Annotated in this window: 58 protein-coding genes and 4 pseudogenes (1 of these 62 only partly in view); 25 read left to right on the top strand and 37 right to left on the bottom strand. The window is 39.1% G+C overall.

Annotated elements, in window-relative coordinates:
- Positions 1 to 291: 291 nt before the first annotated feature.
- The gene (gene fic / locus Phpb_RS01410) at positions 292 to 1401 is read left to right on the top strand and encodes a protein adenylyltransferase Fic (RefSeq protein ID WP_065388842.1); all 1110 of its coding nucleotides are present in this window, start codon (positions 292 to 294) and stop codon (positions 1399 to 1401) included.
- 358 nt (positions 1402 to 1759) lie between these two features.
- Here the strand turns inward: fic and Phpb_RS01415 are convergent, their stop codons facing one another.
- Positions 1760 to 3463 (bottom strand): hypothetical protein, encoded by a 1704-nt coding sequence (locus Phpb_RS01415; RefSeq protein WP_065388843.1) that lies wholly within the window; start codon positions 3461 to 3463, stop codon positions 1760 to 1762.
- A gap of 539 nt (positions 3464 to 4002) precedes the next feature.
- Between Phpb_RS01415 and Phpb_RS23280 the strand changes: the two are divergent.
- Positions 4003 to 4116: pseudogene (locus tag Phpb_RS23280) on the top strand (IS3 family transposase); the annotation flags it as partial.
- Between the two features lie 240 nt (positions 4117 to 4356).
- Here the strand turns inward: Phpb_RS23280 and dinD are convergent.
- The 10 genes and pseudogenes from dinD to Phpb_RS01460 form a co-directional block, all read right to left on the bottom strand.
- Entirely contained in the window at positions 4357 to 5181 is an 825-nt protein-coding gene (gene dinD, locus Phpb_RS01425; RefSeq protein WP_065388845.1) for a DNA damage-inducible protein D, read from the bottom strand.
- Positions 5182 to 5608: 427 nt separating this feature from the next.
- Complete coding sequence (locus Phpb_RS26460) at positions 5609 to 5791, bottom strand: hypothetical protein (protein ID WP_240492376.1); 183 nt, start codon at positions 5789 to 5791, stop codon at positions 5609 to 5611.
- Positions 5792 to 5819: 28 nt separating this feature from the next.
- Entirely contained in the window at positions 5820 to 5960 is a 141-nt protein-coding gene (locus Phpb_RS26465) for a hypothetical protein (protein ID WP_240492377.1), read from the bottom strand.
- A 143-nt stretch (positions 5961 to 6103) separates the two neighbouring features.
- Complete coding sequence (locus Phpb_RS01435) at positions 6104 to 6697, bottom strand: BRO-N domain-containing protein (protein WP_065388847.1); 594 nt, start codon at positions 6695 to 6697, stop codon at positions 6104 to 6106.
- Between the two features lie 13 nt (positions 6698 to 6710).
- Positions 6711 to 6947, bottom strand: a complete 237-nt coding sequence (locus tag Phpb_RS01440; protein WP_065388848.1) for a hypothetical protein — start codon at positions 6945 to 6947, stop codon at positions 6711 to 6713.
- Position 6948: 1 nt separating this feature from the next.
- On the bottom strand, positions 6949 to 7191 hold the full coding sequence (locus Phpb_RS01445) for a helix-turn-helix transcriptional regulator (protein ID WP_065388849.1): 243 nt from the start codon (positions 7189 to 7191) through the stop codon (positions 6949 to 6951).
- 95 nt (positions 7192 to 7286) lie between these two features.
- Positions 7287 to 8162 (bottom strand): hypothetical protein, encoded by an 876-nt coding sequence (locus Phpb_RS01450; RefSeq protein ID WP_065388850.1) that lies wholly within the window; start codon positions 8160 to 8162, stop codon positions 7287 to 7289.
- A gap of 93 nt (positions 8163 to 8255) precedes the next feature.
- Complete coding sequence (locus Phpb_RS27635; protein ID WP_476742264.1) at positions 8256 to 8432, bottom strand: hypothetical protein; 177 nt, start codon at positions 8430 to 8432, stop codon at positions 8256 to 8258.
- Positions 8381 to 9069 (bottom strand): annotated as a pseudogene (locus Phpb_RS01455) (tyrosine-type recombinase/integrase); the annotation flags it as partial. The gene Phpb_RS27635 and the pseudogene Phpb_RS01455, both read right to left, overlap by 52 nt.
- Positions 9070 to 9246: 177 nt before the next feature.
- Positions 9247 to 10110, bottom strand: coding sequence for a YicC/YloC family endoribonuclease (locus Phpb_RS01460; protein WP_065388851.1), 864 nt, complete (start codon positions 10108 to 10110; stop codon positions 9247 to 9249).
- A gap of 126 nt (positions 10111 to 10236) precedes the next feature.
- Between Phpb_RS01460 and rph the strand changes: the two genes are divergently transcribed.
- Positions 10237 to 10950 carry a ribonuclease PH gene (rph, locus tag Phpb_RS01465; RefSeq protein ID WP_065388852.1) on the top strand — a complete coding sequence of 238 codons (714 nt, stop codon included), beginning with the start codon at positions 10237 to 10239 and terminating at the stop codon, positions 10948 to 10950.
- An 83-nt stretch (positions 10951 to 11033) separates the two neighbouring features.
- On the top strand, positions 11034 to 11675 hold the full coding sequence (pyrE, locus tag Phpb_RS01470; RefSeq protein WP_065388853.1) for an orotate phosphoribosyltransferase: 642 nt from the start codon (positions 11034 to 11036) through the stop codon (positions 11673 to 11675).
- 59 nt (positions 11676 to 11734) lie between these two features.
- Here the strand turns inward: pyrE and slmA are convergent, their stop codons facing one another.
- From slmA to coaBC, 3 genes are all read right to left on the bottom strand, one after another.
- Positions 11735 to 12334 (bottom strand): nucleoid occlusion factor SlmA, encoded by a 600-nt coding sequence (slmA, locus tag Phpb_RS01475; RefSeq protein ID WP_065388854.1) that lies wholly within the window; start codon positions 12332 to 12334, stop codon positions 11735 to 11737.
- A 240-nt stretch (positions 12335 to 12574) separates the two neighbouring features.
- The gene (gene dut / locus Phpb_RS01480; protein WP_065388855.1) at positions 12575 to 13033 is read right to left on the bottom strand and encodes a dUTP diphosphatase; all 459 of its coding nucleotides are present in this window, start codon (positions 13031 to 13033) and stop codon (positions 12575 to 12577) included.
- Positions 13011 to 14228 (bottom strand): bifunctional phosphopantothenoylcysteine decarboxylase/phosphopantothenate--cysteine ligase CoaBC, encoded by a 1218-nt coding sequence (gene coaBC, locus Phpb_RS01485; protein WP_065388856.1) that lies wholly within the window; start codon positions 14226 to 14228, stop codon positions 13011 to 13013. The genes dut and coaBC overlap by 23 nt, the downstream gene beginning before the upstream one ends.
- Positions 14229 to 14425: 197 nt before the next feature.
- On the opposite strand from coaBC, the gene radC reads away from it, so the two are divergent.
- The 7 genes from radC (at position 14426) to Phpb_RS01520 (ending at position 20530) form a co-directional block, all read left to right on the top strand.
- Positions 14426 to 15118: a RadC family protein gene (gene radC / locus Phpb_RS01490; RefSeq protein WP_036811187.1), complete on the top strand. Its 693-nt coding sequence runs from the start codon at positions 14426 to 14428 to the stop codon at positions 15116 to 15118.
- A 239-nt stretch (positions 15119 to 15357) separates the two neighbouring features.
- Entirely contained in the window at positions 15358 to 15594 is a 237-nt protein-coding gene (gene rpmB / locus Phpb_RS01495; protein WP_011148921.1) for a 50S ribosomal protein L28, read from the top strand.
- 11 nt (positions 15595 to 15605) lie between these two features.
- Positions 15606 to 15773 (top strand): 50S ribosomal protein L33, encoded by a 168-nt coding sequence (gene rpmG / locus Phpb_RS01500; RefSeq protein WP_010847629.1) that lies wholly within the window; start codon positions 15606 to 15608, stop codon positions 15771 to 15773.
- A gap of 170 nt (positions 15774 to 15943) precedes the next feature.
- Positions 15944 to 17065, top strand: a complete 1122-nt coding sequence (locus tag Phpb_RS01505) for a glycosyltransferase family 4 protein (protein ID WP_065388857.1) — start codon at positions 15944 to 15946, stop codon at positions 17063 to 17065.
- 187 nt (positions 17066 to 17252) lie between these two features.
- Positions 17253 to 18275, top strand: a complete 1023-nt coding sequence (locus tag Phpb_RS01510; RefSeq protein WP_065388858.1) for a glycosyltransferase family 9 protein — start codon at positions 17253 to 17255, stop codon at positions 18273 to 18275.
- A complete protein-coding gene (locus tag Phpb_RS01515) occupies positions 18256 to 19374 on the top strand; it encodes a glycosyltransferase family 4 protein (RefSeq protein ID WP_065388859.1) in 1119 nt (372 codons plus the stop codon). Before Phpb_RS01510 ends, Phpb_RS01515 begins: the two co-directional genes overlap by 20 nt.
- Positions 19355 to 20530: a glycosyltransferase family 4 protein gene (locus Phpb_RS01520; RefSeq protein ID WP_065388860.1), complete on the top strand. Its 1176-nt coding sequence runs from the start codon at positions 19355 to 19357 to the stop codon at positions 20528 to 20530. The genes Phpb_RS01515 and Phpb_RS01520 overlap by 20 nt, the downstream gene beginning before the upstream one ends.
- Positions 20531 to 20563: 33 nt before the next feature.
- Here the strand turns inward: Phpb_RS01520 and rfaL are convergent, their stop codons facing one another.
- A complete protein-coding gene (gene rfaL, locus Phpb_RS01525; protein ID WP_240492378.1) occupies positions 20564 to 21781 on the bottom strand; it encodes an O-antigen ligase RfaL in 1218 nt (405 codons plus the stop codon).
- A 119-nt stretch (positions 21782 to 21900) separates the two neighbouring features.
- Between rfaL and mutM the strand changes: the two genes are divergently transcribed.
- On the top strand, positions 21901 to 22710 hold the full coding sequence (gene mutM / locus Phpb_RS01530) for a bifunctional DNA-formamidopyrimidine glycosylase/DNA-(apurinic or apyrimidinic site) lyase (RefSeq protein WP_065388862.1): 810 nt from the start codon (positions 21901 to 21903) through the stop codon (positions 22708 to 22710).
- A 64-nt stretch (positions 22711 to 22774) separates the two neighbouring features.
- On the opposite strand, the gene coaD is transcribed toward mutM, so the two are convergent.
- Genes coaD through waaA form a run of 3 tightly spaced genes read right to left on the bottom strand, consistent with a single transcriptional unit; the run spans position 22775 to position 25308 of the window.
- Positions 22775 to 23257 (bottom strand): pantetheine-phosphate adenylyltransferase, encoded by a 483-nt coding sequence (gene coaD, locus Phpb_RS01535; protein ID WP_065388863.1) that lies wholly within the window; start codon positions 23255 to 23257, stop codon positions 22775 to 22777.
- Positions 23257 to 24030, bottom strand: coding sequence for a glycosyltransferase family 2 protein (locus Phpb_RS01540; protein ID WP_065388864.1), 774 nt, complete (start codon positions 24028 to 24030; stop codon positions 23257 to 23259). Before Phpb_RS01540 ends, coaD begins: the two co-directional genes overlap by 1 nt.
- On the bottom strand, positions 24031 to 25308 hold the full coding sequence (gene waaA / locus Phpb_RS01545) for a lipid IV(A) 3-deoxy-D-manno-octulosonic acid transferase (protein WP_065388865.1): 1278 nt from the start codon (positions 25306 to 25308) through the stop codon (positions 24031 to 24033). It lies immediately after the preceding gene.
- A gap of 222 nt (positions 25309 to 25530) precedes the next feature.
- Between waaA and rfaQ the strand changes: the two genes are divergently transcribed.
- From rfaQ to Phpb_RS01565, 4 genes are read left to right on the top strand one after another with little or no spacing between them, the layout of a single operon-like run.
- Positions 25531 to 26595, top strand: a complete 1065-nt coding sequence (gene rfaQ, locus Phpb_RS01550) for a putative lipopolysaccharide heptosyltransferase III (protein WP_065388866.1) — start codon at positions 25531 to 25533, stop codon at positions 26593 to 26595.
- Positions 26592 to 27722: a glycosyltransferase family 4 protein gene (locus Phpb_RS01555; protein ID WP_065388867.1), complete on the top strand. Its 1131-nt coding sequence runs from the start codon at positions 26592 to 26594 to the stop codon at positions 27720 to 27722. The genes rfaQ and Phpb_RS01555 overlap by 4 nt, the downstream gene beginning before the upstream one ends.
- Positions 27719 to 28822 (top strand): glycosyltransferase, encoded by a 1104-nt coding sequence (locus Phpb_RS01560; protein WP_065388868.1) that lies wholly within the window; start codon positions 27719 to 27721, stop codon positions 28820 to 28822. Before Phpb_RS01555 ends, Phpb_RS01560 begins: the two co-directional genes overlap by 4 nt.
- A 45-nt stretch (positions 28823 to 28867) precedes the next feature.
- Positions 28868 to 29953 (top strand): glycosyltransferase family 9 protein, encoded by a 1086-nt coding sequence (locus Phpb_RS01565; protein WP_065388869.1) that lies wholly within the window; start codon positions 28868 to 28870, stop codon positions 29951 to 29953.
- A 111-nt stretch (positions 29954 to 30064) separates the two neighbouring features.
- Here Phpb_RS01565 and Phpb_RS01570 read toward each other — a convergent pair whose 3' ends face one another.
- On the bottom strand, positions 30065 to 31066 hold the full coding sequence (locus Phpb_RS01570; protein WP_065388870.1) for a glycosyltransferase family 8 protein: 1002 nt from the start codon (positions 31064 to 31066) through the stop codon (positions 30065 to 30067).
- A gap of 181 nt (positions 31067 to 31247) precedes the next feature.
- Here Phpb_RS01570 and Phpb_RS01575 point away from each other — a divergent pair, with 181 nt between their 5' ends.
- Genes Phpb_RS01575 through Phpb_RS01585 form a run of 3 tightly spaced genes read left to right on the top strand, consistent with a single transcriptional unit; the run spans position 31248 to position 33663 of the window.
- Entirely contained in the window at positions 31248 to 32204 is a 957-nt protein-coding gene (locus Phpb_RS01575) for a polysaccharide deacetylase family protein (RefSeq protein WP_065388871.1), read from the top strand.
- 33 nt (positions 32205 to 32237) lie between these two features.
- Positions 32238 to 33125, top strand: coding sequence for a GNAT family protein (locus Phpb_RS01580; protein WP_065388872.1), 888 nt, complete (start codon positions 32238 to 32240; stop codon positions 33123 to 33125).
- 31 nt (positions 33126 to 33156) lie between these two features.
- Positions 33157 to 33663, top strand: a complete 507-nt coding sequence (locus Phpb_RS01585) for a glycosyltransferase family 25 protein (RefSeq protein WP_065388873.1) — start codon at positions 33157 to 33159, stop codon at positions 33661 to 33663.
- Between the two features lie 265 nt (positions 33664 to 33928).
- Here the strand turns inward: Phpb_RS01585 and rfaC are convergent, their stop codons facing one another.
- The 3 genes from rfaC to rfaD are packed head-to-tail and all read right to left on the bottom strand — an operon-like array spanning position 33929 to position 36889.
- Complete coding sequence (gene rfaC / locus Phpb_RS01590; protein ID WP_065388874.1) at positions 33929 to 34891, bottom strand: lipopolysaccharide heptosyltransferase RfaC; 963 nt, start codon at positions 34889 to 34891, stop codon at positions 33929 to 33931.
- The gene (rfaF, locus tag Phpb_RS01595) at positions 34891 to 35940 is read right to left on the bottom strand and encodes an ADP-heptose--LPS heptosyltransferase RfaF (protein ID WP_065388875.1); all 1050 of its coding nucleotides are present in this window, start codon (positions 35938 to 35940) and stop codon (positions 34891 to 34893) included. Before rfaF ends, rfaC begins: the two co-directional genes overlap by 1 nt.
- A gap of 10 nt (positions 35941 to 35950) precedes the next feature.
- Entirely contained in the window at positions 35951 to 36889 is a 939-nt protein-coding gene (gene rfaD / locus Phpb_RS01600) for an ADP-glyceromanno-heptose 6-epimerase (protein WP_065388876.1), read from the bottom strand.
- Between the two features lie 233 nt (positions 36890 to 37122).
- Here rfaD and kbl point away from each other — a divergent pair, with 233 nt between their 5' ends.
- The gene (gene kbl, locus Phpb_RS01605; protein ID WP_065388877.1) at positions 37123 to 38319 is read left to right on the top strand and encodes a glycine C-acetyltransferase; all 1197 of its coding nucleotides are present in this window, start codon (positions 37123 to 37125) and stop codon (positions 38317 to 38319) included.
- Between the two features lie 9 nt (positions 38320 to 38328).
- Positions 38329 to 39354 carry an L-threonine 3-dehydrogenase gene (gene tdh / locus Phpb_RS01610; protein WP_040149772.1) on the top strand — a complete coding sequence of 342 codons (1026 nt, stop codon included), beginning with the start codon at positions 38329 to 38331 and terminating at the stop codon, positions 39352 to 39354.
- A 253-nt stretch (positions 39355 to 39607) separates the two neighbouring features.
- On the opposite strand, the gene Phpb_RS01615 is transcribed toward tdh, so the two are convergent.
- Positions 39608 to 40516 (bottom strand): divergent polysaccharide deacetylase family protein, encoded by a 909-nt coding sequence (locus Phpb_RS01615; protein WP_046395476.1) that lies wholly within the window; start codon positions 40514 to 40516, stop codon positions 39608 to 39610.
- 5 nt (positions 40517 to 40521) lie between these two features.
- On the bottom strand, positions 40522 to 41829 hold the full coding sequence (envC, locus tag Phpb_RS01620) for a murein hydrolase activator EnvC (protein WP_040149771.1): 1308 nt from the start codon (positions 41827 to 41829) through the stop codon (positions 40522 to 40524).
- Between the two features lie 356 nt (positions 41830 to 42185).
- Here envC and Phpb_RS01625 point away from each other — a divergent pair, with 356 nt between their 5' ends.
- The 4 genes from Phpb_RS01625 (at position 42186) to cysE (ending at position 45057) form a co-directional block, all read left to right on the top strand.
- A complete protein-coding gene (locus Phpb_RS01625; RefSeq protein ID WP_040149769.1) occupies positions 42186 to 42623 on the top strand; it encodes a rhodanese-like domain-containing protein in 438 nt (145 codons plus the stop codon).
- Between the two features lie 69 nt (positions 42624 to 42692).
- Positions 42693 to 43169, top strand: a complete 477-nt coding sequence (gene secB, locus Phpb_RS01630) for a protein-export chaperone SecB (RefSeq protein ID WP_036811245.1) — start codon at positions 42693 to 42695, stop codon at positions 43167 to 43169.
- Positions 43169 to 44191, top strand: coding sequence for an NAD(P)H-dependent glycerol-3-phosphate dehydrogenase (gene gpsA / locus Phpb_RS01635; protein ID WP_036811247.1), 1023 nt, complete (start codon positions 43169 to 43171; stop codon positions 44189 to 44191). Before secB ends, gpsA begins: the two co-directional genes overlap by 1 nt.
- Positions 44192 to 44235: 44 nt before the next feature.
- Entirely contained in the window at positions 44236 to 45057 is an 822-nt protein-coding gene (gene cysE, locus Phpb_RS01640) for a serine O-acetyltransferase (protein ID WP_046395474.1), read from the top strand.
- 99 nt (positions 45058 to 45156) lie between these two features.
- Here cysE and Phpb_RS01645 read toward each other — a convergent pair whose 3' ends face one another.
- The 13 genes and pseudogenes from Phpb_RS01645 to Phpb_RS01700 form a co-directional block, all read right to left on the bottom strand.
- On the bottom strand, positions 45157 to 45855 hold the full coding sequence (locus Phpb_RS01645) for a class I SAM-dependent methyltransferase (protein ID WP_065388878.1): 699 nt from the start codon (positions 45853 to 45855) through the stop codon (positions 45157 to 45159).
- Positions 45856 to 46408: 553 nt separating this feature from the next.
- A complete protein-coding gene (gene trmL, locus Phpb_RS01650; RefSeq protein ID WP_065388879.1) occupies positions 46409 to 46897 on the bottom strand; it encodes a tRNA (uridine(34)/cytosine(34)/5-carboxymethylaminomethyluridine(34)-2'-O)-methyltransferase TrmL in 489 nt (162 codons plus the stop codon).
- A gap of 197 nt (positions 46898 to 47094) precedes the next feature.
- Positions 47095 to 47793, bottom strand: a complete 699-nt coding sequence (locus Phpb_RS01655; protein WP_065388880.1) for a class I SAM-dependent methyltransferase — start codon at positions 47791 to 47793, stop codon at positions 47095 to 47097.
- A 596-nt stretch (positions 47794 to 48389) separates the two neighbouring features.
- The gene (galE, locus tag Phpb_RS01660) at positions 48390 to 49418 is read right to left on the bottom strand and encodes a UDP-glucose 4-epimerase GalE (protein ID WP_065388881.1); all 1029 of its coding nucleotides are present in this window, start codon (positions 49416 to 49418) and stop codon (positions 48390 to 48392) included.
- Positions 49419 to 49618: 200 nt separating this feature from the next.
- On the bottom strand, positions 49619 to 50791 hold the full coding sequence (locus Phpb_RS01665) for a formyltransferase family protein (RefSeq protein WP_065388882.1): 1173 nt from the start codon (positions 50789 to 50791) through the stop codon (positions 49619 to 49621).
- 54 nt (positions 50792 to 50845) lie between these two features.
- A pseudogene (locus Phpb_RS24310) lies at positions 50846 to 51093 on the bottom strand (transposase); the annotation flags it as partial.
- Between the two features lie 758 nt (positions 51094 to 51851).
- Positions 51852 to 52661, bottom strand: coding sequence for a glycosyltransferase (locus tag Phpb_RS01670; RefSeq protein ID WP_065388883.1), 810 nt, complete (start codon positions 52659 to 52661; stop codon positions 51852 to 51854).
- Positions 52662 to 52663: 2 nt separating this feature from the next.
- On the bottom strand, positions 52664 to 53299 hold the full coding sequence (locus tag Phpb_RS01675) for a hypothetical protein (protein WP_065388884.1): 636 nt from the start codon (positions 53297 to 53299) through the stop codon (positions 52664 to 52666).
- Positions 53296 to 54690 carry a GMC oxidoreductase gene (locus Phpb_RS01680; RefSeq protein WP_065388885.1) on the bottom strand — a complete coding sequence of 465 codons (1395 nt, stop codon included), beginning with the start codon at positions 54688 to 54690 and terminating at the stop codon, positions 53296 to 53298. The genes Phpb_RS01675 and Phpb_RS01680 overlap by 4 nt, the downstream gene beginning before the upstream one ends.
- On the bottom strand, positions 54687 to 55682 hold the full coding sequence (locus Phpb_RS01685) for a glycosyltransferase (RefSeq protein ID WP_065388886.1): 996 nt from the start codon (positions 55680 to 55682) through the stop codon (positions 54687 to 54689). The genes Phpb_RS01680 and Phpb_RS01685 overlap by 4 nt, the downstream gene beginning before the upstream one ends.
- 7 nt (positions 55683 to 55689) lie before the next feature.
- Complete coding sequence (locus tag Phpb_RS01690) at positions 55690 to 56760, bottom strand: EpsG family protein (protein WP_065388887.1); 1071 nt, start codon at positions 56758 to 56760, stop codon at positions 55690 to 55692.
- A gap of 535 nt (positions 56761 to 57295) precedes the next feature.
- A pseudogene (locus tag Phpb_RS24315) lies at positions 57296 to 57630 on the bottom strand (IS30 family transposase); the annotation flags it as partial.
- A gap of 37 nt (positions 57631 to 57667) precedes the next feature.
- Positions 57668 to 57671, bottom strand: the 3' end of a protein-coding gene (locus Phpb_RS01700) for a glycosyltransferase (protein WP_065388889.1). 1112 nt of this gene lie beyond the right edge of the window; the window shows 4 of its 1116 coding nt (coding positions 1113–1116); its start codon lies off the right edge, out of view — the gene reads right to left on this strand; it ends in the stop codon at positions 57668 to 57670.

The raw sequence follows: 57671 nt of genomic DNA on the forward strand, positions 1-57671 counted from the left end.
TTGCTATTGCACCCTTGCTGGCGATATTTACCGCTTGGAGAGCGGCGAAGATTAGGTTGGTGGCTGAGTAAATTCTGTTTTATGGTGCTAGGGATGGATAATGATATCGACGCCTGTTGATAATACGTCGATATTTTCTTGCCTTTTCGACGCACAATTTCCATATGTCGATATGATCGACATATCGCCAAAACGTGTCGAAATTTTTCGATTTTATCGACATGAGATCTTCACGTGTCGATGCCGTCAACATATACTCGCAACGTGTCGAAAAAAATAGGAAATATAAACATGACATGGCAGCCCGATGCGCCTTTTAATGCTATTCCCTTATTGCCGCCAGCCATAAAGGTGATGGAGTCCATTGCGGTACTAAAAGCCTGTATACCTGCCAGAGCTGCACTGGCTACGCTTAAGCAAGCTGGTGAATTGTTGCCTAATCAGGGGTTACTCATTAACTTGTTGCCATTGCTGGAAGCAAAAGACAGCTCAGAAATCGAAAATATTGTTACTACTTCAGACAAACTGTTCCAATATGCACAAGAAGACAGTCTGGCTGATCCTGCAACGAAAGAAGCACTACGCTACCGCACCGCACTTTATGAAGGGTTTATACAATTAACTCGGCGGCCATTATGCACCAATACAGCTATTGAAGTTTGTAGCCGACTAAAAGCTGTTGATATGAATATTCGCAAAGTTCCCGGTACAACGCTTAGTAATCAGGCAACGGGTGAAATTATTTATACACCGCCGGAAGGGGAATCTCAGATACGTGATTTACTCAGCAATTGGGAACAATTTCTTCATGCAGAAGATGGAATCGATCCATTAATCAAAATGGCCATTGCTCACTACCAGTTTGAAGCTATTCATCCGTTTACTGATGGTAATGGACGTACTGGCCGTATCATTAATATTCTCTATCTTATTGAACAACAGCTTTTGACGCTGCCAATTCTCTATTTAAGTCGTTACATCGTACAACATAAGAGTGATTATTATCGGTTGCTCACTCAAGTCACTGCCGCTGGTAAATGGGAAGAGTGGGTCATCTATATGTTAACCGCAGTAGAGCAAACCGCTAAATGGACTACGGATAAAATTGCTGCGGTAAGAGAACTGATTGAACATACCAGCGAGTATATCAAACAAAGCCTACCTAAGATTTACAGCCATGAGCTGGTGCAGGTGATATTTGAACAACCTTATTGCCGTATTACCAATTTGGTTGAATGTGATATTGCTAAACGTCAAACTGCTTCGGTTTATTTAAAGCAGTTGTGTGATATTGGAGTATTACGAGAAATTCAGGCCGGGAAAGAAAAGTTATTTGTTCACCCTAAACTGGTGCAGTTAATGACCAAGGATAGTAATACATTGAGTTATTACACAGTTTGAAAAGTATTCAGATCAAATTTATTAAAAACTTTTGTGAATAACTGGAAAAAATTGAAGCCGAACATGATGGACCCTGTAGTTAATTCTGTGTAATTGACTGTATTAGAGGTGATAGCTGATGTGGTCACTTCTTTTCGGCCATATAATGTGCCTGTCTTTGTTGTTCGAATGAACCTATTCAAAACAGGCAGTCACACAATTTAATTTAAGGCATCGTTAAATTCAAATAAAAGGTAATGTGCTTCTGCACTCATTCTAAATAAGATTCTAAAATAGTGCTACATCTTATACCACTCATAATTCCATATATAACAATGGGTTGAAGAAGGCCATATGTAGCAGAATTATGAAACGCTATTTAGAATTCATCTTCCGAAAATTCATTTTGGTTGTGTTCTAGTGTTTGTGGCGGAAGATTATATAAATCATCCGGTGTAATGCCACAGATTTTCTCCATAATCCTTTCAGATGACATAACTGGTTGTTTCTTATCTCTCGGAAAAGTTTTAGGATAAAATTTATCTGTATCAACCCAATCAAAATTGCGGTTTATACTGCCAATTAAAACATTACAGGTATGTTTATTACCTTTTGTTCCGCCGATTGAGTGTTGTCCTGCTGCATAGCCAATTGCATATCTTGCTATGTATGATAAGTCTTTTGCACTTAATGACGATGAAGATATCCGTTCTATAGTTTTTTCATTAAGAGTGAATTCGCGAGCCCAAGTATCACTTACGTTGTTTAGGTAATACTCAAATGCACTATAAAAATAGCCAGTGGAAATCACTTTCCAAATATAAGAAGATGCATCGAGTTTATCATTTCTCCGATCTAATTCCTCTAATAAAATCGGTAGGGCTAACAGTTTACTATCACCTACTCCATGAATATTAGTATGGAATTTAGCGTTAAATATTATGTCATTAAAATCGTTTAACTGTTTATCTTCAAAGCTATTAAAAGAAGTTTGAGACATCTTCACTAATCCATTGAGCGCTAAAGATTTGAATGTCTCTATGGTGACAGTTTTAGAAGGGAAAATATACTTTCCTGAACGATTTAACTCTTTCAATCCCCAATCATCACCACAACCATCAAGATATGAACATAACATAATGATATCTTTAGTTGAAATATCATTGATATATTTGGGAGGAATATTTTCTGGATTTAATGGATGGTTGCTCCTTGTATGTATCTTTTCTTCTAGGCTATCGATCTCATTTTTTATCTTTTGAGATCTTTCCTCATTATTTATATACTCAAGCCAAAAGTAAGCTTCATTTATATCCGCAAAATCTATCGCAGTCAAAGCTGTATTGTATGCTAAATTCGGCAAATAGCTTGTGTTATCAGTCGATAGATTTGGAGCTTCCAAGAAACGATTGGCTATTTCAATAGCATACTCTGGGTTGGATTTTATATTAAAATATGATATGAAAAATAAAAGACTTTGGCATGTATTCTCTGTGACTTTACTAAAAATAAAATTAGTAAGTTTTTTTAGAATATCGGCATTATTAGAGTTGTCTAATAATACTCTGTGAGTTTCTTCATAAAACATTAATAATTGGTTATCTGATATAGTGTCTATATCAAGATATGGCTGCTCCTCATTAAAATTTTGAGAATAGCCCATTAGACAATTAAAATAAGGCGCTATTTTTTGTTTTGTGCCAGATAAAATAAACGATTTAATTATCTGAATGTACACATTGGATGCTGTATTTGTTCTTATGAGAGAGAGAATAGTATCAACTTGCTCACTACAAATAAATTCATGTTGGTTATTTAAAAGTTTCTCAATCAAAAAGGATTTTGGTGAATCAGTGTACCTCAATAGATTAAGGATACACTGTCTTTCAATTTGGAATTTCTTTTCCTCTCTGGCAATAATCGCTTTGCAGAAATAATAGTCAGGAGAGAATTGGGCGATAATTTCTATCTGTTGTGTCAGTTTTTCGCAAAATATGATGAAGTCACCACTCATCATGAGTGTATTCGTGGTTTTTTTTGAGACAACTGGCCTTGATTTTTTCCTGCTGTTTCGCTTCTTCATAAAACAAACTCGTTTCGTGTATATAGAGCAATTATACTACCTGGTGAAAAGTTCATCAACAGTTGGCTTGCTCAATAAAATGAATGATTATTTGATTTAATGAGCCATTATGTATGCAATGGCACTCATAAGCGACTGCCATTATATAATGTCAGTTCTATCTATACCCGTTATCTTTTAAGTTGCCTCTTTGTTGGCTGCACTCACTCACCCTGGTCACATAGTTCGCTATGCTCCCGGGGATTTTCTCCCTTGCCGTCGCGATGCATTTTGAAATCCATAGGGTATATATTTTTTTATTTGTATTTTCCGCTTTAATCAAGTTTTTATATTTACACCAATCAAGAGAGATTAATGTATTTAATACTAATGTGCTACCTAGACGACTTACATACTTTTCCATTGAAGCCATACTATTCCTTTGTTAAATAATTCTATTTCAGAGCTGCTGATTAACTTCATGACTTTTCTTGGCAATCGGGAGCATTTCATGCTTTGCATAGTGTTTTTACCTTCGCCAGCTCATGATTATTAGCGAGTTGCGAAAGGCTATCGATGAATACATCCATTACTACAATAATGAGCATATTAGTCTGAAGTTAAATGGCCTGAGTCCGGTAGAGTTCCGAACTCAGACCTTGTTAGCCGCGTAATGTAACCTGTTCAACTTTATGGGGTTACGGCTATTAGGGGAATGGTTAGTTAGGCTGAGACAATGTGATATCGTCTGAAACCTTACTCTTGAATCAATTCATTGAGTATGAGGCGTTAGGTTGCGTCATTACTGGGTTTGATCTATTCAATATACACCCTTGGGTACATGCTAAATCGAGGTGTACCTCTGGGATGATTGAAATGTGTACAATCATGAAAGTTACATATTAGCGATGTGATTACTTTTTGAGTTTTTTCTTTGCTATCGTTTCTAATTGTTTGGTGCTTTTCTCTGGTGATGGTAAATCCTCTGGCATTGTTCCGCCCAACTCTTGGATCGTATCTCTAACTTTTCTTCCAACGTCAAAATGAGTCTGGTTTGCTTGTGTTTTGGTTTTTACGTTATCTCGTCTCAGCTTTTCCTCGGCTTGGGTTGCTCTAAACAAGTTAGCAGCAAGCTCTGTTGACCCCATGTGATCTAATATTCGTTGTGATTTTTTTAAGCCTTTTCGTTGGTGGATTGCTTTCTGGTCTAGTCCACCGTATAAACCTTGGTAGCCGTGATTTTGGAAAATGGCAAAATCAATATTTGTTTCTACGCCTGCTCGCTGGGCTGTTTCAACTAACTGCTTGTTATGCTCTTTTAGCTCATTACGCAGGAATAGCCGCTTTTCATCTTCTCGTAGTCTTTTAAATGTCGCATCATCTGCTAGCTCTTGCCGCCTAGTTTGAATCGCAAAATATGTCTGCCCTGCCGCTATCACTGGCTTGCTAGGATCGCCATTTTGTACAACGAGATAGCAGGCATAGCGAGACAGTATTACATCCTTTAATTTTCTTTGTGCACCTGAGCCAATATTGACCATATCGAGGGCATCCTCGAAATGGTCTTCAATATTGTGTCCGCTATGGGAGCAGGCTTCTTTAGCTCGTTCTAAAACAGGCGTGAAGTGACGGTACTCTGAATATTCAAGAAGCTTAGAAAGCTCTCTAGCCGACCAGAATTCGATATCAGATTCATCAATTCTTTTTATTTCTTCAAATGGCTGGTGGTGTTGCTCCATGTATCGAACCTCTCATATTTGTAGTGGTATAGATTGATAATACGGATAGCTTACCTTTAGTGTAATTCAAATACTGTTATGCCATCCAAGAATAACCCTCTCCGTAATCTCACCGTGGCTATCGAACTACCGGAAAATCCTCGGTAGTTGAACCTCTGCATTATTTTGTTACCTTTCACTTTATTAATCATTTTCTTTGTCGTTATCTGATATCCCCACAATCAATGAAGTGAAGTCAGTACACTAAACGCACTGAGCTAATGACTGACAACGAATATCGTCGGAAGTGAATAGAAGAACTGGGCTCACCATTCTGTTACTCATTGTTTTCATGGCAGAGCTTAAAATTAAGCCCTGCAAATTCAGTGAGTAGGTTGGTACGTTTAACGTTCTGAGCTATAGGAGTCGCGACGTATTGCGTCGGAACCTATTGAGTGATTGAGGAGACAGCTAACTGATATCCTTGCCAATAAGAAGATCCCCCCATAACAGTGATCACCTGACCTTTCCGCAATAGCATCACCGACAGCGCCATTTCATCAAAGCCCACTACACGCAGCGGGTAATCACTGCGCTTTTCACTCTGTGCCTGCATGGTAGCGACTGCCATCACTTTATCTGTTTGGCACTTAATACGCCTAGGCGCTACGGTTACCTTCCCTGTGACCGTGGCGATTATCGATGATGCGTTCTTTTGCTTTCTTTGTGCCATCCTTTTCTTTTTGTGCTCCACTCAATGAGGATCGCAAATTAACCGCGTCGCTAAATGATACGCGCATATTATGACCAGATTGCAAATATGCCGTGTGACTATATTTCAATGGGTTAGGTAACTGACCCGAAATTATCGGGGCAGCCGAAGTGAGGACTTCAAAAGTAGGACTCCTTAACCTCAAGGAGTCTACGCAGTTAACAATGATCATCACTCTGCTTCTTCCAAAAGGTCAGGCTGGTATGTTCTCCACAGTTCCCGTCCTTCTTTATTTAAGCTGGCTAGTTCTCCTTTGCATGATTGAAGATCGCGCCCACGTTGAGACGCAATTGCTTTGTATTCGTTCTGTCGCCGGGTGAAGTCGTTCAGCGCGGCAAATGGCACACCATAAGAACCCGTTTTGCGGATAGACGGGATAACCTCACGGAATACCCAATTAGCGAATCTATGGGCAAACGTTCCTTGCTTGGTGGCCTTGCGGCTACGAGTGATTAGTTTGTAAAAACCAGACTCTGAAATGCCAGCTCGTTTTGGATTTCCCTGAATACCATAATTTAAAGTTACAGTATTTTTTTCATCCAAATCTAAAGCCTTTAGAGCTTTACTTGGGTTCGTGATCCCCAAAGCCTTACACACGTCCGCAGCAATAAACCACGGCTCATTGTTATTTTTGAAAATTCGAACCTGTACACACTCAAATTTAATAAATGAGATATCCGCTGAGTCGATATTCAAAATAGGTTCTTGACTGTTTTCAGAGTGAACAAGTCCCTGACCGATTAAGGCCATATTTTTGGATGTCATGTTTATTACTCCGTTATTCGGTAGGGTACAGAGACAAAATTAATTCAGCTTGTGATTCAGATATGCCCTCATATCCACCAGCTTGAACGCGTTTATTAACAAGACTGACAATCTTTTGTGCGTCCTGCTGGTAGCGAATACGATAGCGATAATGGCTACGTTTCTTTGGTGTCCGTTTGGTTATAATGGTGGGGCAATTTTCAATATCTGAAATATTTAAGCCGCCACCACAAGGGCGGTTTTTTTTCATCTTATGCCACCTCTCGTTGTGCTTTTTTAGACTCCACCCATGCGCGGATCTCTGCTGCGTCAAAAACTGAAAAACCCTCTTCAAGCTCAAAGGGTAATGGTAGTTTTCCAGCTTTAACCCATCGGTTAAGAGTTGCGTCAGATATACCTAAAAAGTCGGCTGTATGACGTTTACGAGCGTTTCCGCTGGTGGGATAAGGAGTAATACTTTTAGTGCGTGGATTGCGTTTGCGCTGGTATTCCATGATTTGCCTAGCTCTTCTCTGTTGGTAACTAGGCATATTTAAGAATTGTTTTGTTAAATTGTCATCGCAACGAAAAATGAGTTTTCGGTGCGAAATTAATTAACTGATTTTAAACGTTTATTTGCTTCTGAGAAATATTTATCAAGAGTTCTCGCACTGATAGGACAGGTTTTCTCTAACTCTCCTTTTAGTGCGTCTTGAGTCCAGCGTTTTGATTCTGGTTTAGCTTTTTTTAAGGCTGATAGCATTGATCCAATAATCAGCAAACTATCGTCTAATGCAAGCGCGGCTTCTCCATCATTTAGAACTGATTGCTCCAACTTTTCTATATGTTCTCTACGACAAATAAACTCAACATCACCCAGCCCATCATCGGGGTAGAAGAAATTATGGTAATTCTTATAATCCACAAATTCATTTTTAACAGAGTCAAATAAGGCTAATTCTTTATCGTTATATTCAAGTGTGAGTTTGTTGAAGCTCGCTAATATATTAACCATACCAAACTTCGTATTTAAAAACGCCCCTTCGATGTTTACGTACTCGCGTGGCGAGCGGCTCTGAGCTGTATCAAATGTGTGCATAACATCTAACTCTTCTGCGCCAATCATCGGTAAATCATATATTCCGTGAGGTAATTTAAAAGCCACGTCTTCCCTCTCTATTTCTTCATATTCATGATCAAGCTGTTCATTTGTATAAAAACGCTCTCCTACCAGCATATTTAGAACAGCACCTTCGTTAGTGGTTGATTTAATACAATCGCTAAATTGTTTTCTCATTGTCGTTTTTATTAGTTTAGCTTTTACGGCATATACTGATTTATCTAATAAAACAGATATCATTAATCGTTTATCTAATGCTAAAGATAGGCAATCAGCTATCGATATTTCTTCTTCAAACGAACTGGTTAATCTTCGGGCTGTCTCTCCTAAAGTAAACCATTCCTTTAGTTTAAATAACTTCTTCATCACGTCACCTTTTACGCGCCTTAAAGATAACCGTATCAGGTGGGTAAGGCTTCCCCACTTTTCGCCCCGTCGAGCTAGATACGGCTAGTTTTGTTATTTTGCTTTTCGTGTAACCATCGGGATCACGTTGTAATCTTCGCCTTTTTCTAGTGCTACCAGCAAATCACACCATTGAGTTAATGCCGCCTTGCGCTCGTCGAAATAATCATGTCTGTTATAGATGTCCTCAACGCCTTCAATAGGATGATCAACTCTTCTCTGGTTAGCCATCTGTCGCGTGATACTTCTTTTCCACCAGCATCAGCAACCTCAAATGCTGAACAGGGATTTACGTCAATGATCTGACGCCTGATACCATAATCAAATATACGCCTAATCCATCGCAGAACGTCTGTTGCTATAGTGAGTGCGCCTCTATCAACGATGCTATTTAGAATTTCATCAATATGACGGGGCTTCACGTCCTCCAGCTGCATATGACCAATGCGAGGGTTAATGTCTTTATCTATTCTTCTGCGGAGTATGTCAGGGTGTTTCCAGCGTGGCAGTATCTGGCGTTCAAAATATTCAGTCGCTAGGTCTGATACCTTGATAGCGTTCTTCTCAGCTTCAATCTTTGCCAGTGCTTCGGCTTTGCGTTCCTGCTTTTCGCCAGAACGTCATAGCTCAAAACAACACGGGCTGATAGCTATCTGGTTAACTCTCGTGCTTTGGCTAGGGATAGGTTGGCGTACGTTCCCAAATTCATGGTTCTAGACTTTCCAGCTAATTTATATCTGAAACGCCATGATGGAATTCGGCCATTTTCTCTAAAGCGTAAATATAGCCCGTTGCCGTCCGCTTTCCCTTCGAACCTTTCGCCTGACTTTATCCATGCCCTGATTTCTTTATCTGTGAATTTAGGCATTTGTGCAATTTCCAGTATGAAATAGGGGGTGTACCCAAAATGGTTTTTTGAATGCGCTTTGGGTACACGCTAATCATGCGCTACTGTGATTCGCTCTGCAATGCTATGATAGTAAAAAAGTCAGATATAACAAAGTATATACTGGCTTTATGATTTGTTCTGATATGCTAAGAAACGTCACTCAATATTCTGAATCTGCTCCCTCATCTGCTCAATCAGCACCTTCAATTCAATAGCGGAATTAGTGATATCGGCGTTGATAGATTTGGAGGCAAGCGTATTAGATTCTCGGTTGAATTCCTGCATCATAAAATCCAGACGGCGGCCGACGGCTTCTTTTTTCTTCAAAATATTACGGGTTTCTTTGACGTGGGCATCGAGGCGATCTAACTCTTCTGCCACATCAAGGCGTTGGGCCAGTAAAACCAATTCTTGCTCAAGACGGTTATTTTCAAGCTGTACCTGCGCTTCTTCCAGTTTGGTTTGCAGGCGTTCCCGTTGCCATTGCATGATTTCAGGCATTTGTTGGCGAACTTTACTGACTTCTTCGGTTACTGCGTCCAAACGTTGTTCAATCATCATCTTGAGTGCATTGCCTTCGGCTTCACGGCTTTGAATAAAGGCATCCAGTGTTGTGTCCAGCTCTGCCAGCAATTGAGTGCTAATAGCATCTAAGTCTTGCTCTTCTGCTGCCATAACGCCAGGCCAACGCAGAATATCAACAGGGTTGATTTCACCTTCATTGCTCTGTTGTTTGACCCAGTTTGCTGAGTTTACTAGCTGTTTTGCCAAAGTTTCATTCAGGATAAGTTCGCCTTGAGCGCGTGAATCCAGTTCAAAACGCAGGTTACACTCAACTTTTCCGCGAGTCAGACGGGAACGAATACGTTCACGGATCACCGGTTCCAAGCTTCTGAATTGTTCTGGTAGGCGAATATAAGTTTCTAAATAACGCTGATTAACGGAGCGTAGTTCCCAGGCTGCATTTCCCCATTCACTTTTGATATCTCGCCGTGCAAAAGCAGTCATACTACGGATCATGATTCGTTCCCAATTTAAACAAAAGATTAAGAGATTATAACGCTCGTTGTAGATGCAGGATAGGCATTAGCCCGGTTAGGCCGTATAATGCGCCCCCAATAATGATCTAACAACGGAGATAACACTATGCGCCCAACAGGAAGAGCGGCAGAACAAGTGCGTCCTATCACTATAACCCGTCATTATACTAAGCATGCGGAAGGCTCGGTTCTAGTAGAGTTTGGCGAGACGAAAGTGTTATGTAATGCGTCCGTTGAAGAAGGGGTTCCTCGTTTCTTGAAAGGTCAGGGGCAAGGTTGGGTTACCGCTGAATATGGCATGTTACCGCGTTCTACTCATACCCGAAATGCTCGTGAAGCAGCTAAAGGCAAACAGGGCGGACGTACGATGGAAATCCAACGTTTAATTGCCCGTTCGTTGCGCGCCGCGGTTGATCTGAAAAAACTGGGTGAACACACCATTACACTGGATTGTGATGTTATTCAGGCTGATGGCGGTACTCGTACAGCTTCTATTACGGGGGCTTGTGTCGCGCTGGTTGATGCGTTGAATAAAATGGTGGAAGCAGGCAAGTTGAAAGAGAGTCCTCTGAAATCAATGGTTGCTGCGGTCTCTGTTGGCATTGTGGGTGGCGAAGGTCGTTGTGATCTGGAATATGTGGAAGATTCCGCCGCTGAAACTGATATGAATGTCGTGATGATGGAAGATGGCCGAATGATTGAAGTGCAAGGCACTGCGGAAGGCGAGCCATTTAGTCATGATGAATTGTTATCCTTATTGGCCCTTGCCAAGGGTGGGTTAGAGGACATTTTTGCAGCGCAGAGAAATGCATTAAAATAATAAGTTGATAAAGGCGACGGAGTAGTCGCCTTTTTTGTGCCTGTTGTATGGCGATAACTTTGACTAAGAGAGGAGAGACACCAATGAAAGCCTATCAGCGCGAATTTATCGAGCTTGCGCTAAGAAAACAGGTACTGAAATTTGGGGAATTTACCCTGAAATCAGGACGTAAAAGCCCGTATTTTTTTAATGCCGGGCTGTTTAATACTGGGCGTGATTTGGCGTTAATCGGGCGTTTTTATGCAGCCGCATTGTTGGATAGCGGTATTCAGTGCGATTTGTTATTCGGACCCGCTTACAAGGGGATTCCAATTGCAACGACAACGGCAGTTGCATTGGCAGAGCATCATGATATTGATATGCCATATTGTTTTAACCGTAAGGAAGCTAAAAATCATGGCGAAGGCGGTACTTTGGTTGGTAGCTCACTTAAAGGTAATGTTGTTCTGGTTGATGATGTTATTACCGCAGGCACAGCTATCCGTGAATCTATGGAGATTATCAAGCAGCATAATGCGACACTTGCCGGCGTGATGATTTGTCTTGATCGTCAGGAACGTGGGAGTGGTGAAATCTCGGCAATTCAGGAAGTGGAAAGAGATTATGGCTGCAAAGTATTTTCTATTATTACCTTAAATGATTTGATTAATTATTTGAGTGGTCAGCCAGAGATGAAAGATCATCTGGATGCGGTAAAAGCCTATCGTGCGCAGTACGGTATCTGATAGATAAGCTTTAAAAAAAGCCCTCGCCCAATAACGGGCGGGGTGAGTAGTAGAACAACTTATTGTAACTGAGCCAATAATAATGGCCAGCGTGCTTCAAATTCCTGCGTTGGACGATAGTGGAACTCAGAGCGTACAAAACGTGATAGCATCCCTTCACAAAACGCGAGTAACTGGGAAGCTAATAACGACTCATCATAACTGAAACCTTTCCCATCACGTAATTTTTTCTCTTTTAAAACTTGACGGATCTGTACTTCAATTCGTTCAAATAACTGATTTATGCGCCCTTGAAGCCGGTTTTGTTCAAACATTAGAGCATGACCGGTCATGATGCGGGTCAGACCGGGATTTTTTTCTGAAAAACCTAGAATCAGGATCAATATCAGGCGAATACGAGTCGTGGTATCTTTCTCGTCTTGCAGAATCAGGTTAATTCGTGAAATTAATGAGTCTTCAATGAACTCGATCAAGCTGTCAAACATCCGGGTTTTACTAGGAAAATGCCGGTATAGGGCAGCTTCGGAAACGCCTACGTTGGCGGCCAGTTTAGCGGTAGTGATTCGATAGCTGCCATCACTGGATTGCAACATGTGCGCCAGCGCTTGTAAGATTTCCTCGCGCCTGTTTCTTTTCTTTGTATTTTCGTTTTCTGCCATGTCTGACAAGACCTTTGTTAAGAACAGCAAAACAAATAGATCAGTAATTCTCCGCTCAACGGTATGTTGAGCAAAGAATATGATAATGGGTTATACCCGTCATCTTTCAAGTTGCCTCTTTGTTGGCTGCACTCGCTCACACCGGTCACATAGTTATCTATGCTCCCGGGGATTCACTCCCTTGCCGCCGCGATGCATCTTGAAATCCATAGGGTATAAACGGTATGGTCTTACAGAGATTTATTGGCGACCGGAATGACCAAAACCACCGCTTCCTCTTTCGCTGGCTTCAAAATCTTCTACCAGATTGAATTCAGCCTGGACGACGGGTACAAAAACCATCTGAGCGATACGTTCGCCTGGCTGGATGGTGAAAGTTTTATCACCACGATTCCAGACGGAAACCATTAGCTGACCTTGGTAATCAGAATCGATCAAACCCACCAGATTACCCAGAACGACGCCATGTTTATGTCCAAGACCGGAGCGGGGCAGAATAACGGCTGCCAATTGTTCATCGCCAATATGAATAGCAAGCCCAGTTGGAAGCAGTTCTGTTTGGCCTGGAGCCAGTTCCACCGCATTATCCAAGCAAGCCCGCAAATCTAAACCTGCGGAGCCTGGCGTGGCGTAAGTAGGCAAAGGAAATTCCTCCCCGATACGTGGGTCAAGAATTTTAACGTCGATTTTTTTCATCATAGCGTTTGACTATCTCGTCTAATAAATGGTGGCTAAGTAATAACTTATTACTATGAGGTAAGCGGATTTCTCCCTCATGCCAGAACAAATGTAATGCATTAGTATCACTGTTAAAGCCGTGGCCGGTAAGGGATACATCATTGGCACAAATCAGATCCAAATGTTTTTGGTTCAGTTTTTTTCGTGCGTATTCTTCCACATTCTGGGTTTCAGCCGCAAATCCAACCACAAAAGGGCGGTTTTCTTGCATTGCGGCTACATTGGCAACAATATCCGGATTTTTGATCAGGGTAAAAGTAATCTCATCACCCTGTTTTTTAATTTTTTCCGCGGCAATCTGTTTAGCGCGATAGTCTGCAACCGCGGCGCAGCCAATGAAAATATGCTGTGAACCCGCTACTGCCTGTACTTGTTCATTCATTTCCAAGGCGCTGGCGACGTCGATTCGTTTGACTCCCGGTGGTGTCGGTAAATTAACGGGGCCTGTGATAAGGGTGACTTCCGCCCCACGTGTTGCCGCAGCCTGAGCGATAGCAAACCCCATTTTGCCGGAGCTGTGATTGCTGATAAAGCGAACGGGGTCCAATGCTTCCCGGGTTGGTCCGGCGGTAATAGCAAGCTTTAGGTGAGCTAAGTCTTGGCTGGATTGAAAATGTTGTTCAGCGAGTTCAACAATCGCCATAGGGTTTAGCATCCTGCCGGGACCAACGTCGCCACAAGCTTGGCTGCCGTTATCCGGCCCCCACAAAAGAACCCCCCGTTCTTCAAGAAGTTTGAGATTATGTTGTGTTGCCTGAGCTCGAAACATCTGTTGATTCATTGCGGGCACTGCGGCAATTGGGGCTGAGGAGGCTAGGCAGACAGTGGTTATGAGATCATTTGCCATACCGACTACCAGGCGCGCTAGTAAATCAGCGGTAGCAGGGGCGAGAATAATTAGATCGGCCCATTTGCCAAGTTCAATATGTCCCATAGCCGCTTCTGCCGCCGGATCTAACAAGTCGTCGAAAACGGGATAACCAGAAACCGCCTGCAATGTCATTGGTGTAATAAACGCTTCTGCTGCGGGTGTCATCACTACACGTACTTGTGCGCCGCGATCACGTAGGCGGCGTACCAGCTCGGGAGTTTTGTAAGCGGCTATCCCTCCGCTGATACCGAGCACAATCTGTTTGCCGGAAAGTCCTGCCATCATGATTGTCCGAATATTAAGTTGCAAGGGGCCAAGATTTTATCACAAGAGATTACAGAGTTGAGCAGAGTCTGAACTTTGATTGTAAAAAAGGATAAATTTGCGAGCGGCTACGCAGCTCCTAAATATGATATTCGCCCTGATGTTTAAGGCATGGAATACTGTTTGTATCAGGTAAAACAGAGCGGGGAGATGAATATATGGAATTTAATGTTGCTGAAAATACAGGAGAAATATATTCAAATTTAGCTCCCAGAGAAAAGTTGTTGGCTTATGGTTCAGTTTCTCTGACAGATGCTGAGTTACTGGCTATTTTTTTACGTACCGGGACCAGAGGACTTCCTGTTTTACGAATGGCTGAATTTCTATTGAAAGAATTTGGGTCTCTGTACCATTTACTCTCTGCTGATTATGACACTTTTTGTTCTCATAAAGGAATGGGATTAGCCAAGTATGCACAATTACAGGCTATTGCAGAACTGGCAAAGCGTTTTTTTTCCAGCCAGTTCATGCATGAAGATATTATGAGTAGTCCAAGTGTGACTCAAGAGTATTTGCAAAATCTATTATCGGGGCGTGATAGGGAAATATTTGTTGTGTTGTTTCTCAATAACCAAAATAGAGTCATTTGTCATGAGGAGATGTTTAAAGGCACCATTAATAAAGTTGAAGTTCATCCTCGTGAAATTGTCCGATCGGCGATAAAGGTGAATGCTTCATCCGTTATTTTGGCTCATAATCATCCATCAGGTCATGCAGAGCCGAGTTTGGCAGATAAGATTGTTACAGATAAAGTGATTGATGCTTGTAATTTGGTTGGTATAAAAGTGCTGGATCATCTGGTTATTGGCCGACAATGTTGTGTCTCGTTTGCTGAGCGAGGATGGATTTAGCTAACTTTTTCAAGATCCTTGTGGATCTTTGGTTGTGCGGGACTTGAGCGTCAGCGATTGAGGGCGTATACTACGCCACCTTTGAGGATCTTTGGTTTGGCGAGAAGAGCCTATCTCAGCACATTTTCTGAGTAAATGTGAGTCTTTTCAGTAGAATTTGCTGAGATGGGCTCCTAAGCCTGACGAGGCGGCCATACCCAATACAAAGCTCGAGCTGATTTGATTTTTGGAGAATAGACATGTCCCGAGTCTGCCAAGTTACTGGCAAACGCCCGATGAGTGGTAATAACCGCTCTCATGCATTGAATGCGACTAAGCGTCGTTTTCTGCCTAACCTGCATTCCCACCGTTTCTGGGTTGAGTCCGAGAAGCGCTTTGTGACTCTGCGTGTATCTGTTAAAGGTATGCGTGTGATTGATAAGAAGGGTATTGACGCAGTTTTGGCTGAGCTTCGTACCCGCGGTGAGAAGTACTAAGGAGCTGAAAAATGGCTAAAGGTATTCGCGATAAAATTAAGCTAGTTTCTTCGGCTGGTACTGGTCACTTCTATACCACTACGAAGAACAAGCGTACTATGCCTGAGAAACTGGAAATGAAAAAATTTGATCCAGTTGTTCGTCAGCATGTGATGTATAAAGAAGCCAAGATTAAATAATTTTGGCTGATTTGATAAAAACCCGGCTTAGGCCGGGTTTTTTGTTGAGAAAATATTAAACAGATATTCACTGATTTTTCTCTGCATTTCATATATATCTTGTTATTCGTAGACGTAAAATGTTGTTTCGCTATACTAACGCCTTCCGGTAGGCTGGATATGAAACCGAAATGGCTAAAGAAAAACTAAATATTTTACATACGGAATCTTCTTGTGGTTGGGGTGGTCAGGAAATCCGTATTCTGACGGAATCCCAAGGTATGATAAGACGTGGACACAAAGTGGTTATTGTCTGTTGTCCTAGTTCCAATATCTACCGTGAAGCAAAATCTTATGGTGTGCCGGTAATAGCCCTGCCTATTGAGAAAAAGCGGCTGTCCTGCTTTCTTGCTATGCGTCGTTGGTTGCAAAAAGAAGGCCGTCAATTTGGCGTTATTAATACACATAGTTCGACAGATGCATGGTTGGTTGCTGCGGTTTGCATGACGTTAAGGCATATGCCGCCAATGGTCAGAACCAGGCATGTTTCTACCCATGTTTCTAATTCAATATCAACTCGTTGGTTGTATTTGAGAGCGTGCCGGCATATTGCGACTACCGGTGAAAAATTACGTCAACATCTGCATGCTAATAATCGTTATCCATTACAGCATATGACATCAGTGCCTACCGGCATCGATTTAGATCGTTTTCGACCGGAAGATAAAAAAGTTTGCCGCCAGCGGATTGGAATTCAAGATAAACCGACATTAGGTGTCGTTGCGACCATGAGAACTTGGAAAGGACATCGCTATCTGTTGGAAAGCTGGAAAGTACTGCACCAGAAATATCCTGATTGGCAGCTTTTGTTTGTGGGTGATGGTCCACAACGTAAATCATTGGAACCATTAGTAAAGCGAGAGGGTTTGTCAAACAGCGTTATTTTTTTAGGTAACCGTCAGGATGTTCCTGATTGTTTGAATGCGATGGATTTATTTGCATTACCTTCTTTTGGTAATGAAGGCGTGCCACAAGGCATTATGCAAGCAATGGCGTGTGGAATACCTGTGGTCTCAACTTCTGTTGGTGCAATTGCCGAAGCGGTAGTGGATGGTGAAACGGGTTATATCGTGGAGCCCAGAAATACAGAGTTATTGACGAAAAGTTTAGATTTGTTGATTCATAATAATGAACTGCGCTTGCAATTCGGTCATTCTTCATTAAAGCGAGCAATGGCTTTATTTGGCATAGATAATATGTTGGATAAAATGGAAAATATCTTTTTTCACAGCATTAAAGGTAAAAAAAGTTAACATTTTTTAAGATTTATTCTGGTCCTTATTCTTTGGCTTATGGTTTTGGGTAATATCAACTTATTGATATTGAATTACTTTAAGATTGATTATTAGTTAAATCACCCTGTTGCGAACAATTGTATACGAAATGGTTTTTTTGTATATTTTGTTGAATTTTATAGCGGATTAATTAGATAATTGCCTTATGCAGATCAAGAATATTTTGGTCATTGTTATAGCACGTTTCGGTGATACTTTATTGGTAACGCCGGTGATCCGTGCTTTAAAACAGAAATGGCCTGGTGCGAATATTGATGTTATGGCCCATAAAAGGACTAGGCAGATCCTTGAAAATATAAATGATATCAATAAATTGACTGCTTTTTCGAAAGGTAAGGCAAAATGGTGTGGTTGGTTTACCTGTAAACATTATGACTTGGCTTTAGTCTATAGTGACGATAAACCTTTATTGCAGTACGCAAAACGTAAATCGCGCTTAACAGTTTCGTTTTCAGATAAGTCCACGTTGCAATCGGATTGGTTGACGGTGGAAAAGCCAAAGGTGCTGATGCCGGCTCAACAGGAACGGGCCATGCTTGCTGGTGCGGTAGATGTTGAGGTAAGTGACTGGCGGTTGAATTATTGTGTTAGTGAAAAGGAGTTACATTTTGCTGATGGTTTTGTGCGGCAGAATCATTTAGAGAATAAACTCCTGATTGGTTTTCAGTTACAAAGCTTCCCGGCAAAAGCTTATCGTGATTGGCCGGTTGAACATTTTTACCAATTAGCGCAACACATTTATCGCCGTTATCCCCAGTCGCATATTATGTTATTAGGTAGCACTGACGGTAAAATTGCTGCACAGTCACTGGCAAAAAGATTGGGGGCTGAAAAGTGTACTTCATTGGTTGGCAGACTAACAATGCGGCAGAATGCAGCAATAATGAGTAGACTTGATTTGTATGTTGGTGTTGATACAGGGCCGACACACTTAGCTGGTGCATTAGGTATCCCGATGGTTGCTATGTATCATAGTTTTCATCCAGGCCGTTTTTTAGCGCCTCAACAGCATTCACATTTGGCGGTTATTGAACATCCGGTTCACTATATGCAGGCCACCCGCAAAGACTCGATGTCTGCAATATCTGTTGAACAAGTCTGGCAGGCAACGCAAAAGTTACTAGAAACTACGTCGTCAGGAAGAAAAGATGAAAATAGGTTTGGTTGATGTCACTGTAACTATGTCTTATGGTGGTATTCAGACGGCAGTCTGGGAACTTGCGAAAGCGCTGACTGATGCCGGTCATGAGATCCATATTTTTGGCGGCAAGGGTGATGTCCAGCCAGAGCTTAATGGAAGAGCAATCCAGGTTCATACTTTTCCATTTATTCCCAGAGAGAAAGTAATTAATATTGGCCGACGTTTCCAGCGTATTATTGAACGTTACTCGTTTGCTCGCCATGCTCGCGGTACAGTTGTTAATGAAGATTTTGACTGGGTTATTCTGACGAAGCCATTTGATTTTTTCTGGCCTCGAATGATGCCAAAAGAGAGTCGCACCAAATTTTGCTATATGAGCGGCGGTACCAGTTTTTTCAAGGGTGACAGAAAGCTGAGTAAGCGGATTTCAGCTTGGGTAGCATGCAGCCATTTTAATGCCTGGCAGATTCAGCACCATTTTAAACAATTTCCGAAAGTGATTTACAATGGTGTTGATATTAATAAATTCAGGCCGATAGACTCTTCTGTTAGAACTCGCCTTGGGATCAGTGATAAAACATTTTTGCTGACCTTTGCCGGGCGGTTGGTTGGCTGGAAAGGCATGCATGTGGCTATTGATGCAATGGCTCAGCTACAGGATAAAGATGTTAAATTGCTGATTATCGGGTCAGGTGAAGATCTGAAACGCTTGGAAAAGCAAGTTGCAGCGCTGCGGCTGGAAAAACAGGTCATCTTCCATCCACCTGTAGGCCATGATCAGTTACCTGAATATTATGCTGCTGGTGATGCAGGAATTTTCCCAAGTATTGGTGATGAAGCGTTTGGGATTACGATTGCGGAGGCGATGGCATGTGGCAGGCCGGTTATTGCCAGTTATATCGGAGGTATACCGGAAGTTGTCGGTAACGAAAGTAATTCAGGTATTTTGGTTACGCCAGGAGATGTTTCAGCAATTGTCGATGCGGTTAATTTTTTATTGTCTCAACCAGACAGGGGGCAAAAAATGGGCAAAGCAGCTCGTCAACGGATTGAAACAATGTATACCTGGGAGCATTCAGCAAATCGTTTACTGAAAGCGATAAATAATGAAAATTGCCTATATTGATCCCTATCCGGTTCCTGATTATCGGGTAGCATCACTGCAAATTTTGCAGAATGTTGATTCATTTGCTCGCCAGAGAGCCAGTATATATCTGGTTACGCCGGAAGGTAAAAATACCGCAGAGGAGATCTTGGGACGTTCATTATCACCATCCGCTAAGTTGATCTCTTTACGTAATATTCGGCGTAAATGGTATTTTCCATTCAATACCCAAAAAATGTTCTATTTCCAGGTTTCCCATTGGTTGAAGAGAAATGAGGTAGATGCCATTTTTACTCGTAATTTGAAAATGGCAAAGTATTTATTATGTGAACATCCAGAAATTCCGCTATTTTTTGAAAGTCATGAGATTTTTGCCCAATCATTTAAAGAATCGCATGATCTAAGTAAAAATAAAAATCAGCGTAAGTATCAGAGGCTGAGAGAAATCGAGTACTTTGTTTATCGTCAGTCTAGGATTATTTTCGTTCTAACGTCGTTACTCCGCGATGATATTATTAGTGAATATAATGTCAGTACGTCAATAGTTGTTGCGCCGGATGGTGTGGATATGCTGGCAGTCGAGTCAATGTCGTTAGATAAACGTGTATCAGACGACGGTGAATTACCAACCCAGGTCCTTTACTTGGGGAGTTTACATCGTTGGAAAGGTGTTCCTACGGCGATCAAAGCGATGGTTTATCTTGAAAATGCAGTATTGAATATTGCTGGTGGTGAACCAGAACAGATTCAACAGTTGCGACAGATTGCTAAACAAATGGGGGTTGGCGATAAAATCAATTTTCTTGGGTTTATTCAACCTAAATTACGTTTTCAGATAATTGCAGATAATGATATTTGTCTGTTGCCATTAACTAAAACCAGTATTGGTAGTCGCTATACTTCACCGTTGAAATTATTTGAATATATGGCGATGGATAAGCCGGTGGTTATCTCCGATTTTCCTTCGATTCGTGATGTAGTTGATGAAAATGCGGTCAGTTTTGCTGACAGTGAGAATGCGGAGAGTTTTGCTCAACAGATTCAGTTAATAAGAGATAATCCAGAAAAAGTTAAGTCACAAATCAGTTATGCGAAAATGTTGGTGACAGAGCGTTTTAATTGGGAACAGCGAGCGAAGCTTATTATGCAGACAATATCAAAGGATATTTCTGCATAATAATCGGTTTGATAGTATAGCCGTGAGATCTGGTTAATCGTTTTTCTGCTGATATAGAGCAATCATCAGGCCGAATAGAATACCTATTTCATTGATATAGGTATTTTCAAAAGCTCCTCGGATGATAAATAATCCGATAAATCCCGTTAGTAGAATAATACTGGCTTGCCTTATTACGCCATTGTTACGGCTAATAGTATGGCTACCCGTGTACAGCGCTGAGAAGGTCATCAGCAAAGTTGTGATCAGGCCGATTATCCCAGCGGCAAACCAGAATGCCAGAAAGATATTATGGGGGCCGATGGATGTGCGATATATCCAGTCTGGATAGTCAGCAGCTCGTTCGTTGTAAACCTTATGATAGACTTTATTGCCGTAACCGTAGCCTTTAATCGGGTTCTCTAGAATCAACTCCAAAGCAGCCCCTTGTGTGCCATTTTTATAACGATGGCTGCTATCAGTTTGAGTCAGCTTCCAAAATAATAATTGAGTATTTTCATTAGCTATTATCGTCGTGTGAGAAAGTACAACTGAAACACTAAGAATTAAACTCGCTATTATGGTCAGCTTCCATTCCCGATTAATGATGATGATAATAGCGGTAATGACGGCCACAGCGACCCAAGCGCCACGGGCTAAGGTACCTAATAACAAAAACAGACTGATAGCGGAAGCGACAGCCAGTATCAGCCAGCTCACTAAGGTATGTTTCTTCCACAATGCCCAAGTACACAGTAAGATGGGGAAATAGAAAATAAAGCCGTAAGAAAATTCTCGATGGTTGAAGTTGGTAAAAGGCATTTCACCTTTATTGTAGTTAATAATGTATTTACCAATATCAGTGAGGCATATTGCCAGCATACCAATGGCAAATGAGCACAGAATCATCTTGGCAATACTTTCTTGGTTTTCTTTGTACAGTACAACAGGAAAAGTAAAACTGAACAATAGTAGTCCATTCAGGATGGGTTTATTCATCTCTTGAAAACTCAATGCAGGATCGACAGAAATCGCCACTGAATAGAACATGGCTAGGATGAATAACAAAATGGATAGAAACAGTGAATTACGCATGGAGCGCATCACTTGGCGAAAATCTGTCACTAGATAGGTTAGTGCTGTAATGCCAATAAGCACCATAACCAGATTTTTATACCTCGTTATATTAGGCAGATAAACAAGGGCTATATAAATCCCAATGATGGATAGATTCCATAATGATCTTTTATCACGACTTTTAATATTAAACATATTCATCAATCTGCTTTCGTTTCTGTTGAGTTTGGTTGGAAATAATACATGAAAAGATTATCTTAATCTGTTCAGATGCAATAGAGTTGAAACAATATACATAGTTAGGAGTTATTACCATGCCAGAACTACCAGAAGTAGAAACCAGCCGGAGGGGAATAGAGCCACATCTGGTAGGGAATGTTATCCAGTATGCGGTAGTCAGGAATGGCCGGTTACGTTGGCCGGTGGCGGAAGAAATTATGAAGTTGAGTGACCAGCTTGTGCTTAGCATTCAACGCCGGGCTAAATATTTGCTGATTGAACTGGCAAATGGTTGGATTATTGTCCATTTGGGAATGTCGGGCAGCTTGCGTATCTTGCCAGAGGAGCGCCCTGCGGAGAAACACGATCATGTGGATTTAGTGATGGCAGATGGTAAGGTTTTGCGTTATACCGATCCCAGACGATTTGGGGCGTGGTTATGGAGCGATGATCTTGAACGGTGCTCGGTATTGGCTCATTTGGGGCCGGAGCCGCTTTCTAATGATTTTAACGGCTCTTATCTTTACACCCGATCAAATAAGAAAAAAACCTTGATTAAGCCCTGGCTAATGGATAACAAACTGGTTGTTGGAGTCGGTAATATTTATGCAAATGAAGCGTTGTTTACTGCCCATATTCAGCCTGATCGTCCCGCGTATACTTTAACTGAGTGTGAAGCCAATTTACTGGCGGAAACGATTAAGAAGGTCCTACAACGATCTATTGAGCAGGGTGGTACGACACTCAGAGATTTCCTGCAATCTGATGGTAAACCGGGCTATTTTGCTCAGGAATTGTTTGTTTATGGCAGAGCAGGAGAGCCATGCCGAATTTGTGGTGAACAAATAGAGAGTATTAAGCTTGGGCAGCGCAGTACTTTCTTTTGCCGTCACTGTCAGTATTAGTTGATATCGGATAGTTAGGGGAGGCGTTGCATAGGGAATACCCGCCTCCAGTGAATAGAATAAATTACTTGCCCAGTTTTTTTAGCATAGCTTGGGCGATAGGTTCTGGCAGGAATGATGAGATATCGCCATCGTGGAGAGCGACATCTTTAATTAAAGATGAAGAGACAAACGAGAGATTTTGTGATGGCAGCAGAAAAACGCTCTCTAATTCGGGCATAAAGTGGCGGTTCATATTAGCAAGCTGCCATTCATACTCAAAATCAGATACTGAACGAAGGCCACGGATAAGGATATTGGCTTGCTGTTTTTTGGCGAAATTAGCCATCAATTCACAAAAACCTACCACTTCCACATTATCCAAATGTGAGGTCACCTCTTTTGCCAGAGTAATGCGTTCATCCAGAGTAAACATAGGATTCTTTCTGGCACTGTTGGCGATAGCGAATAGAACGTGGTCAAACATATCCGCGGCACGGGTGACGATATCAATATGACCGTAGGTAACAGGATCAAATGTTCCGGGATAAATGGCTTTGGTTTTCATCAATTTTTACCCTCCTGTTGTCTCTTTTCCCACAACGCGACGTATTTATTAAACGTATATTGAGCATTGACAATAGCTAGTACTAACCCTTGTTTACCATCAAGAAAGCCAACTCGCAACAGCCAGGTTTTAAAAAAAGCCCCAAAAGTGTGACTGAAAATTGAGAAATAACCGCACTGTTTGCCTTGTTCATAGCGCTGTTCTGCCCAGGCTTTAGCATAATTTAGCTGTTTTCTCTGAAATTCCATCAGATCACGGCAAGTAAGATGAAGTAAATCCCCTTGCAGAGTAACAACCGTCGAACCATTGGTTTCAAGGGATTCATGAACCTGATTGTTATTGTATTGATAACGGTCGCGGGCATAGAGGCGGATGACGCGATCCGGGTACCAGCCGCTGTGTTTCATGAAACGGCCAAGAAATAGATTCCGGCGGGCGCAACTGTAGACTTTGCTGTTATCAGCATGTACTAGAACCTGCTCTATGGATGTTTTGAGTTCTGGTGTTACACGTTCATCAGTATCGATCATAAAAATATAATCGCCAGAGGCATATTGTTGAGCTAGCTGACGCTGACGACCAAACCCGGGCCATTCTGTATTGGAAAATACTTTTGCACCCATTGTCTGTGCTATCTGGCAAGTATTGTCTGAACTACCAGAATCGAGCACGATGATTTCATCAGCCCAGTGGACTGAGGTCAGACAATCTGCTATCAGATCCGCTGAATTCTTGGCGATCATGACAACGGAAAGACGTTTTTTGTCACTCATTCAGTGGCTCCGAGGCGGGAGATAGGGTTCCAGCAGTTTAAGCAGACGTTGAAGTGCGCCCTGATTTTCATGCAGCACTTCTGCCGCGTGGCGACCATAATATAGGCGATAATCTTCGTCGGTCAGTAAACTGTTGATCTCGGTGAACAAAGAGTGGCTGTCCGCAACGGTAATCAGACCATTAGCCTGATTCAGCTTAGCGCAGATATCTTTAAAGTTAAAGGTATGTGGGCCCATTAGCACCGGAATAGCATGGGCTGCCGCTTCTAGTGGATTGTGGCCGCCACGTTCAACCAGACTGCCGCCAACAAAGGCCAGATCGGCAATACCATAAAGCAGCATCAGTTCACCCATCGTATCGCCGATAACAACCTGAATATTGGCGTCAGGGATTTTATCAGAACTGCGAAGAATATAGCTGAGTCCAGCTTTCTTGGTTAACTCTTCCGCTTTAATAAAACGTTCAGGATGACGAGGAACTAGGATCAAGAGCAGACTTGGACACTGTTTCAGTAATTTGCAATGAGCATCTAGAATAATACTCTCTTCCCCATCATGGGTGCTGGTGGCTATCCAGACAGGTCTGCGAGCAGCCCATTGGCGTCGTAATGTTACTGCCTTAGCGGCCAATTCAGGTGTTACTGAGATATCGAATTTCAAACTGCCGGTAATAGTCAGTTGAGAGCGTTTTAAACCCAGTTCAATAAAGCGTTCACCATCTTCTGGATTCTGAGCGGCAATCAAGGTAATGCTACGCAAAATTGTTTTTACGAAATTCCCTACTTTTTGGTATCCCGCAGCGGAACGCGCGGACAAACGGGCATTAGCAATGACCAGAGGGATGTTGCGTTGGTGAAGTTGGAAAATCAGATTAGGCCAAAGTTCTGTTTCCATAATAATGACTAACTTTGGATTAACTTGATTGAGGAAGCGCTCCATAGAACCGGGAAGATCGTATGGCAAATAGACATGATTAACATCATTTCCCAGCGCGGAAAGCACTCTTTCTGAGCCCGTTGGCGTCATTGTTGTTACGGTAATGGGTAAAAAAGGGTAGTGATGGCGCAAGGCTCTGACTAAAGGGATTGCGGCCAACGTCTCACCTACGGAAACGGAATGGAGCAGGATGCCTCCAGCGGCAACTTTACCAGCACAGAAACCGTAGCGTTCACCCCAGCGCTGACGGTAAGCCGGGGCTTGGCGACTGCGGAGCAATAAACGCAACCAAATCAGAGGTTGGATAAGGTAGAGAAGTACCTGATATAAACGCAGTAACATTCTATCAAATTCATTTACATAAATTAGCGCCAATAGTATCACATTGCTTCAAAGAAAGTATGAAAATGCGTATGGCTTCTAGAATCTGAACAGAATTAGAAAGGTAAATTAGCATTTTTAGGCAAGATCGTGCTTCTATTAATATGAAAGTAGCACGGATTTTTTGCAGCTTCTGCACATGGTCGCGGCAGCTTTTTCGTTTATCTTTATACTGGGAATGCAATGAGTAAATTACACGCTCAATTTGACCGTATTCTGATAATAAAGTTAAGACATCATGGTGATGTATTATTAATTACACCAGTTATTAATACTCTTAAAGATAATTATCCTGAGGTGGAAATTGATGTTTTACTCTACAAAGAAACCGAACCAATATTGGCTGATTTTTCTTCTGTGGATAATCTATTTTCTATAGATAGACAATGGAAGAAACAGGGAATTAAAGCGCATTTTGGTCATGAATGGAGATTGCTTAAACGATTAAGGCGTCGTCAATACGACCTGGTTATTAATCTTGCTGATCAATGGTATAGTGCATTTGTAACACGATTTACTGGAGCAAAAGTGCGTATTGGGTTTGATTTAGCAAAACGACGCAGCCTGTTTTGGGAAAAATGTTTCACAAATCTTGTTGCGACAGAGCATAGCCGGTTTTTGCATATTGTTGAGCAGAATTTGTCAGCTCTTTCGCTGTTAAATCTTCCGTTGATAAACACTAAAGTGACGATGAGTTACTGTCAGGAGGATAAAGAGATTGTTTTGGCGCTTCTTGATAAGCATGGCGTAAATCAAAAATATATTGTTGTGCAACCAACATCCCGCTGGTTTTTTAAATGCTGGGATGAAAAAAAGATGAGTGAAACGATTAGTGCATTGCAGTCTGATGGTTGGACAATTGTTGTTACCTCCGGGCCAGATCGTAAGGAGGAGGAGATGGTGGAGAAGATTTTAGCAAACTGTCCAAAAGAAAGAGTAGTTTCTTTTGCAGGCCAGTTAACTTTACCGCAACTTGCAGTGCTGATTGAGGGGGCTAATTTATTCATAGGGATGGATTCCGTTGCTATGCATATGGCCGCTGCGTTGAAAACACCTGCTATCGCTTTATTTGGGCCATCAAAGTTAGTATTCTGGCGTCCGTGGGAAGCGAAAGGTGAAGTTATTTGGGCTGGTGATTATGGTGATTTACCTGATCCTGATGATGTTGATACTAAAACGGATATACGTTATCTGAATGTCATTCCCAGTGATATGGTTATTGCCGCCGCCCGGAGAAATTTATTATGAAATTAGTACGTCTTGCGATTGTTCGGCAGAAATATCGTCCGGATGGTGGTGCAGAACGTTTTGTCTCCCGCGCCTTAGAAGCTTTAGGGAATGAAAACTTGGAGCTTAACGTTATTACGCGTTCCTGGCAGGGAGATGTTAATCCTGATTGGCATGTGCATTTAGCAAATCCTCATAAATGGGGGCGCATCAGCCGTGAGAGAGGATTTGCTAAAGCAGCCAAAGTAATATGGGAAAAAGAGCAATTTGATCTTGTTCAAAGTCATGAACGTATTGCTGGTTGCGATATTTATCGTGCGGGTGATGGTGTTCATCAGCGCTGGCTACAGCAACGTGCGCGTGTTTTATCTCCCTGGCGAAGCAAATTGCTTTTTACGAGTCGTTACCATCGTTATGTGATGGACGCTGAACAAAAGATGTATTCGGCGCCAGAGTTAAAAATGGTTATTTGTAACTCGGAAATGGTAAAAAGGGAGGTCATGACAGATTTTGGGCTTTCTGAGGGAAAAATATCGGTTATTTATAATTCGATAGACAATAAACAATTTTTCCCGGCAACGGAATCTCAGAGGATACAATTAAGGAAAGAGCATAACCTTCCCGTACAGGCTAAATGTTTAGTTTATGTTGGTTCGGGGTTTGAGCGAAAAGGATTAAAAGCAGCGATTCAGGCAGTGAGTGCGACTGATGCCTATTTGATAGTTGTAGGGCAAGATAAAGAAGAGAAGAAATATAAGCAGTTAGCTAACTCGCTGGGATGTAATGAGCGAGTTAGATTTATGGGTGTTCAAAAAAAGACGTTGCCCTTTTATCAGCTTGCAGATGGCTTATTGTTGCCGACCTTATATGATCCGTTTCCAAATGTGATACTGGAGGCGATGGCTTGCGGGCTTCCGGTAATAACCAGTACGACATGTGGCGGCGCTGAATTTATTAACTCAGGGAATAACGGGTTTGTATGTGATGCTCTGGCTATTTCAGATATTACGGAAGCGATTCAGAATACGCCTTCAAATCATTTGAATAATAAAATGTCAGAATTAGCGAGAACGGGAATACTCTGTTATACACCGGAACATTTATCACAACAGCTCATTGGATTATACGAAAAGGTGCTTTCATCATGAAAGGACATATATTATTTATCATTGATGGATTACCTGGTGGCGGTGCGGAAAATGTCACTATCCGGCTTTGTGATGGTCTGCAACAGAGGGGATATGATGTTACGTTGCTCTCTTTGGCGGAGAAATGTGAATATTCGGTACCTGATGGTATTGAATTGATCATTGATGCTAATGGGTATAAAGGGCTTTTTAGAAGACAGACTGAGATTTGCCGTAGGGCTAAATCTATGGATAAGGTTTTAGAAAAAGTTTTTCTTCGCAAGGGAATCCCTGCGTTGATTGTCTCAAACTTGCATAAAACTGATCGTATTGTCGTGCAATCAAAAGTGTTAGCGGGGTTAAATGTATGGTTTTGTATTCATGGGGTATTTTCAAACTCATATCTTGGTAATAAAACGGGATTATCTCGTTGGATCAAGAAACAAAAAATAAAGTGGACATATAATAACCGGAATTTAATTTGTGTATCTGATGCTGTAGGGAAAGATTTAAAAAATAATTTGTCACTTACGCCTAATGAAATGGTGACAATTTATAATCCTTTTAATATCCCAGATATTAAACAAAAATCACTGCAAAATAACCCTTATGCGGATGAAACCTATTTATTGCATGTTGGTAGATTTCACCGGGTTAAGCGGCATGATCGTTTATTAGCAGCGTTTGCGCAAGCAGATATTCCGTGTAAGTTATTGATTGTTGGTCACGGAGATGAAGCTATTACTCAACAGATAAAGCAGAAGATTGTGGATTTAAACTTACAGTCTAAAGTGATTTTAACGGGATTCCTGGAAAATCCATTACCTGTTATTCGTGGAGCTAAAGCAGTTGTCTTGAGTTCTGATAGCGAGGGGTTGGGTAACGTACTGATTGAATCATTGATTTGTGATACGCCAATTGTTAGCACGATGTGTCCCGGTGGAATCAATGAAATTATGGTTGGTGAGCTGGAGAAATATAAATCAGAGCTGACCGTTGATTCGCTTGCAGAGAAAATGAAGTTTGTCTGCTATGAACCGCCTGTAATTACAGAGGATATGTATAAGAAGTTTGATTTAGATATTATTTTGGCAAAATATTTAACTTTGCTAAAGAAATAAACATTGTTGTATCAGCTTTTTAAGCTTGGTTGTTGAGATAAGAGAATGAATAAAAAAAAGTTCCAGAAATTAAGAGAACTAAATAGAAAAAGAAATTACTTTTTGAAATCTCTAAAATTTAATTTTTTAAAATTATTTGTCGATAAAATCAGAAGAGATAACTTTATATCATCAGACATCAAAAAAGTTTTATTTTTGCGAGATGATGATAAGATTGGTGATATGATTGTATCCACGCCTGTTTTTAGAGAATTGGATAAAAAAGGGATAAAGCTCCATGTATTATCAGGGAAAGCAAACTACTGTGTGATTGAGAGTAATCCATATATTGGCAGAGTATATTTTTATCCCCAAAAAACTTTTGATATTATAAGATTAGCATTTTCCTTAAGAAAGGAAAACTTTGATCTGATCATTGATATGGGTGATCATATACCTATTACCTATCTTTTATTCATAAGAATAATTAATGCTAAATATGTTATTGGATTTAATAAAGAACATATTAACACTTATAGTAAGAGCATTAAATATTTGGAATATAACTCTCATATTACAGAAAGATATAAACTGCTTTTGCACGCTATAGATATTAATCAATATAATATGAGATATGATATTCATATTCCAGCGGATACAATTGAAAAAGTAAATAACTTTTTATTAAAACTATTATGTGGTATTACCGTAGTCATTAATCCGTTTGCCGCGGAAAGGAAAAGAGATATATCTAGAGAGCAATTAATTGGTATTGTTGATTATTTCAAAGGTCTAGATAGTAAAGTTAATATTATTCTTATTGGTAAATTTGATAAGTTAAAATCGCTTTCTTATTTGAATGGGTGTATCTGTAACCCCTTTGGTGATTTTTTAAGTGCTGTGGAAATAATAAAGAATGCTGATTTAATAATCTCTCCGGATACATCAATAGTCCATGTGGCAGCTGCTTATGAAAAAAATACAATTGCATTGTATGGTAATGATCTTCATGGTAAATTTGTAAATAATGATGTTTGGGGGCCTGGAAATAAAAATGCAACCCAACTCATTAGTAAAAATGGAAAAATAGGTGATATCCCATTGTCTGATATCTACATGGCGATAACGGATAAGATACTCTCAATCCATTAGATATTATAATATTGCGTACATATTGGATTTCCATTTATTGGGATTATTTAATAAAGATATAGTAATAAAAGCACTGATGGCTTTATCAGCGCTTTTATAGAGACAAGATATCTATAATTTTATTTTATAGTATCGGTACTTTGCATAATATTTTAGAAAATGGATAATCATTTTATTTCTGGCGTAAAATTTATAAGCTGCTCTTAATTGTACTATATTTTTAGTTTCTAAAATATAAGGTGAGTTTTTCCAGGGAGAATAGGCTGTGGCTTTTATGTAGAGTTTTGAACACGGTAATTCTGAATACCATGGGAACCAGGGCTTCTTATCACCAGCAAAATGTAAGAATACAATTTTATCTGTATTTGATATGTTTGAATTTACTTCTTGCGAGTTTACTAAACAATTGTATTTGTCATCTAAACATTCTATCTCGTTGGACAAGCAACCATTTATAGCATCTTGATCGGGGAAATCAAATTCTCTAGTATCATTTAAAACAAAATTAATGATTTTTTTAGTTAATTGCTTTTCTATCCAGGGTTTATTATTAAAAACAAGAACTCCTGAATTGAAATAATTCTTATCTTTTAGACCTAAAAATTCAATTCTTGATTTTGCCGAAGAATAGCAATCTCTGACAGCTTTTAATGTACTGTTGCTTGATTTTATGAATAGGTCTTCTATATTATTTATACATATGACATCACTGTCAACGTATAGAGAGTAGTCATTATTAGAAAAGTAAGGACATAATATTCTGAAAAAGGCAGCGATTGAGTATTTACTATCGAATTCCTTATTGTTAAGTATAGTATCCTTTAATTCATGAATGATTATTTTTATTTTTTTATCTTTAACCCATTCTTCAATGGAGTATTGGTAATTTAATAAATCATCAGAAGAAATAAAGTGATATACAAAACTAATGTTTCTGTTATTCTCAATTATTGAGGCAGTAGTCGTTATTGCATGCCTTAAATAATCATTGGTTACGCCAAAGAAAACATCAAAATGTTCCACAGAGGGATCAAATTTATCGCCTGGGAAAGCAAAGTTTGTTACTTTACAGTTACCGAAACCGAAATTAATAATATTCTCTGATATTTCCATATGTTGCTTAATAGTAAGTGTATTATGAGCTGAAATAACATCTATATTGTTGATTTAACAATGCGAAGCATGAAATTTAATTAAGATATAGAGCTACTATACGTATGATAAGATAATTGCACTATTTTATAGATCTGCGTACTATAAAGCCATCATTTTATTCTATTGTGGGCATATTCTGATGACTCGACCTGCATTTATTATCACTATTGATACTGAGGGTGATGACCTGTGGCAAAACCACGGGCAGATCTCGACAAAAAATACCCATTACTTACCAAGATTTCAGCGTTTATGTGAACGTTTTGGTTTTAAGCCAGTTTGGTTGACGAACTATGAAATGGCAATGGATGATTTATACATTGAATTTGCCAGAGACATTATTGCCAGAGGACAGGGGGAAATTGGTATGCACTTACATGCCTGGAATAACCCACCACTTGTTCCTCTTACAGACGACGATATGCGTTATAAACCTTATCTGATTGAATTTCCAAAAGAACAAGTTAGAGCCAAAGTTGATCTCATGACTAAGTTATTGGAAGACAAACTACAGATTAAAATGTTAAGTCATCGGGCAGGTCGTTGGGCATTTGATGAATATTATGCTGAATTGCTGGTGGAGTATGGTTATCAAGTCGATTGTTCAGTAACGCCACGGGTTAATTGGCGTTTCACCAAAGGCGATCCTAATGGTAATGGTGGAACTGATTATCGTTACTTTCCATCTTATGCCTATTTTATGGACTTGCAGAATATTGCTAAAGAAGGTGATTCATCTTTGCTGGAAGTCCCTATGAGTATTCAATATAAACACTCTCCGTTGATGAATTTCCTTAAACAGAAATATGACAGCTTACGTGGTAAGCAGCGTTCTCCATCTGTTAACTGGCTAAGGCCAAAGGGAGGGAATTTGGAACAAATGAAAAAAGTGGTTCAGCAGACATTAGCAGAAGGCTGTGATTATGTTGAATTTATGCTGCATTCATCTGAATTTATGCCTGGTGGTAGTCCGACATTTAAAAATGAAGAACAGATTGAATTACTTTATCGGGATCTAGAGGCGCTATTTAACTACGTACAGCCACAGGTTCAAGGAATGACATTGGCTGAATATTACCAGTTAAAGAAGTCGTAATAATTGAGAAAATAAAACTGACAGGATTAATTAATGCTACTGAATTTTGGTTGGAAATTAAGTTCTTTTGATGATTATCGAGAGGCTTATAATTTATATGGGGGAAGTGTGATCACTGCTCCGGAAGTCTTGGATTTTTTCCATAAGCGCTTTCAGTTAAATGAGAAATTTTATATAAAAAGAGATGGTTCAGGGAATGTGATTGGTGGTATCTGTAGCTGGAGAGATTGTTACCTCGCTGGTGAGCAGAAAATTGTCATTAAAGAAGGAATAAACAAATATCCACTTAATTTTGATGAGATAATATTGCCGATTAGATCGGATGTTAGAGCTATTATTCCATTTAAATCAAAGTTTATGTCATCAAAAAATAAAGTTAATATTATTAACTGTTCGGATAAATTAAATTCTAAAAGACAGATCTGTCTGGTTAAGGATATCTCTAGAAAAACAAGAGAAACAAGAAATAGAGAGTTGAATCGTTTTATAAAAAGTGGGGGTAGTGTTGTTAATGTTGAACATTATGATTCGATAGAGTTAACGGATATTTATGATTATCTCTATTTTAAACGTAGGAATGAACATGCATATAAAAATGAAATGCAGGAGATTCTTGAAGAAATACCCGATATAAATTTTGGTAATATTTTATGGTTAGAAGGAAATCCTTGCGCAATGCAATTTGTTGTTAGAAAACAGTGTGAAAAATGGATTTGCTATGACTATGTTAATAGCGGAATGGATTTGAGTTATCCAAACCTATCGCTAGGAACTGTTTCTACATGGGTGAATGTTAAGGATGCTATTGAATATAGCCATAAAAATAATTTGGAGATGAGATTTAGTTTCGGTCGGCCAACATTTGAATATAAAGATAGGTGGTGCAATAGAGACAACTTACAGAGAGTGATTTTTCCTTAATTGTTATAATAATGGAGCATTAGCACCGGATATGGAAACTTTTAATCTTAAACATTCTACAGATAGAAGGGAAAGAATAGAAGAACAATGTATAGAACTAAACTTAGATTATGAGTTTATTGAGGCTGTGGATGGCAGTCTGTTATCACCAGAGGCGTTACAGAGGCAAACAAGAGAATTAAGTGATGCTATAAGGCCCGGTGAGATTGGATGTGCTTTAAGTCATATGAAAATCCATAGGAATATAGTTGAAAATAATATTCCTATGGCATTAATATTAGAGGACGGTGTTACCTTAAATGAACGTTTTCCTGAGTTCTTAAATGAAATTCAGCAAGAAAAGATAATAGCTCCTTCTACTATTCTTTTGAGTAAAGTCAGTCAATATTTTGAACACTCCAAATATAAGCTTCCTTGTGGTGTAGATATTAAATCGGTATTGGGCGCTTCGTTAGCTTGTGGTTATATATTGAATAATCAGGCAGCTAAAAACCTCATTGCTTTCCTTTATCCTGTATGGTTGGTTGCAGATCGCTGAGAGTTTTTCAGGGAAAATGGAGTTATAACATTATGTTGTACAGAACCTGTTTTGGTTACGGAAAATGAGAATGCTGTTAATACAACCATATAGGGGAGAGATAGTGAGCATAATATTAAGGCAAGAAGAATCTGGAAAGAAATAAGGAAAAGAAGGTCATTTTCTGTAAAGATTAAAAATATATTTTGGAAAATCTTTGTTAGAAAATTAAAAAAGATTGAATACTGGTTAAAGGCACCCTTTAGCCAGTATTTTGAAATTAATTTCATATTTTTTGCCCGAGATGGGAGAGCACTTTCGATGGTGTAATACTTCTGATATTCCCATCCTCCGCTTTTAAAGATATTTGTTCTTTGCCATAGCCACCAATTAATCCTGGATCTGTCGGACCAAACAACGTGATATTAGGGCGATCCAATGCAGCAGTGAGGTGGCTCAGGCCAGTATCAACAGAAACAACCGCTTTTGCACCCGCCAACTCTTGGGCTACTTGTGCCAAAGTCAGCTTTGGTAGTACTTCCACATGAGGGAAGTTTTCCGCCAGTCTCAGTGCACGTTGGTATTCATGTTCTGCGCCCCAGGGGAGCTTAATGCGTACACCTGTCGGCTGAATTTCAGTAATAAGTTGTCGCCAATGGCTTTCCGGCCAATGTTTTTCATCGCGAGTGGTGGCATGGAGAAAAACCAGATAATCGTCCCGATTTTCTAGATGCTGATGTAGAAAATGACGAGCAATCCCATAATCGCCCTGTGCTGACGGTTTGGTATAACCTAGGCTGACAGCAAACAGTTCCCGGATACGTTCTACGGCGTGCTGTTGCTTGCTGACTGCATGACAACAATCATAAAAAAAACTTGCTAATGGCTCACGGATACTTCTGCGGTCGTAACCATGTTTAGGGCCATAAGCTAATCGAGTGACCAAAAATGCGCTTTTCAGTAACCCTTGAGCGTCAATGATGGCATCGTATTGATGTAATTTTAATTTTTCTTTAAATAAACGGCGTTCTGCACGAATTTCTGGACTAAACCAGTTTTTACGCCAGCGGCGAATAGCGACAGGAATAATGTGATCAACAGCGCTGTGCCAGCCAGGGATTTGAGCGAAACCTTCCTCTACTACCCAATCAAAACTCACATCAGGCAAGTTTTTTTCTGCATCAGTCAGCGCAGGGAGTGAGTGGAGGACATCTCCCATAGAAGAAGTTTTAACCAGTAAAACCCGCATTAACTCTGGTTCTCCGTTGGTAATAATTTTTCCAGGGAAGCGAGAACTTGCTCAGGCTGAATATCAATCAGACTCTGATGATAGCCATCCGCACTGTCGCCTTTTCTGACTTTATGATAGCCAGTAATAAGACGAATAACTTCCGCTTTATCGGATAATGGAGGCGTAAAATCTGGGCTACTTGGGCCATAAAGTGCAACCAGCGGGCGATTAAGCGCTGCGGCAACATGCATCAGACCAGAATCGTTGGTTACAATAGCATCACAGGCCGCGATAATATTGACTGCCTGTTCAAGAGAAGTTTGTCCGGCAAGATTGATGCAGTATTCACTGGCTTCTCCTGTTAGTGATTTGCGGATATCCTCTCCACCTTCGTGATCTTTAGCTGAGCCAAAGAGCAGAATTTGATATCCTTTTTTAGTAATAAGTTGTTGAGCTAACGCGGCATAGTGATAATGCGGCCAGCGTTTTGCCGGGCCAAATTCTGCGCCGGGGCAAAAACCGATGATAGGCCGATGATCAGAAATATTGAATGCTGCGGTGGATTCAGCAATATCTTCGTCACTAACATCCAACTGAGGCCAAAGTAATGGTTGAGGCAGGTCTGCCGCGCTACTGGGTTTTGCATCGTAAGCCAATGCAGCATAGCGTTGAACCATTAATGGGAAGGCTTCTTTATTCAATGTACGAATATCATTGAGCAATCCATATCTCATTTCACCACGCCAGCCGGTACGCAGAGGAATATTGGCGAAGAAAGGCACCAAGGCAGATTTGAAAGAATTTGGTAGCACATAAGCGCGATGATATTTACGTTCACGCAGGGCGACCCCTAAACGACGGCGTTCTCCTAATGCCAGTGAGCCATGCCCTAACGGCATAGCCAATGCTTGATTGACCTCCGGCATTTTGTCCAGCAGTGGGCGGCACCAGGCTGGGGCCATCACATCAATTTCTGCATTAGGATGCAAAGCCTTTAATGTCCGGTAAAGGCTCTGCGACATCATCATGTCACCTACCCACGAAGGGCCGATCACCAATATTTTCATAGCGAGTAGATTATTTATCCTGATTAAGCCAATGCATATATTCCGTTACTCCTTTGGCAACGGTTTTGAATGGCTTATCATAACCTGCCGCCCGAAGTTTAGTCAGATCTGCTTGCGTGAAACGCTGATAACGGCCTTTCAAATGTTCTGGGAAATCAATACGCTCAACAGGTAGTGATTTATCTTGGTGGAATTCAACAACCGCATCTGCAACCGCCTGAAAAGATTCAGCACGACCCGTTCCACAGTTATAAATCCCGGAAACGCCGTTTTTCCAGAACCAAAGATTAACCGCCGCGGCATCACCGACATAAATAAAATCACGTTGAAAGCCTTCACTGCCAGCGAAGAGTTTTGGGTTTTGTCCCTGATTGATTTGATTGTTCAAATGAAAGGCAACACTCGCCATACTCCCTTTGTGCCCTTCACGTGGTCCATATACATTGAAATAACGGAAACCACAAATTTGTGAATCAGCTTGAGGCAGGATCTCCCGGACATATTGGTCGAATAGAAATTTAGAGTAACCATAAACATTAAGCGGTTTCTCATATTGACGCTCTTCGATAAAGTTATCAATGCGGCCGCCATAGGTTGCCGCTGAGGAGGCGTACAGGAAAGGGGTGCCGCGTTCAAGGCAATAGTGCAGCAATTCTTTGGAATATTGATAGTTATTATCCATCATATATTTGCCATCCCACTCGGTTGTGGATGAGCAAGCGCCTTCATGGAAAATAGCGTCAATATCACCGAAATCATCACCGGCCAGAATACTGGCAATAAACTCTTCCTTGTCCATGTAATCAGCAATATCCAAGTCAACCAGATTGGTGAACTTAGTACCATCTTTTAGATTATCTACGACCAGAATATCTTTATATCCTTCGTCATTTAGTGCTTTGATAATATTGCTGCCAATAAATCCAGCACCGCCAGTGACAATAATCATCCGACTCACCTCTACAATCGGGTTAATGAAGCAAATTGCGTCTATAATAACATCTAACATCCATGACGACAGCAGCTTAAGCAGGGGAATATACTGAAATATTATGGTCATTCAGATTGCATGACGTGACGGATACAGCAAAGTTAATATTATCTGCCTGATAGTGTCGTCAGTAGCCTGATCAATGAGTAAAATGTCTAACGACCCTTCATTTATAAATCAGGAGAAAATAAATGTCAGCATCATTTTATCAGCAAATTAATGAACAATTAGAACAAGCCCATTCGGAAGGGTTGTTCAAAAATGAACGTATCATCACTTCTGCACAAAATGCTGACATTGCTGTAGCCGATGGCAGCCACGTTATTAACTTCTGCGCAAATAACTATTTAGGTTTGGCTAATCACCCTGAGCTGATTGCCGCGGCTAAAGAAGGAATGGATAGCCACGGTTTTGGCATGGCCTCTGTTCGTTTTATTTGTGGAACTCAGGATACTCATAAAGAGCTGGAGAAAAAGCTGGCGGAATTTTTGGGTATGGAAGATGCCATTCTTTATTCTTCTTGTTTTGATGCTAATGGTGGTTTATTTGAAACGCTGTTTGGGCCGGAAGACGCCATTATCTCTGATGCGTTGAACCACGCTTCTATTATTGATGGTGTCCGTTTATGCAAAGCGAAGCGTTATCGCTATGCTAATAATGATATGCAGGAACTTAGAGCACAGTTAGAACAAGCCAAAGCAGATAATGCACGTCATATTGTGATTGCAACCGATGGCGTGTTCTCAATGGATGGTGTGATTGCTGATTTAAAATCTATCTGTGATCTGGCTGATGAATTTGATGCCCTGGTCATGGTGGATGACTCCCATGCTGTGGGTTTTGTTGGTGCTCATGGCCGTGGTACCCATGAATATTGTGACGTTATGGATCGTATTGACATCATTACCGGCACTTTAGGTAAAGCATTAGGTGGTGCTTCCGGTGGCTATACCGCGGCACGTAAAGAAGTTGTTGAGTGGCTGCGCCAACGTTCACGCCCATATCTGTTCTCTAATTCACTGGCCCCGGCGATTGTAGCGGCATCCATTAAGGTGCTGGATATGCTGAAAGAGGGCGATGCATTGCGTGATCGTCTGTGGAAGAACGCTAATCTGTTCCGTGAAAAAATGACCGCAGCAGGTTTCACATTAGCAGGGGCTGACCACGCTATTATTCCTGTCATGTTAGGCGATGCAAAATTGGCACAGGAGTTTGCCGCAGAATTATTGAAAGAAGGCATTTATGTTACCGGTTTCTTCTATCCGGTAGTCCCTAAAAATCAGGCCCGTATCCGCACGCAAATGTCAGCCGCGCATACGGAAGAGCAAATTGAACGTGCAGTTGCGGCGTTCACGCGAATTGGTAAGCAATTGAGCGTAATTGCATAAGGCATCTCTATGAAAGCATTGTCAAAGTTAAAACCAGAAGAAGGCATCTGGATGACCGATGTGCCCGAGCCGGAGTTGGGGCACAATGATGTGATGATAAAAATCCGTAAAACAGCGATTTGTGGTACGGATGTGCACATCTATAACTGGGATGATTGGTCACAAAAAACAATTCCTGTACCAATGGTTGTTGGTCATGAATATGTTGGTGAAGTTGTCGCTATTGGTCAGGAAGTAAAGGGTTTTAAGATTGGTGACCGGGTGTCTGGCGAAGGACATATCACTTGTGGTTACTGTCGTAACTGTCGTGGTGGCCGTACTCACTTATGCCGTAATACCATTGGCGTAGGGGTAAACCGCCCTGGTTGTTTTGCTCAATACTTGGTTATTCCTGCATTTAATGCGTTCAAAATTCCAGATAACATCTCTGATGAGCTGGCTTCTATTTTTGACCCATTTGGCAATGCTGTTCATACCGCGCTTTCGTTTGATCTGGTTGGCGAAGATGTGCTGGTTTCTGGTGCAGGCCCAATTGGTATTATGGCTGCGGCAGTGTGTAAACATGTTGGCGCGCGTCATGTTGTTATCACAGACGTTAACGAGTATCGCCTTGAGCTGGCACGTAAAATGGGTGTCACCCGTGCGGTGAACGTCAGTCAGGAAAATCTGACCGATGTCATGGCGGAATTGGGCATGACGGAAGGTTTTGATGTTGGTTTGGAAATGTCCGGCGCTCCGGCGGCGTTTCGTACCTTATTAAATACCATGAATCACGGCGGCCGTGTTGCACTGTTGGGCATTCCGCCATCAGATATGGCAATTGATTGGAATCAGGTAATTTTCAAGGGCTTGTTTATCAAAGGTATTTATGGCCGTGAAATGTTTGAGACTTGGTACAAAATGGCTACATTGATTCAGTCTGGTTTGGATCTGACACCCATCATCACCCACCGGTTCTCTATTGATGATTTCCAGAAAGGCTTTGACATCATGCGTTCAGGGCAGTCTGGTAAAGTTATTCTGAACTGGGATTAACCGATCGAATCAGTTATCACTAAAATTAATAGGCGCTTTTAGTTCTTGAGCGCCTATTTGAAGTATTAGCGATATTGCAAGCTATCATCGAATAAATAGAAATAGCAAGATATACCCGTTATTTTTCAGGTTGTCTCTTTGTTGGCTGCGCTCGGTCACATAGTTATCTATGCTCCCGGGGATTCACTCCCTTGCCGTCGCGATGCATCTTGAAATCTTTAGGGTATAATTGGCTATTTCTTAAAATGAATTTCTATTCTGTTTTATCCTGAGACTTATCTCCGGCCAGTTTCTGGATATATCGGCTTACCGTGTTCACAATAGGATTATCAACCAGAGTATCGCCAATAACTGCCAGATAATCTTGGCTGGTAACTGTAATGGGTGCCTCTTTTATTTCACACAGCTTGCCCCATTTATGCTGGTTATCACCAACAGGTTTGCCACTTAACAACCTACTTGGGCTGACTAACTCAATATCAGCTGGAAGCGTTGGCAGCATTTGTTGCAGTGCGCGAATGGTTGTTGGATGGGGATGGCCGATAGCAATAGCGGAACCATTTTTACGGGCAATGGAAATAGCACGATTTAGCTGATGGCGAGTTTCCGCTTCTGATTGCACATTATCTAGGAAAACATTACGGCGGATAACGCGAACAGGCGTGCCTTGCGCTGCCTTTGTTGCCTGAGTATTGCCAATCGTCACACTGTCGAGAAAATAGAGGTTATAACGAGACAGTGAGCGCATCACTTTCTGCATTCCCGGCAAGCTCGAAGTCATAGCGCTACCCATATGGTTATTGATTCCTACAGCATAAGGGACTTTTTGTATTGCACGCTGGATGATGCGGTCAATTTCTTCACTGCTCATGGTTGGCTGAAGAGTATCCAGTTCTAGCAGTTGTTTACTTAAAGGCGCCATTGGCAGGTGGATTAAGATCTCCCGCCCTTGTTTGTATGCTTTTTCGGCCATTTCCCTGCCATGCGGTGAATCCGGCAGAATGGCGATAGAAACCGCAACAGGCATTTGCAATATTTTGTTTTCGTTATGAGGACGGTAACCAAAATCATCAATAACAATTGCCAGACGGGCTGCACTGGCTTGTAGGCTCAAGAGAAGCAGGGCGGTAATACCAATTTTTGTGAACCTGTGTTGTCTCAACTAATTTATCTCCCAAGCCACGGTTGTGGGTTTACCGCTCTTCCTTGGCGGCGGATTTCAAAATAGAGTGCGGATTGTTGCTGACCGCCACTGTTACCGACCAACGCAATAGGTTGTCCGGCTCGAACTTGCTGGCCGACCTTGACCAGAGCGCTCTGATTATAGCCATAGAGACTCATATCACCTTTACCGTGCTCTATCACGACAACCAGCCCATAGCCTTGTAACCAGTCAGCCAGCAGTACCCGGCCATCGGATATTGCTTTAACTTCAGTACCTTCTTGCGCAGAAATCACCATGCCTTTCCAGCGCAATTCGCCTTGCAATGCTTCACCAAACTCATGTATCACTTTACCGTGGACAGGCCAGATTGCCTGACCCGCTGGACGGCCAAGGCCACCTGTACGTGCCATCAATGCGCGTTCATCTTCAGTGGGTTTATAGCTGGAACCTTTTTGCTGCGCTTGCTTCTGTTTCGCTGCAATCTGAGCACGAACACGGGCAGCTTCTCTGGCTTCTCGTTCAGCACGTGCTTTCGCTTCCCGTTCTGCTTTAGCAATTTTATCTCGCAGACGGGTTTCATTTTGTTTTAGTTCAGCGAGATTTTTTTGGTCTTGCTTTAAGGAAGATTCCAGCTCAGTTAGGGTTTTCTGCCGAGCATTGCGGGCTACTTCCATTTGCTGCTTTTGCTGTTGTTGTTCAGTTAGAACTTGTTTTTGCTCTTCCTGTTTCTGTTGCTCAAGTTTTTTTTGTTCAGTTAAATCAACGGTTGTTTGTTCAAGTTTAACAATGGTGTCCTGACGGGCTTGATTAAGGTAGCTATAGTAAGCGAGTATGCGCTCACCTCTCTTTCCCTCTTCTCCTCTGAACATGAGTTCAAGCCCTTGATGTTGCCCTTGACGAAATGCAGCATCCAATTGGCGTGCCAGCATATCTCGTTGCGCGTTTTGTTGTTTTTCCAGTTTTTTGATGTTGGAGACGAGAGCAGCAATCTCTTTATTCAGCTTACTGAGTTGAGTTTGAGTGTTGTGTAGGGATTGACCAATTGTGGAAATGGTATTTTCCTGATCTTTTAATTGATTTAGCAAAGAACTACGTTTTTGCTGCTGTTGTTGTACACTTTTCTCTTTCTCCGCGATGTCTTGTTGGAGATCTTTGAGCTGATTTTTATTGGCGATAATTTGATTTGCAAAGGTATTGAAGCTGAAAATAACAAATAGGAAAGCATAGAACAACGAGGCACAGATATTATTCCGCCGTGAGTTCTGATGGCGCCGATAATTACGGCTATGTATTTCCTTGTTGTCAGCCATTTCTGTAAATATACCTTGCTACTGTATGCGCTAGATTATTTCATGATGAACAAAGAGTTACCAGATGCTACGCTGATTTTTTACACTTTCAGATAATGCTGTCTTAACATCGAAATCGAATAGTAATAAACATACTAGCCTATTTATTGCTGAAATTCCTGTATGCATTGAGTGTGACAGGGCAGATGCAGGTAAGGTACTTAAAATGCTTCATTTTCAGGATATTTTTATTTTTTCTCGAAACTCTCCGCAAAATTTGCATTGAGCTTATGCTATTTGGCTGTAATTGACGCAACACAAAGGTATACTCTGGAACCTTAGAAATTTGTTATTAACCAACGGGAGTTTTTGTCCCCATGCTGCAAGAAATCATGCAATTTATTAACCAGCATATGACCTTAAGCCTCATCTGGATTGCGCTGCTGGTTGCCGTTATTGTGACTACATCGAGAGGTTTCTTCTCTAAAACCAAAGAGATAACTCGTGCTCAAGCTATTAATCTGATCAACAAAGAAGAAGCCATCGTCGTGGATTTACGTTCCCGTGAAGATTTCCGCAAAGGGCATATTATTGGTGCAGTAAACCTGACTCCCTCTGAAATTAAAGACAACAATTTTGCTGAGTTGGAAAAACATAAAAAGCAGCCTGTAATTGTTGTTTCTGCGAATGGTATTGAATCTCGTACTCCGGCAGAGAATCTTATTCGTGCCGGTTTTGAGCGCGTATGTTCCTTGAAAGAGGGTTTGGCTGGTTGGACAGGCGAAAACTTGCCATTGGCGCGTGGTAAAAAGTAATCATTTTGGGCGTGAATGGAGACATTCACATAAAAAATTTAATAAGGACATCTAAAGGTAACAATTATTATGTCAGAACAAAGCAATACAGAAATGGCTTTCCAGATCCAACGCATCTACACCAAAGATATCTCTTTTGAAGCACCAAACGCACCGCAAGTGTTTCAACAGGAATGGCAGCCGGAAGTAAAACTGGATCTGGATACTGCTTCCAGTGAGTTGGCTCAAGGGGTTTATGAAGTTGTTCTGCGTGTAACTGTAACGGCCACTTTGGGAGAAGAGACAGCATTCCTATGTGAAGTACAGCAAGGGGGTATTTTCTCTATTGAAGGTATCGAAGGAACGCAGTTAGCTCACTGCTTGGGTGCATATTGTCCGAATATCTTGTTCCCATATGCTCGTGAATGCATCACTAACTTGGTTAGTCGTGGTACCTTCCCACAACTGAATCTGGCTCCAGTAAACTTTGATGCCCTGTTCATGAACTACCTGCAACAGCAGGCAGAACAGTCTCAGGGCGGTGAACAAACTGAACAGGAAGCTTAATGAATAGTACTGTTTCTATGACAGTGATCGGTGCCGGCTCATACGGCACCTCATTAGCCATTACGCTGGCTCGTAATGGCCATAATGTTGTACTTTGGGGGCACAACCCAGAACATATCCGGGCATTGCAACAGGCGCGTTGTAATCAGGCATTTCTGCCGGATGTTTCCTTTCCTGATAGTTTATTGCTTGAAACAGACCTGATAAAAGCATTAACAGCAAGCCGTAACATTCTTATTGTGATACCGAGCCATGTGTTTGGTGAAGTATTAAAGCAGGTGAAACCTCATCTACGGTCTGATTCACGTATCGTTTGGGCAACTAAAGGCTTGGAAGCGGATACCGGCCGGTTATTACAAGATGTGGCCCGTGAGATATTGGGCAGTGAAATACCGTTAGCGGTGCTCTCTGGCCCAACATTTGCTAAAGAATTAGCGGCTGGTTTACCCACTGCGATTGCTATTTCCGCGACGGAATCTGCTTTTAGCGACGAACTCCAGCAATTATTCCACTGTGGCAAAAGCTTTCGGGTTTATAAGAATACTGATTTTATTGGCGTTCAACTCGGTGGCGCCGTAAAAAACGTGATTGCCATTGGCGCGGGGATATCTGATGGTATGGGTTTTGGTGCTAATGCTCGTACTGCCTTGATTACGCGTGGATTGGCGGAAATGAGTCGCCTTGGTACAGCGCTTGGCGCTGATCCTTCTACCTTTATGGGCATGGCGGGATTGGGCGATTTGGTCTTAACTTGTACTGATAACCAATCACGTAACCGTCGCTTTGGCATGATGTTAGGGCAGGGAATTAGTGTCGAAGAAGCCCAGGATCAGATTGGACAGGTTGTTGAAGGTTATCGTAATACCAAAGAAGTACGTGCATTGGCTAATCGTGCCAATGTAGAAATGCCGATTGCAGAACAAATTTATCAGATACTCTATTGCAATAAAAATGTGAAAGAAGCTGCTCAGGCATTATTAGGAAGAGCCAGAAAGGATGAGAGCGATGATGTGCGCTCTTAAATAAAAATCTAATGAAATAGGTTCTAAATGTGAGAGTAAAAAATATGTCGCTAGAAGAATTGGACGAAGTTTGGAAGAACATAAAAACAGAAGCGAGAGCACTGGCTGAATGTGAACCGATGTTGGCCAGTTTCTTTCATGCAACATTACTCAAGCATGAAAATCTTGGTAGTGCCTTAAGTTATATGCTGGCTAATAAGCTGGCTACGCCGATTATGCCGGCTATTGCTGTGAGAGAGATTGTAGAAGAGGCTTATCGCTCAGATCAAAGGATGATTGTCTCTGCTGCCCGCGACATCATCGCAGTACGTCTACGTGATCCCGCCGTAGATAAATACTCCACTCCTCTACTGTACCTCAAAGGATTTCATGCTCTACAAGCCTATCGCATTGCCCACTGGATTTGGGGAGAAGGGCGTAAGGCATTGGCTATTTATCTGCAAAACCAAATCTCGATGTCTTTTGGCGTTGATATTCACCCGGCGGCAAAGATTGGTTGTGGCATTATGCTTGACCATGCTACAGGCATAGTGATTGGTGAAACGGCAGTAGTGGAAAATGACGTTTCTATCCTGCAATCCGTCACTCTTGGTGGTACGGGTAAAACAGGGGGTGATCGTCATCCGAAAGTTAGGGAAGGGGTGATGATTGGCGCAGGTTCGAAAATATTGGGTAATATCGAAATTGGCCGTGGGGCGAAAATTGGCGCAGGTTCGGTTGTATTGCGCTCTGTTCCACCACACACAACAGCCGCTGGGGTGCCTGCCCGTATCGTCGGTAAACCTGAAAGCGAAAAGCCATCATTGGATATGAACCAACACTTTAATGGTATCAACAATGGCTTTGAGTATGGTGATGGAATTTGATTTTTCGAAATATAGATATTAGTAATCATTATCATATTTTCACATATTAAATGTGGAAATATGATTTTGCATGCTTAACTTATTTAGAGCTTTTATAAATTATTTTCTTGCTACACCTATTATAATATAGTGCCAATGTTTAGGAACGACTTTATTTATAACTTTATTATCTAACATCCCTAAAAATCTTCTTTGAAATTCATTCCTACCAAACGTAGCAAGGAAGCCTAATGTTGTATAATCAACATTTGAAAATGCTGATAGATAATCTGTCATTTCTCTGGCGGTAACATAGCCCCAGGTATTTCCCCAATTAACATAATTTTTCCTGAGGAATTTATGCAATGGTGATGCAACCAAATTTTCTGCAAACCAAAGCTCACCGCCTTCTTTTAATGAATGAAAGATCTGATTAATAGCTTCTTTTTGTGCTGTTTTATTGAAATTATAACCGACAGCACCTAATACTGATTTAAACATAACAATATCGAAATGGTTCTTATATTTGATATCCGATGCGTTTAATTTATCATATTGAATGCTCTTTTCTATATGATAACGTTCATGTTTCTCCAGTGCTTTTGGCGTGGGGCCATCTAAATCAGTACATAAGACATTTGCTCCATTTAATGCTGCCCATAATGATAGCCCACCATCTCTACTACCTAACTCTAGAATATTAGCTGATTTTAAGTCTAATCCAGAATGATCTTGCCAATATTTTAAGGAATAACTCCAGTTATATATGTCCCATTCTATGACATCATGGAGAAATTCTTTTGAACTTTTTGCTTTCATAGCGTAACCAATATATATCAATGAAAATGAGTTACCTTAATGCTAACTTTATTAAATTATTATGATCTAAATAGTCGATCACTTGAGGGAAGCAACCCCGATTAAGTTATATGAATCGATTTTCAAAGAGAAAAAATTCCTCAATAGGGTTAAGTTATACTAATCATAGCACCTACGTCCTGTGATAAATGATGATTTAGCGCAAAAACTTGTTCAGAAAACCCAGGATAAAAACTATGTCCTTGATGTCTTACTGCTTTCCTAACGATACATCATGGTCATTCTGCCACTTACATCGTCAAAGCCTGTTGTACTCTGTCCATCTTCTGTCGGATGTGATATTGGAATATTGAGCTGATAACTATCATGGTCGTACCATGCTTTATCTATCTGAGGAACATGACGAAAAGGGTTGTTTGGTTCTCACCGTGGGTCTGGTGCAGAGCGGTTCCTATACTGAATTTCTGTGACCCACGCAAAGAGGAAAAAATTGCCGTGATATAGTCAATAACACGTTGAACCATTACAGAAGTGTGTAGCGATTATTGGCACACTATTTTCTAATGATAGCGCCCTGATAATCTAATTGCCGCCAAGCTTCAAAAACAACAATGGCAACTGAATTGGAAAGATTCATACTGCGACTGTTTGCTAGCATTGGGATACGAATTTTTTGTTGTGGTGGCATATTATCCAATACATAAGGTGGTAACCCTCGGGTTTCCGGCCCAAACATTAAATAATCCCCGGCTTGATAACTTACAGCACTATGTGCCGGAGTTCCTTTTGTTGTGAGAGCAAACAAACGAGCAGAAGACACTCCTGTTAATCCTTCATTCTCTAAAAAAGTAAAATAATCATGATGTTGTTTAACATTGGCGAACTCATGATAATCCAGCCCGGCTCGACGTAGCCTTTTATCATCCCAGGTAAACCCCAGAGGCTGAATCAGATGCAATTGAAATCCGGTGTTAGCACAAAGGCGAATAATATTACCGGTATTAGGTGGGATTTCAGGTTCAAATAAGACGATATTTAGCATAATGCCCCCTAGAAACAAGGGGCACAGGTTAGCAGAAATCAGGAAGGGATGCAGGGAGATCTTCACCGATATTCCTATTTATCTGTTGGAAGATCTTTCCCTGTTGAGGTACTTGATTGTATTGTCAATAAAATTAAAAGTGAAAAAACATCATTAGATATAATCTAATATACTAAATTCTTTAGAGATTCTCTGGATTATTTTTTTGCCACTCCGATTATAATATAGTGCCAATGTTTAGGAACAACTTTATTTATAACTTTATTATCTAAAATCCCTAAAAATTCTCTTTGAGACTCATTCCTGCCAAACGTAGCAAGGAAGCCTAATGTTGTATAATTAATATTTGAAAATGCTGATAGATACTCAGTCATTTCATTAACAGTAACATAGCCCCAAGCATTCCCCCAATTAACATAATTTTTTCTGAGAAATCTATGCAATGGTGACGCAACCAAATTTTCTGCGAACCAAAACTCACCCCCCTCTTTTAATGAATGGAAAATCTGATTAATCGCTTTTTTTTGTGCTGATTTATTTGAATTATAACCAATACCACCTAATACTGATTTAAACATAACGATATCAAAGTGGTTTCTATATTTAATATCTAATGCACTTAATTTACCATATCGAATTCTATTTTCTATATTATAACGCTTATGTTTCTCCTGTGCTTTTGAAGTAGGGCCATTTAAATCCGTACATAAAACATTACCTCCATTTAATGCTGCCCACAGTGATAATCCACCATTTCGGCTTCCTAGTTCTAGAATATTAGCTGACTTTAATTCTAGGTTAGAATGGTCCTGCCAATATTTTAAAGCGTGACTCCAATTACATATATCCCACTCTATTACATCATTGAGTAGCTCTCTTGAGTTTTCTGTTTTCATAAAAAAATGACCAATAAACTAATTATTTTAATAATACTTTTATAGTGAATTATTAAGATCTAGTGATAGATTATTTTTTAATGATGGTATTTTAGGAAAAGATTACGGGAGGGCTTGCTTGGCAGGAATTTCAGATAGATAGGCTGTGCTCGTCGATGCTTTTGTTTCAATCTTCTCCTTAAATATTTTAGTGTTGTTCAGTACATTCACTGCAATATGTTTTATCCGAGATGACAATTTCCCTGAGTTACTGAGCTGAATTGGGAGCGCCTGACGGTTTTTCCATCTGTGGCACCCCCTGAGCTTTTCGTCAGTTCACGGCAAAATCCATCCATTCATGAAACACTTTTGAAGCTGCTTGACACTGATATAGCTAACATATGGGCTACGGTGTTATGAGTTAAAATACCCTGTTCAAATTCACTGTATTGCTTTAACTTCGATGCTCAACCCCACAATCTTCAATTTCTTCCCAGCTTTTGGCACCAGCAATAACGTCACAATTGTTAACAACAAAATATCTGTCAGCTTATAATTATTTTCTGTTCTAACTAAGATTGCGAGTAATCGAGTACTAAGTCAATCGTAAAAGGCTCTTAAAGTTCCTTCTCGGAACGAAAACCATGAGGATTATTCTTCTGCCAATTCCAGCTATCACGCATCATATCGTCAATATTGCGTGTTGCTTGCCAGCCAAGGGTATTGAGGGCTTTGGACGGATCAGACCAACACTCAGCAATATCCCCAGGACGTCTATCTGTAATTTTATATGGAATTGTTTTACCTGATGCCTTTTCAAAAGCATGAAGTAGTTCAAGTACAGAATAACCAGCACCTGTTCCTAAATTAAAAACTTCATAGGATTGCTGTTTATCCAGATAGTCAATGGCGGCAATATGGCCTTCAGCCAAATCCATCACATGAATATAGTCACGAATACCGGTACCATCTTTGGTTGGATAATCGTTGCCATACACGGATAAACATTCCAGACGACCAATGGCAACCTGAGTGATATAAGGTAATAGATTATTGGGAATACCATTAGGGTCTTCACCAATCATACCTGATGGGTGTGCACCAACAGGGTTGAAATATCTTAAACTGGTGATTTTGAAACTTGGCTCGGCTGCGGCAAAATCTTTCAGAATCTGCTCGACCATCAGCTTGGAGGTGCCATAAGGGTTGGTGGTACTACCTACTTTAGCATTTTCCGTGAGTGGTACAAATTCAGGATCGCCATAAACAGTTGCAGATGAACTGAAAATCAGTTGATGTACACCGTTGGCACGCATAGCCTGTAACAGAACTAGGGTGCCAGTAACATTGTTTTGATAATATTCAAGTGGCTTTTTGGTAGATTCACCAACGGCTTTTAATCCAGCAAAATGGATAACCGTGTCTATTTTGTTTTCTTGGAAGATTATATTAAGTAAATTTAAATCAAGTGCATCACCTTGATAGAATTTCACTGATTTGCCAGTAAATTTTTCAATTCTACGAAGAGATTCTGGTGATGAATTGCAAAGGTTATCGATAACAACAACATCAGTTCCTCTTTCCAAAAGAGCTAATACTGTATGTGAGCCGATGTAGCCGGCTCCACCGGTGATTAGGGTTAGCATTTAAATATTCCTATGTATTTTGTTAGTTATTTCTAACCTCATGATAATCTAACCTATCCCAATACAGTCTCTTATCATCCCAAGTAAAATTTAGAGGTTGAAACAGATGTATCTAAAATTTAGTATTGTCATAAATTAGAACAATATTACTGATGTTAGGAGGGGACAGGTTAAAATAAGACTATTCTTGGAATAGTATATTATATACCAATCTTTAATCTTTCGTCTTCAGTCAAGTATTCAGCAAGACATTTATAATGCATGTCTTTTATTAATATATTTGCACCTCTTTCTATTAATAGATTTATTATTCTAGTATCCCCATTTTTTAAAGCATATTCTTTTGCATACATTAGAACTGAAGTTCCTTTATAGTTAGTGGCATTAATATTAGCTCCAGAATCTATCAGATATTTTACTATGTCTAAATAACCATGATAGGCAGCTACCATTAACAATGACCAAGTATGCTGGTCACGTTCATCAATTCCAGATATATTTTTAATATATTTCTTTACTTCAGTAAGATTGTTTTTTCTACAAAAATCAAATAATAAATCAATCTTGTCCTTATATAGTATTATATTATAATCAATAGTTGAGAATTCAGAAAAATTTTTGTTATCTGTAATGAGAGTTCCTGGTCTGCTAGAAGAACGTATTGATGTTATTTCATAATTGCAGTAATTAGTATTTTGATATTGAGGTAATTGATATTCTCTAAAAGAGAATGCTCTTATATATCTACCTATTTCCCATGCTGTTTTATGGAAATTAATGCTTTCTGATGAAAAAGAAATTGTATTTTTAGAATAGTAAGATGAATGTTTTAATTTTTGAGGCTTGCTAAAGATATTTTTGTTTTTTGTTATTTTTTCTATATAATCTTCAATTAAAGTGCAGGAATGATAAATATAGTTTAAATAAATATCCTTTGACGTATACCTTTCATCTATATTAATAGTTATTTGATCAATTATTTCACCTGTGTCTATTCCATTATCTATATAATGTAAACTAACGCCAGTAGAAATATCGTTATTCAGTATTGGCCATATGGATGTATACATTCCTTTATATTTTGGCAGTAGAGAGAAATGAATATTAAATATTTTTTTAGTTCTAAATCTCTCTATTTTAATAAGTTGGTCAAACTCTAGAGATAAGAAAATAGAAGCATTTCTTTCTGCTTCTTCTAATGAAATAATAGGTACGTTGATTTCATTTGCTCTTTTTTTAAGAGAATATTGCCAGGTATTATTCCCTGAGTCTGTCTTATTAATTACAACTGCTAAGTTTTTTATATTATATTTAATTTTTAGTAAATTTAAAGCATGAACTGCAATGTTATTTTTCCCAGCAATAACAATCATTTGTGTTACCTATAAATTAAAAGTAGGCGATGTTGTATAGTGAGTACAACATAATTAAGCTATGAGTAAACAAGTTCGTATTTCTTTAAATAGTTCATTTGGGGGGACCATCAGAGTCTTTCGAGGATGATTATTTAACTTGTTCATGACAAAGTTTACCTTCTGTTCAAAGATTTTATTAAAGTTTGTTCCTTTTGGAAAATATTGTCTGATTAGCCTATTTATATTCTCATTTATTCCTCTCACCTAGGGACATAAGGATTGGCAAAGTAAATCTTTGTATCTAGTTCTTCACTAATCATTTATTGTTCCATAATGCGTGCTTATATGCAGCTTGATGAAATATCAAATTTCCATCTAAAGAGACATCATTATCTAACCCAATGATATCTATTGTTCCAAGGTATTTCGCTTCAAAAATAACTTGGTTGCCTTTGATATTATTATTTATAAACGTATGCACATACATGTTGATTGTGGTATTCAGTACACAGTTGCCAAACTCATCACTATATGGTGAAACATCCGTACCTTCCTCGGTAATATTTATCCATAAATTCTTTGAAAAGCATTCATTATCGATTTAGCGGGATTCGTCCTTTAGCAGTTATCATTACGCCAATGATCTAATAATTCTTAAGATCGAGATGATTTTCACATAAATATCCCGCGATTCCAATAGTAACCTTCATTGAGATAGATCCTTGTCCTTTTTAAATTTGGTTTTTCAACAAATGAATTAACAGTTTTAAATGGGTATCTCTTTCGTAATCTGCCCTTATTTGGTCAAATGGCCCCACGGTAATACTGTTGTGTTGAGATTCTAGATTACAAACTTACCCATTATAGAAAAAAGATGATCTTTATTACAAATTACCCTTGGAAGATTGATAGAAAAAGTTGACACTCTTTTGGTTATAATTTTGTAACATAGAATTTTTACCAATTAAAGATATAAACTGCTTAGGAAAAAACGTTATATATAACGGTTAAAGTTGTGAACCAGAAGTATTAGCTTATAATAACTGGAATTAAATTAAATTAAATTAAATTAAATATACTAATCATTCAAAAAAGTTGTTCTCAATTTTGAATTATATATCTTTTCAATAATTGGAGGAGGTAGTAATCTAAATAAAAATCTGGCGGTTGGAAAGAAAGGGAATTTCCGCTTCCATCTAGAAATCAACAGATAGACCTTGAACTCACTTATTGATTTCTTAAAACTACGACGCTTATAGGAGCCATCCATTCGAACACGAACTAAAACATCGCTTATATTTGTACCGAATGCGCCTTGAGAAAAGGATCTAAACCAATACGCAATATCCTCATTTAATGGAAACTCTGTCGGATAAAAACCGAATTGTTCGAAAAAGCCTTTTCTAAAACAGACTGTTACATGAGCTAAGGGGGAGCCTTTCAATAAATAATCTTCTAACCTAGAGCTAGGATAAACGCGTTTAGTTACTATATTCAGAGTATCTCCAACAAATTCTTCTATAGATCCACCACTAATGTCAACAGTAGAATGTGTATCCATAAAACTGATTTGTTTGACAAATCTATCTTCGGAACAAATATCATCAGCATCCATTCTAAAAATGTAATCTTCATTTTCCAATATTGAAATTAATTTATTTAAACCATGTGCTAAACCTATAGAATATGAACTATCAATTCGTTTATATATATTATATTTAGATATAATTTCTTCATGTTCCTCAGTTAAAATACCGTCAACGTGAAGATAAAAATTAAGTTCAACTTCATTTGGTAGTTTTGCTTTAAATACTGATGAAAGCATTTCATCTAGAAAAATTGGAGAATCACCTAAATAGGTACAAGAAATAACAGCTATGTATCTCACAATTATCTCCTGTTTATATAAACACATGAAAGAGGTATGCAAAAAAGTATTTTTTGTAAGGTTTTTTCCAAAATTTTCACAAAATTAATTAAAAAATATGGATAGTTAAAAACTCTCTTATAAATAAAAGAAAATAATGAAAACATCAATCTTTCCCTTTTGTTTAAATATAAATAATTGCAAGGACTAGTAAGTTTTTTGCTCTGAGAATCTGAGCTAATTAATTCTAATATAGAACTTGAGATTTCGTTGATTGAAGTTATATATATAAAATAATCTGACTTGACAGTTATAAGCCTTTTTTTGATATAAGTGGGAATTAATTCTTTAATAAATGGTATATAGATGACTTTCCTACCTGATTCAAGAACATCTAATGAATCAAGATTTTTTCTTTTTTGATAAGAGTCATGAAAATTATTAGGTACAAGTGTCGAAAGATATATAAAAGAGTCAGAGGTATCACTTAAGTTAATACGTGATTGAGAAAGATATCGTGCAGCATAAATAACGGTATTTTCTTTATAAAATGAGTTAAAATTCAATGTTGAAATAACACTTAATTTGATTTTACGAGACAGAAGTGCATGAAGTTTTTCATTGAGCAGGCCTCTTTTCCCAACGTAAGTTACGTTCATAACTTTTCCTTGTTAATTAGATATTCATGAAGACGATAACATAACTGGGCTATAGTTAGACCTGTATTTGCATATGAATGTTGTTCTATAACTGAGCCATCACAAACATAAACATTAGATGTGCCATTTATCCTCAAATTTTCATCAATGTTTTCAGGTTTATTTCCAAATGAAATTGAACCTGAGTGATGGGCTGCTGACCATAAGTAATCATCTATGTTATTTTCAACAACATTTATTGTCTCAATTAGTGGTAATAAGCTTTTTTTGATAGATTGAATTGAGCTAAGATAATTATTTTGTTCTCCCTCATTAATTTTCCAATCAATGGTATCGATATCATTACTAGGAACTATCGTATTATTGGAATTAGCTTTTTTTTGTTCAAAAACAAACCAAAGAGAATAAACTCCGTTATTAAATTGTATAGAAGTAAAATGCATTAAAATTTCAAGGAGGATGTCTGGGTGATAAAGTCTCTTATCAAAGATACATTTAATTTTTTCTTTTAAAGTTGAGGTACCTAAAAAAGATTTAAACTTGTATATATCAATTCTATTTGAAGTAGAATACGCAGGTCTAAAGTAGCATATGTGAGAATATTCTTTTTCTTTTACAACCAGTCCACAACGGCTAAAATAGCTACCATTATTTTTATTAACAAAATTCTTGAATATCTTCCTATATTCTTTCTTTACTTTTATTTTACCTACAAAACCCATTGGATGGTCGATGAAACCCACACCGAGTTTAGAATTTGTTATATTTATATTTATATTTTTCAAGATATTGGATATAACAGTAGGAGAACCAATGCCACCTGCACATACTAGTATATAGTCACTATTTAAAATAGTGCATTCACCTGTTGTAGTCGTGAATTCTACAGAGCAAATATTATTATAATCACCCCATAGATAGTTAATTTTGGCAACATTCTTATATATTTTCACATTGCTATCAACAACAATCTTAGTATCACATTTAGGAATTAAAATAGTATCTAAATCATGTTTAATATGAATACTATTAAGCATTTCTTGGTATTCATCTAATCTTTTTTTGCGTTCAGTGAGAAATGATGTTGGAAATTTTAGGCATTTTGCCGCTTTGTCAGCATAATATTCTGAATTCTGTATTATTTTTGAAAAATTTGTGTATTCATCTAGTTTAGGCATTTTAATTAACCCATTATGCCATAGGTTAGTAGTACCTCCTACACCATTACAATAAGTAACACTATCCCCAAGCTTTCTACTTACAAATTTTTTAAGAGGGATAGTAATTTTATCTCCACCTTTTTCTAATATGGTTACGGTAAAGTCATCTTTCAATAAATTTGCTAGTATGGAACCTGCTAATCCAGATCCTATTATAACTATATTTTTCATAAATATGTCGCCTTATAGCTTAAAATCCATTCTCTAAAATTGAATCTTTCTAAATATGCTACTTCTGCTGCTTTAGAATAAGAGTCATAGTTATGATGAATTTTTTTTATCGCTGTAAGTAGGGTTTCTTCATTTAGATTAGTAATAAAAACAGACTCATTTTGTGTAAATACTCCCCGATAATTATTTAGATCCATTAGGATTAGAGGAATGCCTTTTGAAATAGCCTCAATAGCAACCAAAGGTACCCCTTCGGCAAATGAAGGTAATATTAGTATATCTATACTTTCCCAAAATTGTTTTAGATTTTCTTGATGACCAAGTAATTTTATATTCGGATTTTTATCAGATATTATTTTGTGATTCAACTCTTTTTCCAAAGGGCCTCCTCCTGCAACTAATAAGAGGTAGTTAGGCATATTTCTTATCACATTAATTAAATTACGAATGTTTTTTCTCTCTATTAATGCGCCACAAAATCCAAGTGTTATTTTATCATTTGGTCTTTTTTTTAGTATATTAAAGTCTTTAATTAATCTACTATTATGTATTACTCTTTTATTGTCGGAATTTTGTTTTGAATATATATATTCGGTTAAATAAATAACGTGACTCGCTCTTTTTAGGGTTTTTCTCCAAAATAAGCAGATCCACTTGTATGATTTTGGATATATGAATTTTAAGTCCTCTTCCGGGTCTATATGAACAGTTGAAACCCATCTAAATGAAGAAAAGAAGGAAAGAATATAACAAAATAAATCTGGTATCATTCCATGGGAATGCAGAACTCTTTTATTCTTCTTTCGTATCATTTTTAAAAGAGTAGTGAAGCTGAATAATAGGCTACGCCTACCATTACCTCTTAGATTAAATAATACAGAGTTAACACCTATTTCATTTAAACCAAAAACTAAATCCCTAGCAACATTGACAGGTCCAGCATTTTTGTCACTAGGAACAATATGAATAACTTCGTCTGGAATATTTTTCATTCTTATATCAAAATAGATAATTTGTATTAATTGGTTTAATTACTAATAAATTAATTAAAAGCAATGTGATTGATAAGAAAATAATAAAGGCTCGTCTAATGATTAAATCCTTTGTATATAAGTGAGCAAAATGGCTTAATAATATTCCTTCGAAAATAGAAAAAATAGATGCGGGTCTACCTGCTAACGTGCCAAATTCTGAAAAAATGATTATCCATATTGGAGCAATCATATACATAGAAAGAATAAAATTAAATGCTGGATAGTTATAAAAATTATTCCTGATAGAATAAAAAAAGAATGAAAATAATAAGTACTTTATAGTTGTAGGATTAAGAAGTCCAAGCGATTTAGCAAAACCTATTTTATCTAAAACATATGCATTAAAAGCATTCTCATTCAAAAAAATAGATGATAACATTATTAATAAAGAATTTAATATTCCAAAAAATGAAAGTAATATTGAAAATAATATGATATAAAATAATTTTTTCGTACCTAACCGTTTTCCTAAATATGCTATTACAGCAATAAGTGCACTAAAATGGAATAATGTAGCTAGTAAAATTGCTAAAAAGAATAATTTAGCTTTGTTAATATAAAGAAAATAGAAACTTAAGAAAGCTATAGAGTATGCTATTGCACTGCGAAATTGTGTAATTTCTTTATAAAAAAATAGATGTGATAAATACCATAATATAGATATGGAGATAATTGGTGAAAATTTATAGAAAGCAAAGGTATTCAAAAAATAGCAAATAAAAAACACCATTATTATGAGTGCATAAAAGTTTAATTCATTAAATCTTGCAGCAATGGATGTGAGTAGCATAAATCCAGGTGCCCATCCAAGAGGATTAATCACACTACAGGTATCACATTGCATTTCAAGTATAGCGAGATAGTTAAAGTCATCTAACCCTAAGCCAATAGGTTTTAATAATATTGTAACTGATAGTAGTAGAAAAATTATCAAAACGAATATAATTTTTATCCACCGATCTTGTTTGGAAATATTTTTTTCAATTAGTGAAAAAAAGGCACATAAAGCATAAGCAAAGGAATAAAAATAAATCATTTTAATATTCTCTTAACTCATTAAAAAATTGTTATTGGCACGCAATTCTTTAAGATTTTTTTATTCTTGTATTCATTAAATATATCTGAGAGATTATTCATCCACTCAAAAATATCATTTTTTCCTATTATTTTACAATATCGTTTACTGATATCTTCTAAATAAGTTTTCATAATTATGTTCCACTTCCAACCAACTTTTGTGTACCAAGACATCAAGACATACAGCCTTTTCGTCTAAGCGGTCCGTAGAATCAGTGAGATAGGCTACAGAATTAATCTCTCGACTTGTCTTGGATTTTCGTATTATTTTTTCCTAACGTTTTACAAACCGTTCCCGCAATGATCGATTTGTAATCTTCTCTGAATAATCTATTATTCCAAACGTTCTAGATAAAATCTAAAATCTAAAATCTAAAATAGTTAAATAGTTAAATAGTTAAATTCAGCAGCGCTGCCTATAAAACCTATTATGCTTTCATTGATGTCGGGAGTTAGAGTTTGATGCCTGGATTCACATAATAAGTGCAACATCGTTAATCCGGAAGTAAACATGTTCGTATTCCTTTAAATAATTCATTCGGTGTTTTCCCACTTCGAGTTTTTCGGGAACGATGATTTAATAGGTTTACTACAAAATTTATTTTCTGATCGGAGATTTCATTAAAATTGGTTCCTTTTGGAAAAGATTGTCTGATTAACCCATTGCTCCCTCTTTTTTCAAGGCAAATATAAGGTAAGCAAAGTAAATTTGTGTTTCTAATTTTTTACTGATGATTTCATGATTTGAGAACTCTAAACCGTTATCGAATTTGGTGGTCCTAACACTTTGTTTTAATGGGTGTAATGCTTTCACTATCGTTTTCGCTACTATGTCAACTGACTGCTTTGTTTAAAAAGCATGCTTATTAG

Origin of the sequence: Photorhabdus namnaonensis, assembly GCF_001684335.1 — a bacterium.
GTDB lineage: Bacteria > Pseudomonadota > Gammaproteobacteria > Enterobacterales > Enterobacteriaceae > Photorhabdus > Photorhabdus namnaonensis.

Coding starts and splice junctions, on each gene's coding strand:
- Phpb_RS01585 (WP_065388873.1), top strand. CDS start 33,157: ATGGAAACTTTTAATCTTAAACATTCTACAGATAGAAGGGAAAGAATA.
- rfaC (WP_065388874.1), bottom strand. CDS start 34,891: ATGCGGGTTTTACTGGTTAAAACTTCTTCTATGGGAGATGTCCTCCAC.
- rpmG (WP_010847629.1), top strand. CDS start 15,606: ATGGCTAAAGGTATTCGCGATAAAATTAAGCTAGTTTCTTCGGCTGGT.
- rph (WP_065388852.1), top strand. CDS start 10,237: ATGCGCCCAACAGGAAGAGCGGCAGAACAAGTGCGTCCTATCACTATA.
- Phpb_RS27635 (WP_476742264.1), bottom strand. CDS start 8,432: ATGGCTAACCAGAGAAGAGTTGATCATCCTATTGAAGGCGTTGAGGAC.
- coaBC (WP_065388856.1), bottom strand. CDS start 14,228: ATGATGGCAGGACTTTCCGGCAAACAGATTGTGCTCGGTATCAGCGGA.
- Phpb_RS01505 (WP_065388857.1), top strand. CDS start 15,944: ATGGCTAAAGAAAAACTAAATATTTTACATACGGAATCTTCTTGTGGT.
- Phpb_RS01555 (WP_065388867.1), top strand. CDS start 26,592: ATGAAATTAGTACGTCTTGCGATTGTTCGGCAGAAATATCGTCCGGAT.
- Phpb_RS01690 (WP_065388887.1), bottom strand. CDS start 56,760: ATGATTTATTTTTATTCCTTTGCTTATGCTTTATGTGCCTTTTTTTCA.
- mutM (WP_065388862.1), top strand. CDS start 21,901: ATGCCAGAACTACCAGAAGTAGAAACCAGCCGGAGGGGAATAGAGCCA.
- dut (WP_065388855.1), bottom strand. CDS start 13,033: ATGATGAAAAAAATCGACGTTAAAATTCTTGACCCACGTATCGGGGAG.
- rfaD (WP_065388876.1), bottom strand. CDS start 36,889: ATGATTATTGTCACTGGCGGTGCTGGATTTATTGGCAGCAATATTATC.
- slmA (WP_065388854.1), bottom strand. CDS start 12,334: ATGGCAGAAAACGAAAATACAAAGAAAAGAAACAGGCGCGAGGAAATC.
- Phpb_RS01665 (WP_065388882.1), bottom strand. CDS start 50,791: ATGATTGTTATTGCTGGGAAAAATAACATTGCAGTTCATGCTTTAAAT.
- Phpb_RS01415 (WP_065388843.1), bottom strand. CDS start 3,463: ATGAAGAAGCGAAACAGCAGGAAAAAATCAAGGCCAGTTGTCTCAAAA.
- tdh (WP_040149772.1), top strand. CDS start 38,329: ATGAAAGCATTGTCAAAGTTAAAACCAGAAGAAGGCATCTGGATGACC.
- Phpb_RS01565 (WP_065388869.1), top strand. CDS start 28,868: ATGAATAAAAAAAAGTTCCAGAAATTAAGAGAACTAAATAGAAAAAGA.
- Phpb_RS01445 (WP_065388849.1), bottom strand. CDS start 7,191: ATGGAATACCAGCGCAAACGCAATCCACGCACTAAAAGTATTACTCCT.
- Phpb_RS01625 (WP_040149769.1), top strand. CDS start 42,186: ATGCTGCAAGAAATCATGCAATTTATTAACCAGCATATGACCTTAAGC.
- Phpb_RS26460 (WP_240492376.1), bottom strand. CDS start 5,791: ATGGCAGTCGCTACCATGCAGGCACAGAGTGAAAAGCGCAGTGATTAC.
- rfaF (WP_065388875.1), bottom strand. CDS start 35,940: ATGAAAATATTGGTGATCGGCCCTTCGTGGGTAGGTGACATGATGATG.
- Phpb_RS01570 (WP_065388870.1), bottom strand. CDS start 31,066: ATGGAAATATCAGAGAATATTATTAATTTCGGTTTCGGTAACTGTAAA.
- rfaQ (WP_065388866.1), top strand. CDS start 25,531: ATGAGTAAATTACACGCTCAATTTGACCGTATTCTGATAATAAAGTTA.
- secB (WP_036811245.1), top strand. CDS start 42,693: ATGTCAGAACAAAGCAATACAGAAATGGCTTTCCAGATCCAACGCATC.
- pyrE (WP_065388853.1), top strand. CDS start 11,034: ATGAAAGCCTATCAGCGCGAATTTATCGAGCTTGCGCTAAGAAAACAG.
- Phpb_RS01675 (WP_065388884.1), bottom strand. CDS start 53,299: ATGAACGTAACTTACGTTGGGAAAAGAGGCCTGCTCAATGAAAAACTT.
- Phpb_RS01520 (WP_065388860.1), top strand. CDS start 19,355: ATGAAAATTGCCTATATTGATCCCTATCCGGTTCCTGATTATCGGGTA.
- cysE (WP_046395474.1), top strand. CDS start 44,236: ATGTCGCTAGAAGAATTGGACGAAGTTTGGAAGAACATAAAAACAGAA.
- dinD (WP_065388845.1), bottom strand. CDS start 5,181: ATGGAGCAACACCACCAGCCATTTGAAGAAATAAAAAGAATTGATGAA.
- Phpb_RS26465 (WP_240492377.1), bottom strand. CDS start 5,960: ATGCGCGTATCATTTAGCGACGCGGTTAATTTGCGATCCTCATTGAGT.
- Phpb_RS01645 (WP_065388878.1), bottom strand. CDS start 45,855: ATGAAAGCAAAAAGTTCAAAAGAATTTCTCCATGATGTCATAGAATGG.
- trmL (WP_065388879.1), bottom strand. CDS start 46,897: ATGCTAAATATCGTCTTATTTGAACCTGAAATCCCACCTAATACCGGT.
- gpsA (WP_036811247.1), top strand. CDS start 43,169: ATGAATAGTACTGTTTCTATGACAGTGATCGGTGCCGGCTCATACGGC.
- Phpb_RS01685 (WP_065388886.1), bottom strand. CDS start 55,682: ATGAAAAATATTCCAGACGAAGTTATTCATATTGTTCCTAGTGACAAA.
- Phpb_RS01440 (WP_065388848.1), bottom strand. CDS start 6,947: ATGAAAAAAAACCGCCCTTGTGGTGGCGGCTTAAATATTTCAGATATT.
- Phpb_RS01655 (WP_065388880.1), bottom strand. CDS start 47,793: ATGAAAACAGAAAACTCAAGAGAGCTACTCAATGATGTAATAGAGTGG.
- envC (WP_040149771.1), bottom strand. CDS start 41,829: ATGGCTGACAACAAGGAAATACATAGCCGTAATTATCGGCGCCATCAG.
- fic (WP_065388842.1), top strand. CDS start 292: ATGACATGGCAGCCCGATGCGCCTTTTAATGCTATTCCCTTATTGCCG.
- Phpb_RS01510 (WP_065388858.1), top strand. CDS start 17,253: ATGCAGATCAAGAATATTTTGGTCATTGTTATAGCACGTTTCGGTGAT.
- Phpb_RS01540 (WP_065388864.1), bottom strand. CDS start 24,030: ATGAGTGACAAAAAACGTCTTTCCGTTGTCATGATCGCCAAGAATTCA.
- kbl (WP_065388877.1), top strand. CDS start 37,123: ATGTCAGCATCATTTTATCAGCAAATTAATGAACAATTAGAACAAGCC.
- Phpb_RS01435 (WP_065388847.1), bottom strand. CDS start 6,697: ATGACATCCAAAAATATGGCCTTAATCGGTCAGGGACTTGTTCACTCT.
- radC (WP_036811187.1), top strand. CDS start 14,426: ATGGAATTTAATGTTGCTGAAAATACAGGAGAAATATATTCAAATTTA.
- Phpb_RS01460 (WP_065388851.1), bottom strand. CDS start 10,110: ATGATCCGTAGTATGACTGCTTTTGCACGGCGAGATATCAAAAGTGAA.
- galE (WP_065388881.1), bottom strand. CDS start 49,418: ATGCTAACCCTAATCACCGGTGGAGCCGGCTACATCGGCTCACATACA.
- Phpb_RS01680 (WP_065388885.1), bottom strand. CDS start 54,690: ATGAAAAATATAGTTATAATAGGATCTGGATTAGCAGGTTCCATACTA.
- Phpb_RS01575 (WP_065388871.1), top strand. CDS start 31,248: ATGACTCGACCTGCATTTATTATCACTATTGATACTGAGGGTGATGAC.
- coaD (WP_065388863.1), bottom strand. CDS start 23,257: ATGAAAACCAAAGCCATTTATCCCGGAACATTTGATCCTGTTACCTAC.
- Phpb_RS01450 (WP_065388850.1), bottom strand. CDS start 8,162: ATGAAGAAGTTATTTAAACTAAAGGAATGGTTTACTTTAGGAGAGACA.
- Phpb_RS01580 (WP_065388872.1), top strand. CDS start 32,238: ATGCTACTGAATTTTGGTTGGAAATTAAGTTCTTTTGATGATTATCGA.
- waaA (WP_065388865.1), bottom strand. CDS start 25,308: ATGTTACTGCGTTTATATCAGGTACTTCTCTACCTTATCCAACCTCTG.
- Phpb_RS01515 (WP_065388859.1), top strand. CDS start 18,256: ATGAAAATAGGTTTGGTTGATGTCACTGTAACTATGTCTTATGGTGGT.
- rfaL (WP_240492378.1), bottom strand. CDS start 21,781: ATGTTTAATATTAAAAGTCGTGATAAAAGATCATTATGGAATCTATCC.
- Phpb_RS01560 (WP_065388868.1), top strand. CDS start 27,719: ATGAAAGGACATATATTATTTATCATTGATGGATTACCTGGTGGCGGT.
- rpmB (WP_011148921.1), top strand. CDS start 15,358: ATGTCCCGAGTCTGCCAAGTTACTGGCAAACGCCCGATGAGTGGTAAT.